The sequence below is a fragment of the Prosthecobacter sp. genome (assembly GCF_014879935.1).
Classification (GTDB): domain Bacteria; phylum Verrucomicrobiota; class Verrucomicrobiia; order Verrucomicrobiales; family Verrucomicrobiaceae; genus Prosthecobacter.
In genome coordinates this window covers 1-54,381 of record NZ_JACSRD010000213.1, presented here as the reverse complement: position 1 = coordinate 54,381, position 54,381 = coordinate 1, and the positions used below count along the sequence as shown (strand labels likewise).

The following is a 54,381-nucleotide window of genomic DNA, read 5'->3' as shown; positions in this document are numbered from 1 at the left end:
CCGAAGATGGATTCAATCTCCCCGAAGGTGGATTCAATCTCCCCGAAGATGGATTCAATCTCCCCGAAGATGGATTCAATCTCCCCAAAGATGGATTCAATCTCCCCGAAGATGGATTCGATCTCCCCGAAGATGGATTCGATCCACCCAATGGTGGACTGACTCCTTTTGAAGGGCACCGAAGGGGGGCGCTCGAAGGCGTCAAAGAACAGAAGCCCCAGCGGGGTGAGGTGGACCAGCGGTGCCTGTCCATCGCCTTTCCTGGCGGCGCAAGCACGCGGAGCCCAGGCTGCGGACGGGCTTGGTAGGATGATTGTGGGTAGGATGATTGGCTTTCAGGTTCGGAACCTCTTCAAATCATCCTACCCTCAATGATCCTACCCAAGGCTTGGGATGAGCGTCAAATCAGCGTCCTATGAGCGGTTCGAAGCCGTCCGTTCACGCGGCAGGGCGGCGGAAAGGCACTCGCCGGGAGATCGGTGGGCCGGGGTGCCTGCCTTCGCGGGTCACGGGCTTCAGCGGACGGTTTGCACGTCCACGATGCGGAGTTCGTTCACGGGGCCATCGAGCCAGTAGGTGATCAGGAAGGGGCGCAGGGCTTTGACGTTCAGCCATCGGCCGGTGGCATCTTGCTCGCGAAAGTCAGGTGGCTCGGCGGGGGATCGCTGGAGCTGTTCCAGGTGGGCCACGAGGCGGCTGCGCAGTTTCGGCGGTGCGGCGAGCGCATAGCGCATCACCGATTCATCGAGCACGAGCTTGGGATCGGCGGGCATGGCTCACAGCCCCTGACGCTCAAGTTCCTGATGCACGTCCACGAGCTGGTCGAGGGTGAACTTGTGTCCCTCGTCCATGCGCGTCATCCGGGCGGCCAGGGCTGCCTTGTGCTGCGGGTCTGCCTCGTTGCTGAGATGCTGGAGGTAGGCAGAGGCAAAGAAACGGTCCTCGTCGGACATCGCGTCGATCTGCTCGCGGATGTGGGTGGTCGTCATGGCGGGAATGATGCGGACATTTGGCTTGTTTCGCAAGCGGCTAATCCGCGCTAGGCATTCCGGCGCCGATCCGCTAACCTCCAGCATCATGGTCACCCAAGAACTTTTCGCTCAAGCTGCTCGCCTGCCTGCCGAGGAACGGCGATTCCTCGCGGAGATCATCTGGGAAACGGTGGATGCCGATTTGCCGGCGCAGTGGGAGAACGATGCCACCATCGCCACCGAGGTGGAACGACGCTTTGAGGCGTTCAAGGCCGGCCTGGAGCGTGGATTGAGTCATGAGGATGTCTTCGCGGCAGCCAAGGCTCTTGCGGCATGAAGGTCGTCTATTCGCAGCACTTCCAGGCGGAGCTGTGCTGTTGATCGCAGCTTCACGAGATGAAACGAAGGCTTGCCGGCTTCTCTTGAAGGCATAGGCTTCTCCCATGAGCACTCTGGCAGAAATTGAACTGGCTGTCCCGCATCTCGCGGCGGACGAGCTTTCCTATTTGGAGCGGCTCGTTCACTCGCTGCGGGTCCGGAAGGCCAAGCAGCAGCGCAGCGCTCTCGACTTGCCGCCCTTGAAGCTGGGCAAGGTGTTGAAACCGTTGAGCACCGAGGACGATCTGCTGGAGGAGATGCTCCATGATTCACGGGATTGATACAGGCTTTCTGGTGGCTGCCGAGGTGGCTGAGCATGCGGATCATGCGGCGGCGCGGCTGAGGTTTCAGCAATTCAGGGCTGCGGGAGACCGCTTTGCGCTCGCTCCGCAGGTCTTGGCGGAGTTCGTGCATGTGGTGACGGACCCGAAGCGCTTTTCCCAACCGCTGGCGATGGAGGCGGCGCTGGAACGGGCGGAAATCTGGTGGGAATCACCGGAGGTGGATCAAATCGGTGCCGATGCGTTCTCCATGAGCACTTTTTTCGTCTGGATGCGGCAGCATCGCCTCGGGCGAAAGCGCATTCTCGATACCTTGCTGGCCTCCACCTTCCGCGAAGCCGCTGTGACGTCGATCCTCACCACGAACTCCCGAGATTTCACCGTCTTGGGTGGATTCGTCTGCGTGACGCCTTGATCCAGAAGGGTCTCACGCCAAGGCGCAAAGAAACGGGAACCGGTGATTGACCACGGAAGACACGGAATTCACGGAAGAGGCTCAGACATTCTTAGCCGCCTTCGAGACTGGCGATCTGCCGTGGAAACAAGATGAAGCCTGAATGATCTCCCACAGATTCGGGGAGGCCCACAGATTGACTGAACAAGAAATCTGTGGGCCTCCTTGAATCTGTGGGAAAACCTGGATTGGGATCCTTCTGATTCCTCCGAGGTCAGGCTGAAACGATGGGCTCAGGTGGGTGAACTCACTGTCTGGCCTCTTTCTGTGTCTTCCGTGTGTTCCGAGGTAGTCTATGGCTGGGATTACGAGAGGCTTGGGATGAGCGTCAAATCAGCGTCCTATGAGCGGTTCGAAGCCGTCCGTTCACGCTGCAGGGCGGCGGAAAGGCCCCCGCCGGGAGATCGTTGGGCCGGGGTGCCTGCCTTCGCGGGTCACGGGCTTCGGAGGGGCTTGGGACGCGATTAGAGAGCGGAAAGGATTGGGTCAGCTAGTTGTCCTCCGACCCGTTTACGGATCATTCACATGATGCGCTACACATCATGGCTCTCCAAATGAGCACCTTCTTAACAGTAGCTGCTGGCATAGTGAAACCTTGTTCGTTCGCAAAGCACGTATGTTGCTGCCCAGAGAATTCGACTGGATCTCCATCTAAACTGAAGTCGCTGCTTTGAAACTGAATTGAAATTCCATTCCATTTGAACTCAACTGCATCCACCCAATCTGAGAACAGGGAAAAAACCTTTTCCCGCCAGTTCCAACAGTGCCGAACCAAGGACAACTCGACACCGGAAGGTAGAGGGTAGGGCCAGAGTGTTGCTAGATTTGATACAACTGTCCAAACCGCTCGGTTGTTTCGCACCCGCGCGCTCCCGCCCCATGAAACGATATGCTGCCCTTTCAGGGTAAGCAGTGTAATTCCATTCTGTTTTGCGAAGATGTTAGCACCCTTTTGGAACCCTTTATTTGTAATCAGAATCCCCCCTGCCGCGCGACAATCATCGATTCGCGACTTCAAAGCGAGCACATCGGTAAGAGGAACTCGCCCCTCATAACATTTGCACTCGCAAAGAAGCTTGAGTTCAACAATGCCTGCCCGAATCCGAATGCGTATGTCAATCTGATGCCCCTGCCCAGACCGCCCAATTTCGGTTACATTGTGTTCAATCGTAACGAACTCATTGAGTGACGATGAGCCATAAACAGCGACGAGGGCATTCTCGACCGCCTTTTCGAACGACTGTCCTTTTTCGTTTGTATTCAAATTCGGATGACTCCTGACGCACTACAGGATTCACGAATCCACCGCCTCTGCGCAGCGGCCGCAGAGGGTCGGGTGGGCGGCGTGGGTGCCGACGTCGGGGAGGAGGCGCCAGCAGCGTTCGCACTTGGGATGGGTGCAGACTTCGACGGTGGCGGCGAGGTCGGGGGCGCGGGTGCTGGAACGAAATAGCTTCATGCAGCCACCAAGGCATCGGCTCCTTGAATCATGGGCTCAAACAAGGCTTTGAGCTGTTGTTTCTGGCGGAGCACCGGACGGCTCGGGTTGAGAACGCGTTCCAGTGCCAGGCCGGTTTCAGGCTCGCTGAGGCGGAGGAGGCGGGAGCCGTCTTTGAGACGAAGCAGGTTGATCTGGATGGGGACGGTCTTCATGATGATTGAGGTGCGTCAAGAGTTCAGGCGCAGGCTGCCTTCATCACAGCCTTGGGGTTTGCGCGGGCGACACGCAGCAAGGTCAAAGCAGCACCCGTTGGCTTGCAGCGGCCTTGTTCCCATTGGTGGAGTGTCCGCAGGCTGATGCCCAGCAGCGCGGCAAAGTCCTTCTGCGTCACTTTCAGCGCCGCGCGGGCGTCCTGAGCCAGACGGAGAGCTTCTTTTTCTGCGTTGGCTTTGCGCACGGCTTCGGGCTTTAAAGCGATTCGGCGCACGCCGCCGTCTGGCCGCTTTTCGAGTTTCCAGGCACGGGAAGGCGCTGTTTTGCCGCTGCGGAGCGCGGCGATTTCAGCATGGATGGCGGTTAGCTCGGAGTTTTTCATGGCTTGATCTGGCGGAGGATGTCTTTGAGTTCTTTCGGGGAGAGATTCTCTTGTTCGTTCTTGGGATAGCAACGGGCGAGAATGATCACATCATCCTCTGTCACCCAGTAATAGATGATGCGCAGGCCGCCGCGTTTGCCACGACCTGAACCCCGCCAGCGGATCTTGCGAAGTCCGCGACCGCTGGGAATCACGTCTCCAGCATCGGGACGATCCATGAGATGAAGCTGGAGGTGCAGCAGCTCATCATCCGGCAAATGCTCCTCTGCCTGGTGGGTGAATGCTGGCAATTCCTGGAAGACCATGGCGTGGGACTGATGCGTCAGTGGCGCACCATCCTACCTTTTGAGATTTGATCAAGCTCGGGGCATCGGACAGGTGAACAAGAACTGCTCGGCGGCAAGCCAAACAATCTTGTCGCATGTCATTTGCGGGCCAAAAACCCAACCCTCGCATTCTGGCGAATGCGCCTACAGGGCTTCCGCGCACCTTCCACACAGCGTCGGGTGGTCGGCGTGGGTGCCGACGTCGGGGAGGAGGCGCCAGCAGCGTTCGCACTTGGAGTTGGTGCAGACTTCGACGGTGGCGGCGAGGTCGGGGCCGCGGGTGAGGTGGAGGTCGCTGAGGATGAAGAATTCCTGGAGGGCGGGGAGGTCGCTGAAGATGGCGTGGGTGAAGCCTTTCTCGGGAAGGGTGAGCTTCACGGTGGCTTCGAGATTGGAGCCGATCTGCTTGGCCTGACGCGCGGCCTCGATGGCCTGCTGGATGACGGCGCGGGCTTTGAGGAGGTCTTCGACGATGGGGATGACTGATTCGCCAGAAGACGGGCTGAAGCCCGAACTACGTACATCCGGGAACTGCTGCAGGTGCACGCTGTCGGTGTGGCCGAGGAATTCCCAGGTTTCGTCGGCGGTGTAGGCGAGGATGGGGGCGAGGAGCTTCACGAGCGTCTCGGTGATCTCGCGGATGGCGGCCTGGGTGGCGCGGCGGCGGGGGCTGTTCTCGGGGTCGCAGTACATCCGGTCCTTGGTGATGTCGATGTAGAGCGCGGAGAGGTCGCCGGAGACGAACTGGGTGATGGTGGAGACGACCTTGCGGAAGTCGTAGGCGGCATAACCGGCGAGGCACTCGGTGGTGACGGTGTGAAGGCGCTCCAAGATCCAGCGGTCGATGAGAGTGTAGGACGGGGACTCGGTTGACGGTGTTGACCCGATTGACGGGGCGTCGTGGAGGTTTCCGAGCAGCACGCGGAAGGTGTTGCGGATGCGGCGGTAGCTCTCGCCGGTTTGCTGGAAGAGTTCTTCGCTGAAGGGGACGTCGTTTTGGTAATCGACGCTGGCGGCCCAGAGGCGGACCATGTCGCCGCCGTATTTGTTGTAGTAGTGGTCGGCGGTCATGGGCTTGGCGGCTTTGTCGCTGCCCTGGTCGCTTTTGCTGATCTTTTTGCCGCTGGTATCGACGACGAAGCCGTTGGTGATGACGGTCTTGTACGGCGCAGCGCCGCGCACGGCGACGCTGACCATGAGACTGCTCTGGAACCAGCCGCGATGCTGGTCGGTGCCCTCGATATAGACATCGGCGGGGCAATGCAGCTCGGGATGACGGTCCAAAACGGCGACGGAGGACGAGCCGGAGTCGATCCACACATCGAGCGTGTCTTTGCAGCGCTTCGAGCCCGCGGGCAGGCCGACGAGGTCGCTCCAGAAGGCGTCGTCTTTTTCAAACCAGAGGTTCGTGCCGTGCTTCTCGACGGCATCGGCGACCTTGTGCGAGATGGCGGCGTCCATGATGGCCTGGCCGTTGGCATCGTAGAAAACGGGCAGCGGCACGCCCCAGGTGCGCTGGCGGCTGATGCACCAGTCCGGACGGCTCTCGACGGTGCCGTGGATGCGATTGCGGCCCCAGGCGGGCAGCCAGTTCACGGTGTCGATGGCCTTGAGGGCATCGGCGCGGAAGTCGCTGATGCGGATGAAGAACTGCTCCACCGCGCGGAAGATGATGGGCGTCTTCGAGCGCCAGCAGTGCGGATACTGGTGAACGTAGGGCGTGTTGCCGAGCAGCGCGCCTTTGCTTTGCAGCAGCTCGATGATGCCCTCGTTGCTCTTGAAGACGTGCTTGCCGACGAAGTCGGGCAATCCGCACTCGGCGGTGTAGCAGCCGGCGTCATCGACGGGCGAGAGGATGTCCAAACCGTGCTCGCGTCCGGCGATGTAGTCGTCCGTGCCGTGGCCGGGCGCCATGTGGACGGCGCCGGTGCCGGTGTCGTCGGTGACGAAGAGGGCATTGATGATCTTCGAGGCGCGAGGCAGGAAGGGATGCTGCGCCTCGCTGCCTTTCAAATCGCGGCCTTTGAGCTTCGTGGTCGGCTGCGCGGCATCGAGCTTGAAGCCGGTGTCGTTTTGGAAGGCCTCGATGCGTGCGTCTGCGAGGATGAGCTGCTCCTGGCGGCCATCGGCATGCGTGAAGGTGCCGGCGGTGTAGCTGAAGTCTGGGTGCAGGGCGATGCCGAGGTTCGCAGGCAAGGTCCAGGGTGTGGTGGTCCAGATGACGAGGGAAGCACCGGACGGGCTGAAGCCCGAACTACGAACTTCAAACTTCACATACACGGCGGGGGAGGTTTTCTCCTTGTACTCGACCTCCGCTTCAGCGAGGGCGGTTTGAGCGCCGAAGCTCCAGAGCACGGGGCGCTTCGCGCGGTAGATGAGGCCCTTTTCGAGGAACTTCGCGAAGGTGCGCATGATGTCGGCCTCGTAGCCGGGGGTGAGCGTGAGATACGGATTCTCCCAATCGCCGAAGACGCCGAGGCGCTTGAAGGACTGGCGCTGGATGTCGATGAATTTGCGGGCGTAGGCCTCGGAACGCGTGCGCACCTCCGCCGGGGCGAGGTCTTTGGCCTCTTTGACCACTTTGAACTCGATGGGCAGCCCGTGGCAGTCCCAGCCGGGAATGTAGGGCGCGTGAAAGCCAGCCATCGTCTTCGATTTCACGATGAGGTCTTTGAGCACCTTGTTCAGCGCGGTGCCCATGTGCACGTCGCCATTCGCGAAGGGCGGGCCGTCATGCAGGATGAACTTTGGCTTGCCCGCCATCTGCTTCATGATGCGCTGGTAAAGGCCACCGGCCTCCCACTTCGCGAGGCGCTGCGGCTCGCGGGCCACGAGATCGGCTTTCATCGGAAAGTCGGTCTTCGGGGTGCGGACGGTGTTCTTGTAGTTCTTGGCAGGGGTTTCAGCGCTCATGTTCGGGGAAAAAGGAGGGCGAGCGTAGCGCGGAGGGCCCGGGTGGCAAGAAGCGTGTGCAGCGCCAAAATCCGCCCACACGCGGCATTTGCCCGCTGGGGATCGTCGCTTATCTCACCCGACTCATGCTGCGTCGCCTTTTTCTCGCCATCCTCCTGCTGCCATCGCTCTCCCCTGCCCTGGAGGTGCGCATTTCCGACACGCTCACTCCCGCGCAGGCGCTCCAGCAGGTGCGTGAGGCGCGGAAAGCCGGTGATGCCTCGCCAGCGACAATCTTTTTCCCCGAAGGCACCACCGAGCTGCTCACGCCCCTCACGCTTGAGGCCACCGATTCGAACATCACCTTCACCGGCACGCACAGCACCCTCATCGGTGGCCCCAAAGTCACCGGCTGGGAAAAACACACGGGGGAGATCGTCAAAGCCGATGTCTCCAAGCTGCTGCCGAAAGGCTTCCTCCCCAAACAACTCCTCTGCGACGGCGAACGCCAGATCCTCGCTCGTTATCCGAACTTCGACGCGAAGAACCCGCTCTACGGCAGCTGGGCCTTCGTCGCGCCGTTTCCGCCTGCGGGTGCGCCTGAGGGGCATCTTTGGAAACGCACCCTCTTCGTGAAGCCCGAGGACGTTCGCCAGTGGGCGCATCCTGAGGACGTGGAGCTGGATATCTTCGCGCAATACGGCTGGTGGAACTTCCTTGAGCCCGTCGCATCGCTCGATCCCGCAACGCGATTGCTCACGCTGAAAAAAGACTGCTCCTACGACCTCCACCCGCACAACCGCTACCACTTCCAAAACGCCCTCGAAGAACTCGACGCCCCCGGCGAGTGGTTTTACGACAAGCACCGCGGCGTGCTGTATTTCTGGCCGGACGTAGCGCGAAATTCCAATTTCGCGTCCCAAGATGATCGAAATCGGAATTTCGATCTACGGGACATCCGCCTCCCCCTCACCGAGGCCTTCTTCAAAATCGAAGGGGCCAAACACATCACGATTCGCGGCCTCACGCTCACCGGCACGCACGGCAGCGCCATCGTCTTCGAGCGAGCGGAGGACTGCCTCGTCGAAAAGTGCGTCATCACCAAGGTCGGAGCCTTCCACGGCAGCGGCGTCGGTGTGAGCGATGGCAAAAACGTCCGCGTCTCGCAGTGCGACATCAGTTTCACCGGCAGCAATGGCGTCAGCCTCAGCGGCGGCGACCGCAAAACGCTCACCGGACCCGGTCATGCCGTCGAGGATTGCCACATCCATCACATGGGCGTCTTCAACAAGAACGCCTGCGGGGTCGCCATGTATGGCGTGGACAATGCCGTGCGGCATTGCCACATCCACGACGGCCCGCGCATGGGCGTGCAGATGAGCGGGAACAATCTGTATGTCGAATACAACCACCTCCACCACCTCTGTCTGGAGACGCAGGACGGCGGCGCGATCTACACCGGCGGACGCGACTGGATCAGCAGCCGCGGCAGCAAGTGGCGCTACAATTTGATCCACGATGTCATCGGCTGCGGTCAGGAGGCTGGCGGGCTGAAGCATCCGTGGTTCACCTTCGGCCTCTACCCCGACGACAACTCCGGCGGCATCGACATCATCGGCAACATCGTCTTCCGCGTCGCCCACACGCCCATCCACATGCACAACTCGCGGGATTGCATCGTGGAGAACAACATCTTCGCCCTCGGCGGGAAGTTTCAGTTCGATCTGCACGGCTGGACCAAGGAGCAGCGCTTCTACACTAGCCACATGGACACCATGATCAAAGGCTACGAATCTGTCGCCGGCCAGCTCGCCTGGGCCAGCATGCGCGGCATGGACTTGCATCCCGAGGACGCCATCCGCGACGACGGTACCATGATGAGCGGCAACAGCTTCCAGCGAAACATCCTGTTCAGCGACACTCCCGGCGTGAAGTATGGCGACATCCGCCACGCCACCGCGAAGTGGAACACCATCGATCACAACCTCGCCTGGAATGGCGGCCATCCCGTCGTCACCGGCGTGAACAAAGTCGGCCCCGACAAGCCCGGAGCCCCGCTGCTCACCGAAACCTTCGACACCACCGAGCCCGGCAAGACCCCGAAAGGCTGGGGCTTCAACCATCGCCCCAACAAAGACGTGCAACTCGTCGTCGCCGATGGCGCGTTGCGTGCCGACTGCGCCCTCGGCACCGATCCCGGCAATCCGAAGACCGTCTTCCACGGCCCCGACATCCCCATCAAGCCCGGCGCGGCCTACCGCATGCGTTTGCGCATCCGATCCACCGAACCCGCCGCGAAGCTCAGCCTCGCCTTCGCCAGCTTCAAAAACGGCGAAGGCTACTGGCAGGCCGGCAGCACCAGCATCACCGCCACGTCTGAGTGGACCGAGTTCGAAGCCACCGGCCGCATGCTCCGCGAAAACGAAGCCGCCTGGAAACCCTGGATGAAGCACTTCTGGCTCCGCATCGACTGCCACGAGCCCAAAGGCCAGATCTTCATCGACACCGTCCGCCTCACCGAATGCGAACCCCTTGACGAATGGACCTCCTGGCAAGCTGAAGGATGGGACACGCACAGCCTCATCGCCGATCCCAAGTTCGTCGATTGGAAGCATGACGACTTCCGCCTTCAAGCGGACTCCCCCGCCTTCAAGCTCGGCTTTGAAGCGATCCCCGTGGAGAAGATCGGCATCCGCAAGTGACGTAGAATGGGCTTTCTAGCCTGTGCTGATCGGATCATTGAATTGGTCTCAGGCAAAGCGTCCTGTTATCCGCCTTAGACGAGGTTCTGTGAGCGATGCGTCTCTATCCTCTATTTACTCGCGTCTTTCCGTTCGTAACAAAGGTGCGCTGATTTAGAGCGCACTAATTTTAGTTTGGTTTCGCGAGCAAATCGGTGAGACGGTTGATGTAGGTTTCGACTTTGGCAGCCGTCGGAGATCCCATTTTTCGGAGCAAGGCCCTTGATGTGCGGAAGTGATTAAGTGCGTCACGCGCCTGTGGTTCTCCAATCGGGACCAATGCCAATCCTAGATTGAAGCGAACCTGCGCTTCCAATCTTGCAAAGCCTTTTGCCTTCGCCATGTCCAAGACCCCCTCATACATGGTGATTCCCTCAGTGAACCTCCCTTCTAGCATGCAGATGTTGGCCAGATTCATCTCCCATGAACCCGCTTTTTCCACATCGCCCGTTTCTTGAGCAAGCTGCAACGCAGTAGCGAGCAACTCGCGAGCGCTATTAAGAATCTTTGACCGCTCTGGCCCTGGAGGAAGACGTGACGCTTTTGCAAAAAGAATTCCACCGAGGTGGCCAGTTCGGTTTCCTTCGCCACGCACGTCGTCGATTTCAACGGCAATCGCCAGCGCCTCTCGGATCATTCGTTCGCCCTCTTCGGAGTTGCCAAGTTGATCGGTTATGAGTCCGAGATTGCTCAAGTTGTTACCCTCGGCAAGCCGGTTTCCGGCAAGCCGTGCTGCCTCCAGCGCTCTCTCATAAAGCCGAGCTGCTTCTTTTAGATTGCCTACATCACGGTGAAGGGTCCCAAGTGTGCTGAGACTGCCAATTACGACGTCTGCGTTCATTGAAGGCCCAGCCATCAAGAGGGCTTCGTGGAGCAATCGCTCCGCCCGCGGGATGTCTGCGGCTTCGCTGAGTAGAGTGCTTCCGAGATTATGAAGGTGGCTCGCGAGATCGTAGGCATTGCCAGTCGTTCGGGCTATGGCGATGGCTTGTTCGAAGTGACCAATCGCTTTTCTGATTACGCCAAGCCGGGCGCAAGCAGAACCGAGGTGCCCAATGCAGGCGGATTCACTATCCCGATCGCCACGATGCTTCGCTGCGCTGATTGCCACTTCCAGCAGAGGCATCGCTTCGCGGTCAAGGTTCCGCGACATAAAGAAACCCATATTGGCGCAGAGTCCGAGCACGGTTTCGGTGACTGCGGAATAATCACCGCTGGCGGCGGCGCAGTGAATCGCCTTGGTGAGATTGGGGAGTATTCGGTCGATTGCTTGGAGATTCCCAGGGGCGTCTTTCGCCGCCGCCGTTGCCGTTGAAGTGTATTGCTGATAGAAACGGACGCGGGTCGCACTCTGCTCCGATTCGTCGGTGCGACCGAAAAGGAACTCTGCATATTTGTGCATTAGAGGATGAAGCCGGTAATCACCTACACCAGCCCCCCAGTTCAGCATGGAGACTACGACAAGCCGATCCAGGGTCTCCTCCATCGCATCTTCGCTCGCTGCGGCGATAGCAGCGACGCTAACCGTGTTGAGCGGGCCGAATGCGAAAACACCAAATGAACGAAAGACCCTTTGCTCGTCTTGGTCCAAGTGCTCGTAGCTTAAGGCAAACGACATCGCGATTCCGCGATGGCCAGGGAATGAGAGGATCTTGGAATCAAATTCCTCAAGCCGCCGGCAGAGTCCTTCGATGCTGAACTCCGGTTTACGTTCCCGCATGGCAATCTGACGTGCCACTAGTTCTACTGCGAGCGGTAGATCGCCCAGCAGCGAAAGCAACTTGTCCACGGCGCTCACTTCCATCCGGACGAGTGCGGAGCCTGACAGCGATTCCAGCAATTGACGACAGTCCGCACGCTCCAGCGGTTCAACATTAAACTGGCTCGCTACTAAAGCAGCGCCGACGGTCGCTTCCCGCGTCGTCATCAAAATTGATACATCCGGCGGCACATACGAGGCGAGCTTGACAAGGTCTTTCACGATGCGTTCGCCGGCATCATCAATCAGAAGAAGTAGGCGTCCATTGGTCGCTGAACGTTTCGTTAACAGGGCTCCAAAAAGCGCCAACTGCTCGTCGATTTCCATGCCGGAGACATCATGTCCAAGCGACCTGATCCAAGCTCGTAGCATCTCCGGCATTCCGCCGAAATCGGTCGCGACTTCAGCCCACAGAACACCACCTTGAAATTTCTCTCGACATGCATCTGCGACTTTCAGCGCGAGCGCAGTCTTGCCGATACCTCCCATACCGACGATGGCAGCCCGCCCTTTCTCTGACTCCAATGCCTCTACGATGTCCCGTGCTATGGCATCCCGTCCGACAAAGTGTGGAGATGGAAGAGGTGGGGCCGTCAGCATCCCAGTCTCCGCGTTTTTTTCCCGACCAGGCGCGACACGTTTGCCCGCTTTGAATGCCGTGATCGCAGCGGCGAACTCATCTTTCCGGCGGAGCAAAAGCTCCGGTGGATACGGGTGCCGAGTCAGTTCCCGCTTGGTATGGACCTTGTCGTGGTGATCAGCGCAGAGAACAACAAGGTTTTCGAAACGGTCATCCGGGGCGGTGGCGTGGAAGCGGATATGGTGGATTAGGACTCCCGAGTCGCTGTCGATGTTCCAGCAGAGGCAGCACCTGAACTCACACTCCGTGATAAGACGTTTCACTGTCGCACGTGGAATTTCTCGCCGCCTCTTTGCCCGCTGGATCTCATCGATTTCTGGCGGAGCGAACAGTTTCGCTAACTCCCCGCTCTCGGCACCACACAGAGCCTCCCAATCACAAAAGCGCGATGCAATGCGCTCCGCCAAATCGGAGCGAAGCCCGCGTCCCATCATCAGCTCAATAAATGTATCACGCTTCAAAACAAGAGTGGGTATGGTGAACGTTTCTACTGACCAGCTTAACTTAACGCTCCGCGTCGCCTTTGATACGGAAATGGATGCGGTCGTTCAGCACCACGTCCTCGCGCATCTCCCGCTGCCAAGCCACCGGATCAGGAATCACGTCCTTCAGCCCACCCAACGCTCGAATGGCTTCAAAAGCCGCCGTCCGTTTGGCCAGCATCTCCGGCGTGGCGGTCGGTATCACGCGCTTCGGCTTGGGCGAGGCCCCATTCGGCACCGAGAGCAGCACATGGGCACGCCCCGGCTTCAGCCATTCCGGCAGCGGCGAAAGCAACTTCAAGCTGCCATCGGCGCTGACTTCGACATCGGTTTCCAAGGTGTTCATGCCGCGAGTGTCGGCGATTCCCCCGAAATCGTCCAGCCTCTGAATTCCAGGGTGTAGGTGGGCCGATTCGTGCCTTGTTTGCCCACTGCCGGCTATCAGCATCGGCAGCTTCACTCCGTATTTGTGCCTCGCGTCATCACTTTTTATGAATTCGGTTTTCTCCCACCGATTCAGGGAGGCCCACAGATTGTCTGAGAAAAAGAAATCTGCGGGCCTCCTTGAATCTTGTATGTGGGAAATCACAAATCATGGTGACGCGAATGATGATCGAACGAACCTGAGGAGTGGGTAGAATGATGAAGGGTAAAATGATTGGGAACATCATTTTACCCGCCATCATTTTACCATCGGGTTCAAAAAAGCCGCATTTGGCGTGAGGCGCGGCTGGAATGAACAGCCCGGCCATCAGCAAGACGGGAGCCCAGAAGCATCGAACCGCTGACCTGACTCTAATCCCGATCCAATCTCTGACATCAGCGTCTCACGAGCGGTTCCGAGGTGGCTGGGCTTCAGCAGACAGAATGGTGGTAGAAAGATTGGGGGTAGAACGATTTCAGAACACAGGCATCCCAAGGGATTTGAGGTGGAGGGTGCTGACTGAGGGCGGGAAGCGGCTTGATTGGGTTTAGCAGATCATGGAGGCCTATGGCCTCCCCTGGGAGTCCGATTCTACAAACGCCCGAGGGGCTCAGAAGGCGAGAAGGGCCGGAACGTGAGGCACGGAAGCCTTGCGCCTGCCTCCTGAGCGTCTATTCTCGCCGCCCTTTCCCCCTTTGAACCGATTCCTGCCGTGGCCAAAAAGTCCTCCAAAAAAACCTCTGCTGAAGACAACTCCCCCATCCTGCCCTCCGCCGCGCCGGTGGAGCACAAGCCGGTGGACGACCTGTATGGCGACTGGTTCCTGGATTACGCGAGCTATGTGATCCTGGAACGCGCGGTGCCGCACATCCACGACGGCCTCAAACCCGTGCAGCGCCGCATTTTGCACTCGATGGACGAGCTGGAGGACGGCCGTTACAACAAGGTGGCGAACGTGGTGGGGAACACGATGAAGTATCACCCGCACGGGGATGCCTCGATCGGGGATGCAATGGTGCAGATCGGCCAGAAGGACCTGCTCATCGACACCCAGGGGAACTGGGGGAACACGCTGACGGGCGACAACGCGGCAGCGCCGCGATACATCGAGGCGCGGCTGTCGAAATTCGCCCTGGACGTGGTCTATAGCCCGAAGGTGACGGAGTGGGTGGCGAGCTATGACGGCCGCAACAAGGAGCCGGTGACGCTGCCGGTGAAGTTCCCGCTGCTGCTGGCGCAGGGCGTGGAAGGCATTGCGGTGGGCCTGTCCTGCCGCATTCTGCCGCACAATTTCATCGAGCTGTGCGATGCGAGCATCGCGGCGCTGCGGGGCGAGGAGGTGGACCTGCTGCCGGACTTTGCCACGGGCGGGATCATGGACGCGAAGGATTACAACGGCGGCCTGCGCGGCGGCCGGGTGCGCGTGCGGGCGAAGATCGAGGAAGGGCCGAAGAAGAACACGCTGATCATCACGGAGATCCCCTTTGGCACGACGACGGGCGGCCTGATGGACAGCATCGTGGCGGCGAACGAGAAAGGGAAGATCAAGATCGCCCGCGTGGATGACAACACGGCGGAGAAGGTGGAGCTGGTGGTGCAACTGCCGGCCGGAGCGGATGTGGAGCAGACGATCCAGGCGCTGTATGCCTTCACCGACTGCGAGGTGAGCCTTTCTCCGAACGCGGTGGTGATCCACGACGACAAGCCGCGCTTCCTGAACGTGAACGACCTGCTGAAGGCGAGCGCGGAGAACACCAAGAAGATCCTGGGCCAGGAGCTGGAGATCCTGCTGGGGGAGCTGAATGAGAAGTGGCACTTCAGCAGCCTGGAGAAGATTTTCATCGAGAACCGGATCTACCGGAAGATCGAGGAGTGCGAGACCTGGGAGGCGGTGATGGCGGCAATCTGGAAGGGCCTGAAGCCTTTCCTGGACCAACTGAAACGCCCGGTGACGGATGACGACGTGGCGCGGCTGACGGAGATCAAGATCAAGCGCATCTCGAAGTTCAACAGCTTCGAGGCGGACAACCACATCAAGGAGCTGGAGGAGGAGATCGACCAGGCGGAGAAATTCCTCAAAGCCCTGACGAAGTACACGATCCGGCATTTCGAGGAGCTGAAGAAGACCTACGGCCCCGGCCGCGAGCGGCGCACGGTGGTGAGCAGCTTTGAACGCGTGGCCGCCGCGGAGGTGATCATGCAGAACGAGACGCTTTACCTCAACGCCAAGGACGGCTTTGCCGGCACGGGCTTGAAGCGCGAGGGCGAACCGGTGTGCAAGTGCTCGCCGCTGGATGACGTGATCTTCTTCACCAAGGACGGCACGATGAGCGTGACGAAGGCCGGGGAGAAGTTCTTCGTGGGCAAGAACCCGCCGTACATCGGCCTGTTCAAGAAGGACGACCAGGCCGTTTACAGTCTGGTCTATCGCGACGGCCGCCAGGGCAGCGTGATGGCGAAGCGCTTCCGCGTGGGCGGCATCACCCGCGACAAGGAATACGTGCTGACGAAGGGCACGCCGGGCTCGACGGTGCTGTATCTCATCCGCCACGAGACGGAGGAGGAGAGCAACGCCTTCAGCGCCGTGGTGCACCTGAAGCCCGCGCTCTACCTGCGCAATCTCCAGATCAAGTTCCCCTTCAACTCCATCGCCATCAAGAACCGCGACAGCCAGGGCAACATCATCACCAAGCACAGCGTCGATCGCGTGGTGCGGGAGCCGAAGGCGGGGGATGCGTAGCGAATGACGAATGGCAGAGGGCGAAGGGCGAAGGGCGAAGAGTAGTGGGGGGCCTTCGTGCCTCCGTATGCGGTTGCCCAGCGCTTCCTGCATCACGAGGTGCCTCCCCATGCACCAGGCTCCGCGACTGCTGTGCGCAACGTCTCTTCGCGATGCTAGGATTCCCAGGCGGGCGAGGGCTGCACGGCGTCTGCTGGCGCTGTGCCAGCGTTGCCAAAAACACTTGCGCATGTGGCGGCGTATCCAGCCGCTCAACTGCACCATGTTCCGCAGCTCCTCGGCCCGGCCGTAGTAGGCCCACCAGCCGCGTTGATAGTTGCTCCATTGATCGCGCAACTGTGCGCTGCTCAGTGACTGCCGCGCATCCCACTTCGCCCTCACCTGGTCTTTATACCTCGCGATGGCCTGCGGTGAGGATGAAGCCCAGGAACTTGCGCTCCCGGACTCTCCCTACACCGCTCTTCTCCGCATTGACCTCCAGCTTGTGATGTCGGCCTATCCACCGGCTGATGACTTCCAGCACCCGCTGCGCAGCACGCTGGCTGCTCACGTAGATGTTGCAGTCGTCGGCGTAGCGGACGTGCTTCAATCCTCGGCGTTCGATCTCCTGTCGAGCTTGTCCAGGTAGATGTTGGCCAGCGGTGACAGCGGCCCGCCTTGCGGCGTGCCCTCTTCACTGCTGACTTTGCATCCTCCTGGCAGGACGATCCCTGCGCGCAGGAACCGCCCGATGAGCTGGCGCATCCGTTTGTCCCTCACGACGCGGCTGACCTGCGTCATGAGGATGTCGTGGCTCACTCGGTCGAGCCGAGCGCAGCGAGACAGCCAGCCTGACTTTTTCAATGATGCTGGCAACAACGCGGTGATGTCCATGTCCACCACCCACTCCCTCCCTTCCCGTGCCTGCCTCTGTGCGGCCTTGATGGCTCCATGCGCGCCGCGTCCGGGTCGGAACCCGTGGCTGCCCTCGCTGAAGTGGGGCTCGAACATCGGCTGCATCACTTGCAGCAGCATCTGCTGCACGAAGCGGTCAACCACGTTGGGGATGCTCAATGGCCGGATACCGCCATTGGGCTTGGGGATCCTTTGCGCTGCGCAGCTCCGGGCGGGTAGCTCCCCTTGAGCAGCTTGGCCTTGATCCCGGCTCCGTGTTTTGCGAGGTGACCCCTCGGTTCTTGCGTCCTGATGCCGTCGGGGCCGGGGGCGCCCGCATTGCGCTCAACTGCGCTCAGCGCCGCCTCCCTGTTGCCCGCCTCGACGGCTGCTTCCATTCCTGCCTCCTGCATTGCTGGCTTGTTCCCTGGGTGTCGCATGATCTCCGCAGTGCCGCTCTCCTCGCCGCTTGAGATGGCTGCACCATCGGGGAGGTTTGGGTTCGTGCCGGGTTTCGCGCCTGCGGCGCTAAAGTCGGCTGACGTTTGGGCGGGTGTTGCGCGGGTCACAGGCTCCCGGGTCGCTTTGCAGTCGTTCCTTCGGCCCTTCGCTCCTGCCGTCTTTCGGCGGCTCTCTTCACTACTATGGCCTCTGCTGACTTCTGCCCGGCTTCGCCGGACAGACCTCCTTGGGTAAGAACATGAGCTTTCCCCTCGTGCCACGGGTCTCTACCCGGAACGTCTTGATGGTCTTCGGACTTCGCGTTTGCTCGCACGCTTGTCGCCCGTTCCGAGCCTCGCTGGCCCTTCGTGTTCCTGTGGTCGAGGGTCTGCCTCGGACTTCTTTCAGCCACGACCTCGCGGCCGCTGCCTTGTCCTGCGGCTACGGTTAACTCCCATCGTTTCCGATCAGTTCCTTTCATCTGATTAGTTCATGTTCATGCCAAGCACACGAGCGCGGACGCCCTCGTCCGCGATGGAGGGCTTGAGTATGTTGTTCACGCTGCGTGAAGGGCTTTTCTCACGCAGCGTGAACAATGCACGAAGAGGCTTTAGCCCCGCTTAGCCCGGGCTAGAACTGAGAACAGCGGGGCTGCGATCAGGCGGCGGCCATGACTTCCTCACGCTGTTTCCAGCGCTGCTCGTGGTGGAGAAGCTGGCGGAAGAAGTCCTCCTCCTGCTTTGGACGGACGGTGGGATCGAGCGGCATGCTGAGGCGGAGCTCAAGGCCGCGGGGCTCCAGGTGGCGGGCTTCGGCGGTGCCACCGTGGAGGTGCATGGTGACGTAGCAGGCCATCATGTTCACGCCGAAGTCGTCGGGCTTCCGGCTGCGGGTGTAGAAGGGATCGAAGAGATTCGCGGGCTTGTCGGTGCCCTCCCAGGCACCGGTGTCGCGGACGTAAATGACGAGGTTGTCCTGGCCGGCGGCGTCGCGTTTCACGCGGGCGCTGATCTGGATGCTGTCGCCGGCGGCGAGGTGGGTGATCTCCTCCATGAAGATGAGACGCCACATCTGCCGGAAACGGCTGCCCTGGACGTGCAGGATGGGGATGTCCGGGGCGAGTTCGACATCGACGTGCAGGTTCTTGGCCTGGAGAGAGGTGGCGAACATGTTGATCATCTCGTCGAGCACGGCGTTGAGCGTGCATTCGTCGCCACGATCGAGCTGCTTGGCGTGGGAGGCTTCGGCCAGGCGGGCGAGGAGGGACTGGATGCGGTCGATCTGGCCCTGGGCCTGATTTTGCACATCGCCCCAGAAGGACATGTCGCGCGGACGGGCGCCGCCGATCTCCTCCATGAGCTTCATGGGGGCGAGGTCAATGAAGGCGCGGACGACGGTGAGGGCGTTGCGGAGGTGGTGGTTCAATCCTTCCGCGAGGATGCCGAGGCCGGAGATCTTGTCGGAGGACAGCATGTGGCGGACGGTGTCCGCCTTTTCGACGAGGAGTCGCTCGCGCTCGATGAGGGCGTGGTAGTAGTCGAGGGCGTGCTTGATGACGACCTCGAGCTCCTCGGGGTCCCAGGGCTTGTGGAGGTAGCGGAAGCAGCGGCCGGAATTCACGGCGTCCACGGCGGCCTGATAATCGGTGTAGGCGGTGACGAGGATGCGGATGAGGTTGGGATTGAGCTTGCGGGCGTGCTCCATCAATTCGACGCCGCTGGGGCCGGGCATGCGCTGGTCGGTGAGGAGCAGGCCGATCTGGGTGCCGTATTCCTGGAGGATGCGGTAGCCATCCATCGCGTTGGTGGCGATGTGGACGATGTAGTCGTCGCCGAAGAGCTCGCGGAAGTAATGCAGCGCCTTTTCCTCGTCATCCACATAGAGGATGTGATAAGGCGACTTCAACTGGGTGGGCATGGCGATCTCAGGCATGGGCGGGCCTCCTGAGACTGAGGGTGAACTGCGTGTGACTGCCTTCGGCGGTGTCGATCTTCACCTCGCCGCCCATCTGCTGGATGAGGCGGAAGCAAATGCTGAGGCCGAGGCCCATGCCCTGCCCGACTTGCTTCGTGGTGAAAAAGGGATCGAAGATCTTCGAGAGGTTCTCCTTGGGAATGCCGCTGCCGTTGTCGCGGACGATCAAATCGACGCCGGAGGCGGTGGGCTGCGCCTTGATGAGGATCGTGGGATCAGGACGGCCGGCGAGGGCATCAAGGCTATTCTGGACGAGGTTGAGCAGGATCTGGATCAGGTAGTTTTCATCCCCCTGGGCGATGATCCCGGGCGGGATCTCATCCACCAGCGTGACTTGACGGTCGTGGATCTCCTTGGCCAGGAGGCGCAAGGCCTTGCGCGAGGTTTCGTGCAGATCGATCGGCCGTGCGCCACGGTTTTCCGGATGGGCAAAGGTGCGCAGGTCGGACACGATGGCGGCCACGCGGTCGATGCCCTCGCCGATGTCGGCAGCGATGCTCTCAAAGCTTTCCGCCATCTCCGGCGGCAGGTGGCGGCTCTTCTTCTTGAGCAGGTAGATGGCCGACTTCACGTAGTTCAGCGGATTGTTGATCTCGTGGACGATCCCTGCGCTGAGACGGCCGATGGAGGCGAGCTTTTCGCTCTGATCGAGCTGCGCCTCGGTCTCGCGAAGGCGCTTCAGCGTGGCGGTGAGCTCCTCGTTGCGTGCGGACAGCTCCTCGCGCTGGTCCTCGACCTTGCAGCGGTTGCGGAACTCGCGCACGCGGATGGCGTGATGCTGGCGGCTGCCGAAGTAGAGCACGACGCAGTTCAGCAGGATGAAACCGGTGTTGTTCACGAAGATGCCTAGCGCGCGGGGATCTTCCGCCTCCTTCAAATTCGGCAGCGTGGAGGCCAGATAGGCCACCACCACCAGACCGAGCGTCAGACCGATCTCCCGGAAGGTCCAGTGGAACACAAAGGACGTGGCCACGATGCACAGCGTGAGCCCGGCGTAGTAGCCTGAGCCGGGATCACCGCTGAGATAGATCATGAAGCAGATCATGAGCGCCGGCAGCAGCGGCAGCACCACCGGGTAGGCGCGGCAGTATTTCCGCCCCAGGGAGCCATTCAGCGCCAGCAGCAGGGGCACGCAACTCGCGGCGCAGGCCACCCGCAGAACGAGGAATTCCCAGCCCCGCTCCGGGTAGGCCATCCAGTCGAGGAAATTGCACAGCGGCACCAGGACCATCACGAACCACGCCCCCATTCGGGCATTGCGGAGGTTCAGCTCCATCTGCTCTTGCTCGAACTTGTCGGCACGCGGCAGCGCCTCGGCAGGAGTGTCGTATGAAACGCGCTCCTGCCTTGCTTGAACCAGAGGAGGACTGGTGTCTGCCAAAGCCACAAAAGACATAAATTTTACAAACTATGGTAAATATAGGCGGATCATCAGCTGCCAAGCAACGCCAAATTACAACTTCCTGACAATCTCCCGGCCTGTTCTGGCCCTGCTTTTTGCCCGATTTCCAAGGCTCGGCCCGGGCCCTTCCCCGCCGATGTGTGAGGACGGCCCACCACTGCCGATTCAGAACACACCGCGCCTTGGCAGCCGGTGCCACCTCGCCATCATCGGCGGTTCCATGCGCATCCTCGTCGCCATCGACAAGTTCAAGGGCTCCATTGCCGCCACCGCCGCCGCCCAGGCCATCGAATCTGCCCTGAAACAGGCGCTTCCCGGCGTGGAATGCGATTCCTGCCCCATCGCCGACGGTGGCGAAGGCACGGCGGAGGCCGTCATTGCCGCGCTCCGTGGCGAGTGGTGCAGCGTTCCCACCAGCGACGCCCGCAAGCGGCCCGCCGTGGCCCGTTACGGCCTGGTGCGGGATGGCGGCACGCTCGAAGCCGTCATGGAAATGAGCGCCGCCTCCGGCCTAGCAATGGTCAGCGATCTTCCGCTCGATCCTGCCACCGCCACCACCGGCGGCACCGGCTGGATGATGCAGGACGCCATCAACAGGGGTGTCAGTCGCATCGTCATCGGCATCGGCGGCAGCGCCACGAACGATGGCGGCATCGGCATGGCCCACGTCCTGGGGTTTCGGTTTCTCGATGCGGATGGTTCCCCGCTGGAGCCTGAGATTCAAAACATGGACCGCCTGTCCCGCATCGTCCCGCCGACCAAGCTCGACCTTCCTGAAATTCTCGTCGCTTGTGATGTGAACAATCCGCTGCTCGGCCCGCAGGGCTGCACGCGGGTTTATGGCCCGCAGAAGGGCGTCACGGACTGCGATTTCTTCGAGTCCCGCCTCCTGCGCCTCGCTGACATTGCGAAACGGGACCTCGGCATCAACCATCGTGATGTTCCCGGCGCTGGAGCCGCTGGTGGACTGGGTTTCGGCCTCATGACCTTCTGCAAAGCCCGGCTCACCAGTGGATTCGATCTGATCGCCGATCTCGTGCATTTGAAGGATCGGATCGCGGCGGCTGACCTCGTCATCACGGGTGAAGGCCGTCTCGACGCCCAGACACTGCACGGCAAAGGTCCGATGGGTGTGGCTGGCATGGCCAGGGCGCTCGGAAAACCCGTCGCCGCGTTCGCCGGAGCCATCGAGGCCGAAGACCAGCTCCGCACCCGCTTTGACCTGCTTTGCGCCATCAAGCCCGCCGAAATGCCGCTGGCCGAGGCCATGCGACGCGGTGCCGAACTCCTTGAAGCCGCCGTGCTCTCGCAATCCCCTGCCTTGCAAGCACTTGCACAGCCTCGCTGACCGTGCTCAATCCCTCCCACCCTCATCCCTGATCCCTCATCTCCCTTCATGAAAGCAGTTCTCCTCTTCGCCGGTCAAGGCGCCCAAAAAGTCGGCATGGGCAAAGACCTCGCCGATGCCTACCCCGTCGTGCGTGACCTGTTTGACGCCGCCAACAACGCCATCGGCCCCTGGCTGACGAATGCGATGTTCGAAGGCCCCATGGAGGAGCTCACCAAGACCAGCCGCTGCCAGCCTGCGCTCTATGCGCATGGCCTCGCCATCCTGGAAGTGCTCAAATCGAAGGTGCCCTCGCTCGAAATCACCGCCACGGCCGGTCTTTCCCTGGGAGAATTCACCGCGCACGCCGCCGCAGGGACATTCGATTTCGCCACCGGCCTCAATCTTGTCTTCCAGCGCGGCAGCTTCATGGAGGAAGCCTGCGAAAACACCAAGGGTGCCATGCTGGCCATGATCGGCGGCGAAGAATCCGCCATCCGTGAACTCGCCCAGGAATGTGACGTCGATGTCGCCAACCTCAACGCTCCCGGACAGATCGTGCTCAGTGGCAGTGTCGAAGGCATCGAAGCCGCCGCAGCCAAGGCGAAGGAAAAAGGCATCAAACGCGCGATTCCCCTGCCCGTCGCCGGCGCCTATCACAGCCGCTTGATGAAGACCGCGCAGGACAAACTCGCCGCAGCCCTGTCCACCGCGACGATTCAAAGCCCGCGAGTGCCCGTGGTCTGCAACTTCGAAGCACGCCCGGTTTCGACTCCGGAGGAGATTCGCTCCACGCTCACGAGCCAGGTCACTGGCAGCGTTCGCTGGGTCGAATCCATGCAGCATCTGATCGCCGCTGGGCACACGCTCTTCATCGAACTCGGCCCCGATGCCACCCTCGCCGGACTCATGGGCAAGATCGACAAATCCGTGAAGGTGATCTCGATCAAGGACGTCGCCTCGCTCGACGCGGCGGTCGCCCAACTGCAATAAGGCCATGAAAACCTTGCTCTGCGCCCTGCTGCTGTTCACCGGCAGCGTCTCGGCGCTCGAATTGCCCGCCACGGACGGCCAAAGCTACGATCCACTGGCGGCCAGCGACAAGAAGGCCGTCGTGCTGTTCTTCGTGTCGCCCTTCTGCTCGACGACCAAGTCGTTCATGAAGGAGATCAACCAGATCTCCGCCGACTACGCCGACAAAGCAGTGGTTCACCTCGTCCACTCCGATCCAGAGATCACCAAAGAGGTCGCCCTGGAGCACGCGGTCCTTTCCGAGGTCAAAACGACCGTCTTGATCGACAAGGCACAGGTCCTGGCGAAGCAGGTTCAGGCCAAAATCACCCCGGAGGCCGTGGTGATGGACGCAGTTGGCAAGACACTCTACAAAGGCCGCATCAACGACCTGTACCTCGGCCCCACGAAACGCCAGCGTGCAGCGACCACCCAGGACCTGCGCAACGCACTGGACGCCATCCTCGCCGGCAAACCCGTGCCAGAGCCACAGCATGAAGCCCAAGGCTGCAAGATCGGCGGCATGAAGTGATTCAAAAACTGCCGAATCGGCAGCTTCAAAAACGCTCTCACAACTTGCGCGTTTACTGACGTCCGCATGACAGGCCGGGTCAATGTTCCTGTCAAACGCGGTCAGACGCTCCACTTGAGCCCTCGCCCGCACCTTCCGGAACAGACGAAGTGTCAGGCTCGGAACTGGCCTTTGAGTCCTCAACAGCGGGTTCGCCCACTTCCTCCTCATCCGCGATCACCGTGGCCACGTCCTGGATGGTTTCGCCTTCGTTCAGCGTCATGAGCTTCACGCCTTGGGCATTGCGGCCCGTTTCGCGGATCTGGCTGACCTTGATGCGCACGCTTTGACCTTTGCTGGTCATGAGCATGAGCTCATCGGTTTCCTTCACGGCGAGAGCAGCGACGACTTTGCCGGTTTTTTCGGTGACGTTCATGGTGATGACGCCTTTGCCACCGCGGTTGATCATGCGGTATTCTTCGAACGGCGTGCGCTTGCCGAGGCCGTTTTCGCTGACGACGAGCACCATGGTGCCAGCTTCGTTGGTGAGGCAGCTCACAAGGAAGTCGTCGGCATCGAGCATCACACCACGCACGCCGGCCGTGTTGCGGCCGATCGGACGCAGATTTGGCGAGGTGGGATCTTCGCCGGTTTCGTGGAAACGCACGCACATACCTTCATGCGTGACGAGGCAGACTTCCTTGGTGCCGTCGGTGAGCACGACATCGACGAGATCGTTGCCTTCATCGAGCTTGATGGCGATGATGCCGTCCTTGCGGTAGTTTTTGAACTCTTCGAGGGCGGTTTTCTTGATGGTGCCGTCCTTCGTTGCGAAGAGCACGTAGCGATCTGCAGCCCACATGGCCTCGTCCTCGGCTCCTTGAGCCTTCAAGATGAGCACGCTGGCGATTTTTTCCTCCGTGCGAAGGTTGAGCACGTTTTTGATGCTGCGGCCTTTGCCGGTTCGGGTGGCCTGCGGGATCTGATACACACGCTCGACATACATGCGGCCCGTGTTCGTGAAGAAGAGCAGGAAGTCGTGAAGCTGGGCGCTGAAGAGATGCTCGACGAAGTCGTCGGCGTCCTCCTCGCTCTGCGCCTCGCGGGTTTCCATGCCTTTGAGGCCCTTGCCGCCGCGGCCTTGCAGACGGTATTCGGCGGTGGGCGTGCGTTTGATGCTGCCCATGTGCGTCATCGTGACGATGGCGGCCTCGTTCGGGATGAGATCGACGCTGTCGATGTCGCCGGAGACGGCCTCGATGCGCGTGAGGCGCGGCGTGGCGTGCTTGGCCTTGATGACGTTCAGCTCGTCTTTGATGATCGTGAGCACGCGGTGCTCGTTCGCGAGGATGTCGAGCAGGTCCTTGATGGTGGCGAGGATGGCGTCGTATTCGGCCTTCACCTTGTCACGCTCCATGCCGGTGAGCTGATAAAGGCGGAGTTCGAGGATGTCATCGACCTGCTTGTCGGTGAAGACGTAGCGACCGTCCTGGATGCTCGGCTGGCCGCGAATGAGCAGGCCGAGGCTCTCGGCGGTGGCGACTGGGAAGGTGTAGGCCTTCAGTCCGGCGCGGGCTTCGTCGCGGTTGCGGCTGTCGCGGATGATCTTGATGAAATCATCGAGGTGACCGAGCGCGAGGAGGAAGGCTTCGAGTTTTTCGGCCTGCACCTCAGCTTTGCCGAGCAGATACTTCGTGCGGCGGATGATGACCTCGCGGCGGTGCTCGATGTAGCAGCCGATGGCGTCTTTGATGCCGAAAACGCGCGGGCGGTTGCCGTCGATGGCGAGCATGTGGACGCTGAAGGAGGCCTCCAGCTCGGTGTGCTTGTATAAATTGTTCAGCACGACCTGCGCACGCGCATCCTTCTTCAAATCGACGACGAGGCGCGAGTTCTCATCGGACTCATTTCGCACGCTGCTGATTTCCGGTATGATTTTTTCGTTCGCGAGCTCGGCGATCTTCTTTTCGAGCTCCGCGCGGTTCACGTTGTAGGGGATCTCGGTGATGACGATCTGCTCGCGGTTGCCGTTTTCGACAATCTCGGCCTGACCGCGGATCCGCACGCTGCCGTGACCGGTTTCCATGTATTCGCGGATGCCCGTGGTGCCCATGATGGTGCATCCCGTCGGGAAATCGGGCCCTTTGATGTGCGCCATCAGCTCCGGCGTGGTGATCGCCGGATTGTCAATCTGCGCGCAAACGGCATCGACGACCTCGCCGAGGTTGTGCGGCGGCATATTCGTCGCCATGCCGACCGCGATACCCGTGCCGCCATTGACGAGCAGGTTTGGAAACGCCGCCGGGAACACAGTGGGCTCGGTGAGTCGCTCGTCATAATTCGGGACGAAATCGACCGTGTCCTTGTCCATGTCCTGCATCAAAGCGCCGCCAAGGTGCGTCATGCGCGCCTCGGTATAACGCATGGCCGCCGGAGGGTCACCTTCCACGCTGCCGAAGTTCCCCTGCGGATCGATCAAGGTCTCCCGCATGGCCCATTCCTGCCCCATGTGAACGAGCGTCGGGTAAATGACCGCCTCGCCGTGCGGATGGTAGTTACCCGAAGTGTCACCCGCGATCTTCGCGCACTTCACATGCTTCTTCGGCGGGTAAAGCGACAGCTCATGCATCGCGTAAAGGATACGCCGCTGAGAGGGCTTCAATCCGTCGCGCACATCCGGCAAAGCGCGGGAGATAATGACGGACATCGAGTAGTCGAGGAAGCTGTTCTTCACTTCGTCGGCTACCGAGATGGGGCGTGTGTTGGAGTCTTGCATGAAGGGAGCTGTAAAGGGGATGGGGCGGGATGCGGGTCAAAATGCGGCGGAGCCGCAGTCAAGAGGTCAAGGATTGGTCAAGCGGGCGGGATCGCGGCTGGCGAGGAATTCCTCGAGTGGCGGAAGCTCGACCTCGGTTTCAGGAGACTCTTCACGAAGGACATTACCGGAGGTGCGGCCGAGGGAGTGAATGTAGTTGTCGAGTTGCCGACGGAGTGTTTCGAGACGTAGCGCGAGATCATCGGCTATGCCTGAGCTGAGCAGATGGCGACTCACCGCTTTTTCGAGCCAGGTCTGTGTCTCGCGCAGCGAACCTCGGGCGTAGTAGCAGAACTTGGCGTTCTCTTTGAAGGAATAGCGCCCGTATCCCTCCGAGATGTTTGCGGCGATCGAGTCAGCGGAACGTATCCATTGCAAACCAATCGTCTGCTTCGCCAGCCACTCCCAGCCCGCGGTGATCGACCACACGTCTTCTCCAACTCGCATGGCGAGCTGATAGACTCTCAATTCATGTAGATCGACCGTTCCCATAACAACTCTTTGACGATTCTTGACAGCTTCTTGACCCCTTGACGGCATTCAAACATCAAGGTTCCGCACATTCAGCGCATTCTCTTCGATGAAGTGCTTTCGAGGCTCGACGACATCACCCATGAGGATGGTGAAGATGCGTTCGGCTTCGTGGGCGTTGCTCTCGTCGAGCTTGATCTGGAGGAGAGTGCGCTTTGTCGGGTCCATGGTGGTCTCGAAGAGTTGCTTGGCGTTCATTTCACCGAGACCTTTGAAGCGCTTGATCTCCATGCCGCGTTTGCCGATCTCCATGACCTTGTCGAGGATGCCGGGGATGCTGAAAACGGGATGGACCTTGGCGTTGTCGCCATCGCCTTCGATGACTTCGAAGAGGGGCTTGTCCTGGCTGCTGAAGTGATCGACGTGCAATCCAAGCTCATCGAGCTGCTTGAAGCGGGCTTTCATGCCGTGGGCTTCATGAACCTCGATCAAACGGGCGCGGCGGGTTTGTTTCGGCGCGGTGCCGTTGGCTCCTTCGACCTCCGGTTTGCCGAAAAGGTGCAGATCGGCGTTTTCGCGGGCGAAATTGGCCAGCGTGTCGCGGTCGAGGAGGTATTTGACGTGCACTTCATTGCCCTCGCGGATGATGACGAGGTAGTGAGGCAGTTCGCCGGTCTCCGTGTTGCGATGCTGGAGGTAGGTTTCGAAGTCCGCGCCGTGGCGGCGAATGATGTCGGCAAATTTCGCCATCGGCACGAGTTGCTGGAGGATTTGCTTCAGCTTGTCGGACTCGACCTTGGTGTTGTCAGACACATTGCGCAGGGTGATCTCGCCGGAGCCGAGTTCGAGGAGGATGGCGTCCATTTCCTCGTCGTTTTGCACATACTCCTCGCGCTTTTTGCGCGTCACCTGATACAGCGGCGGCTGCGCGACATAAATGTGGCCGCGTTTCACCAACTCCGGCATCTGGCGGAAAAAGAACGTCAGCAGCAGCGTGCGGATGTGACTGCCGTCCACGTCAGCATCGGTCATGATGATGATCTTGTGATAGCGGAGCTTTTCGAGATTGAAGCTGCCTTCCACTTCGCTGTCGCCACCGATGCCGGTGCCGATGGCGGTGATCATGGTTTGGATTTCCTTGTTCGCGAGCACCTTCTCCAGGCGGGCCTTCTCCGTATTGATGAGTTTACCACGCAGAGGCAAAATCGCCTGATTGTGACGATTGCGTCCCATCTTGGCGGAGCCACCGGCGGAGTCACCCTCGACAATGAACAGCTCGGTCTTCGACGCATCACGCTCGGAGCAGTCGGCAAGCTTGCCGGGCAAACCGCCGCTGCTCATCGCATCCTTGCGGATGGCCTCGCGGGCACGGGCGGCAGCGAGACGTGACTTCGCGGCGATGATGATGTTTTCGACAATCGACTTCGCGGTGTCGGGATTGTGATCAAAGTGATGCAGCAGGCCCTCATACACGACAGAACTCACCACGCCCTCGACCTCGCCGTTCACGAGCTTCACCTTCGTCTGCGAATTGAAACGCGGATGCGGATGCTTCACGCTGAGCACGCAGGTGAGGCCTTCGCGGCAGTCATCGCTGTCGATGTCGAGCTCAGGCCACTTGGCCTTGTCCTTGATCGGCGCCTTCGTCTTGCCCTTCTCACCATACTGCTCCGGGTGATCGACGATGTATTTCTTCACCGCACGGGTCAGCGCCGTCTTCAGACCGGTGTAGTGCGTGCCGTAATCCGGGTTTGGGATGGCATTGGCAAAGCAAAGCGTGTGCTCGCCGAGGCTCTTGTGATACTGCAGCACGCAATCCACGAGAATGAATTTGTTTTTGTCCTCCAGCACCACCTCGCGACGACCCGCGAGCGCGATGGGCTCGGGATGCACGCGGTCCTTGCCTTCGCCAAGTTCATTCACGAACTGCTTCACGCCTTCGGTGTAGAGCAAAGTCTCGACGCGAGGCGATTCGCCACGTTCGTCGGCCAGATGAATCGTGATACCCGGATTCAAGAAGGCAAGCTCGCGAAGGCGAGTGCGCAGACGCTCAAACACAAACGCCGTCGTCACCGTGAAGATCGTCGCGTCCGGGAAGAAGCTGATCTTCGTGCCCGTGCGCTTCGCATCATCGAGATCGCCCAGCACCTTCAGCGGCTCCGTCGTGATGCCGCGCTCAAAGCCGATCGCGTGGATCTTGCCATCGCGATAGACCTCGCACTTGAACCAATCCGAGAGCGCATTCACGCACTTCGCGCCGACGCCGTGAAGGCCGCCGGAGAACTCATACGCGCCATCGCCGAACTTGCCGCCCGCGTGAAGGTTCGTGAGCACCAATTCGACCGTCGGCATGCCTTTGGGGTGCATTTCCACCGGGATGCCGCGTCCATCGTCCTCGATGCTGATGGAGCCGTCGGAGTGAATGTTGATCCAGACGTTTTTGCAAAAGCCCGCGAGATGCTCGTCGATCGAGTTGTCCACCACTTCAAACACGCAGTGGTGCAGGCCGCGTTCATCCGTCTCACCGATGTACATGCCGGGGCGCATGCGCACGGCCTTGAGGCCTTCCAGGTGCTGGATTTGGGAAGCGCCGTAAGCCTGGTCAGCAGCTACAGCGGTGGAGTTTGATCCCGTGGAATCAATGATGTCGTCTGGCATAAAAAAGTCTGAGAAGCCCTCACCGAAATCCGTCCAAGAATTCCCTTCGGAAAATGTGCCCGGTGAAGGCGATTTCAGACTAGCAAGATGCCCCCTGCGGCAAAGGCTTTTTTGCCTCCGGACGCAGTCTTTTTTCACCTCGGACGCGACCTCATACCACGCCTTGCAAAATGGGCGTTAAAATCTGCCGGCTGGCCCATCCGACGAGGATGGGCCGACGCTGAGGTCAACAGCATGGCCAGGGCTTTTCACGCCGCGCTGTAGATGCCGCAGCCACTCCCAGCTAGATCAGCAAGGGCATCGCAGAACACCTTGTCATCCGGTCGTCTCTTACCTTCGTCTATCGGCGGGCAGCACGAGCGCCCTCGCCAGCCACGTCCGCTGAACGCCTCCTCAAAACTCGCCGCGGAAAATGCAGCGAGCGCTTGGAGTCTCGTGAAGCACTATCTCGCAGAGCCCGGGGAGTTGGGGCGCGAGCTTTTTCCAGAGCCAGGCACACATGTTTTCGATCGTCGGGTTTTCGAGGCCTTCGATCTCGTTGAGATAGGAGTGGTCGATCAGGTCAATGATGGGTTTCATCGCCTTCGAAATCTCGGCGTGGTCGTACACCCAGCCAATCGCCGGATTGACCTCGCCCTCGATGGCGATCTCCAGCTTGAAGGAGTGACCGTGCATCTTGGTGCACTTGTGGTCGCAGGGCAGATTGGGCAGCGTCTGGGCTGCCTCAAAACGGAAGTCTTTGATGACGCGGGCTCGCATGGGGTCAGTTCGCAGTTTTCGTTTCGCGGTTTTCGATGGGGGTGGTGACGTGGGGAGGAAGGATGGTGAGATTCATCCGGTGGACGACGCCGTCAAACGGCGTGCTGTCGGGATGACTGGCTGCCTTCAAGATGCCGAAACTCTGCCCTACCGCGATGCCGGATTTCGGTTCCTGCGGAAATCCTTTCTCAAACGGTGCCACGCCGATGACTTCGCTGTGCCCCGGCACGGCGAGTGAGAGCGATCCACCGCCATCAATCTGGGCTCTGATGTTGACGCGGCCCTTTTCCAGGGCGGCACCGCTCACCACCACCTCCTTGCCCTCCGCAAACACGGTCAGCGTCGGCTTTGAAGCCACCAGATGCAGCGCGTAACCGGATTGTTCATCGCCTTGAGCCAGCAGCGTGCTGTCCTGGTCGATCTGCGGGTCGAAATCGAAGGCCGCGTTGATGAAGACGCCCCTGCCCTGCAATTTCGGCGCGTCTGCGGCACTGATTTCATCGCCTGGGACCAAACTGAGATCGACGGAGCCAGACGGACTCGATGCATGCACAATCTCAGACGGCGGACGGGAGGCGTTTTTGAATTCCGCCGGGAAAAAGGCGGCCAGACGCTTCTTTTCAGCCTCGTGCTCGGGCTTGGTGGCCAAGTTCGTCCATTCATTCGGATCGGTCTGGTGATCGTAAAGTTCCTCGCTGCCGTCCGCATATCGGATGTAACGCCAGCGCTCGTCCCGTGCCGCGTAACCGGCCTTTTGGCCGCCGCCCGTGCAGGTGATTGCCGGTTTGTCGCGTTTCGCCGCCGGGTCGAGCAGCAGGGGCTTCAGACTGGTGCCGTCGAGGTGCTCAGGCTTCGGCACTTTCACCAAATCGCAGAGCGTGGGATAAAGATCGATCAAGGCCACGGACTGCGATGAGACCGTGTCCGGCTTGGTGAGCTGCGGAGAGTAGATCGTCAGCGGCACGCGCGTGGTCGGCTCCCACAGCTTGCCTTTGTGCCACATCTGCTTTTCACCCAGATACCACCCATGATCGGAGGTGAACACGATGATGGTGTTCCTGGCATTCGGCCCTTTCTCAACCGCATCCAGGATGCGGCCGAGCATCGCATCACAAAACGCCACGCTGGCCAGGTAGGCACGCACGGCGTCCTTCCAGAGGTTCTTTTCGACGATTTTCGAGTGATAGCCCGCTTTGAGATGGCCTTTGGCGATTTCAGGCATGTCGTCAAGATCGTCCGCCTTCACCTCCGGCAGTTTGATTGCGTCCAGCGGGAGGGCGTCGATGTACATCTGCGGGACATACCAGGGCGAATGCGGCCGGTAGAGGCCCAGGGCGAGGAAAAAAGGCTTCTTATGCTTTTGGGAGAGGAATTCGGCCGCAAAGGCGGCGACTTGACCATCATCAGTCTTTTCATCTTCGACCTGGATGCCACCCCAGTCCCAATGCCAGATATTGAGGCCGTTGAAATTCTGCCCGGTGTGGACGGGGAGGTCTGGAATCTGCACTCCCGCTTGAGGAAAGCGTTGGTCCCACGCCGCATCCTGCTCAAACCCACGCCTGCCACCATGCCAGCCTGCTAGACGACCTTCCGGACCGCCATGATTCGCGTGAAAAATCTTCCCCGCAGCCACGGTGCTGAAGCCCTGGCCTTTGAAGTGCTCCGGCAGCGTCGGTTTGTCAGCGATCTGGACGCTGCGCCGCCAGTCCTGCTCATTGCCAAAGACGCCGCTCGACGAGGGCAGCATGCCTGTCAGCAGACTGGTGCGCGAGGGATTGCAGAGGGCGTAATTGCAATGGGCGTTCGTGAAACGCATGCCCATCTTTGCCAGGCGGTCCATGTTTGGTGTCACGGACTGCGGGTGCCCCCCCATCCAGCCGACGTAGTCACGCAGATCGTCCGCGATGATGAACACCACGTTCGGCTTGCCATGGGCGGAGACGATGGCGCGGGATTTCGCCTTCACGGCCGCTAGCAGAATGCCAGGAACAATGAACATCAGTAGCGCCCAGGTGCAGATGAATCTCGACATCCGGCCCAGCCTCGCATGGGCGGCACGATCTGTCGAGCAAGCGTCCTGCCGACAATGCTGGGGGCGGCGTTTTCAGATGTGGTGATACGCTCGTCGGACTTTGTGAAATTTTTCACAAATAGGGCTTGCCCCCCTGGATCATCTGGCTAGAAAAACCGTCCGCTATCCCGGACCGACCCTACGCGCCGCCTCCCCCGAGGCCCCTACCCACATGTCGTTTTTTACCTCTCAGCCTGATTCCTTTATGCCGTTGCTCGCCGTGCACGGCTACGCGTCTGAGTTCTTCAAAGCGGGCAGCACGCTGAGTTTTGTGACGAACTCGGTGCTCGTGGCGCTGGTGGTGCTCGGACTCGTGCTCTGGTTCTCCCGCAAGGCCACGAAGAACATGACGCTGATCCCCCACAAGGCGCAGAACTTCTTCGAATTCATCGTCGAGTTCCTCTACAACCAGGTGGAGGGCATCGTCGGCCCGAAGGTGGCTCCCCGCACCTTCCCCCTGCTTGCGACCATCTTCATCTACATCCTGGTCTCGAACTGGTTCGGCCTCCTTCCCGGCATCGGCACCATCGGTTGGGGCGAAGGCACAGGTTTCCTTAGCGTGAAGGAAGTGCATGACCCTCTCCTGCGTCCGCCGACCGCTGACTTGAACATGACTTTTGGTCTTTCGGTCTCGATGTTTCTCGTTTGGCTTTACGTCACCATCAGTGAAGTGGGCGTGTGGGGCTTCATCGTTCACACCTTCGGCCCCAAGGGCGGCCTGAAAGGGCTCATGGGAGCCATTGTGGCCCTGGTTTTCCTGTTCGTCGGCGTGGTGGAAGTTTTCTCGATCCTTTTCCGCCCGATCACCCTGTCCTTCCGTCTTTTCGGCAACATCCTCGCCGGTGAGAATGTGCTGCATACCATGAGCGGCATGGGCGGCTTCATCGGCAGCATCCTTGCCCCCTTTCCCTTCTACTTCATGGAGCTTCTGGTCGGCATTCTGCAGGCGATCGTCTTCACCCTGCTCTGCGCCGTTTACATCCAGCTCTCCACCACTCATGACGATCACGGTCATGAGGAGGCCCATCATTAATCTCTGACTTTGCCTGCGGGATCATGCGCAACGCGTGGACGCTGGTGACACAACACGAACCCAACTCGACCAACACTATGACAATGGAACTCATCTCGATGGCGCAGGAAGCCGCCGCTCACGGAGCCCCAGCCGCCGCCGCAGGCGTCACTGGCAGCATCGCCACCGGTCTCGGTGCAGGCAGTGCCGCCATCGGCGTGGGCCTCATCGGCTCCAAGGCCGTGGAAGCCGTCGGCCGCAACCCCGGCGCTTTCGGCAACATCCTGACCCTCGGCATCATCGCCATGGCCCTCGCAGAAGGCCTTGGTATTCTTGCCTTCATTCTTGGCAAGTAAGCCCTGAATTCCGCGGCGGGCTGTGCGCAGCCCGCCGCTTTTTCCCTCTCTCCTCTTTCTCTTCGTTTTTTTCACCGCCATGGACCAGATCAAAGGAATTGCTTATCAGATCGCAGGCGACTTCGGCCTCGCTTGGGCCAAGTTCTTTGCCCAAGTCATCATTTTCATCGCGGTGTACACCATTTTGAAGAAGTACGCCTTCGGCCCGATCCTCGCGATGCTGGAGCAGCGCCGTCAACGCATCGCCGATGGCGAAGCCAAGCTGGAAAAGATCGCCAAGGACGCCGCTGACGCCGCCAAGAACGCCCAGGCCATCGTTGACAAGGCGGAGGCTGACGCAGCCCGCCGCATCAAGGAAGCCGATGATGCCGCCAAGGCTCTCCAGGAGCGCCGCCAGCAGGACGCTGTCGCTTCTGCCAACACCATCATTGCCAAGGCACGCGAAGCTGCTGAACTCGAAAAAGAGCAGTTCATGTCCCAGTTGAAGCGCGAATTCGGCCGCATGGTCGCCGACGCCACCAGCCGTGTCACCGGCAAGGTCCTCAACACCGACGACCAGACCCGCATCAACCAGGAAACCGCCGCCCAGGTCTCGGCTTAATCCGGGAACTGCGAACCGAGAACTGCGATCCGCGCCATGAAAATCTCCAAAGAAGCCCGCCGCTCGTCCCGCCAGCTCTTCCGCGCCTGCATGGTCGATGGAAAGCTCGATGAGGCCCGCGTGCGCACCGTGGTGAGCAGTGTAGCGAACAGCAAGCCCCGTGGTTACATCGCGATTCTCGATGCCTTCGCCCGCCTCGTGGCCAGCGAAGTCGATCGCCAGCGCGCCATCGTCGAGAGCGCCACGGCTCTGACTCCCGCGATCCAGTCCGATCTTCAAGCCAGTCTTTCGAAGAAGTACGGCCGGACCCTCAACCTTGAATTTCAGACCCGTCCCGAGCTTCTCGGCGGCATCCGCATCAAGGTCGGCTCCGACGTGTGGGACGGCAGCGTGAAGGCCCGTCTCGAAGGCCTCGCCAGTTCCCTCGCCGCATAATCCGACCGTTTTCAAACACCTCCGTCCACTCCGCTTTTACCCCGCAATCCCATGAGCAACATCCTGCAAGAGATCGAATCCCAAATCGCCGGCCTCAAGACCGCCGTCACGAAGTCCAATGTGGGCATCGTCCGTGAAATCGGCGACGGCGCCGCCAAGATCGAAGGCCTCAGCGATGTCATGCTCAATGAGATGATCGAGTTCCCCGGCGGCGTGTTCGGCCTCGCTCTGAACCTCGAAGAAACCGAAGTCGGCTGCGTGTTGCTCGGTTCCGGTGAAAACATCAAGGCGGGCGACGAAGTGCGCACCACCGGTCGTCTTCTCTCCGTGCCTGTCGGCAAGAGCCTCCTCGGCCGCGTCGTCAACGCCCTCGGTCAGGCCATCGACGGCAAAGGCGAAGTGAAAGGCGAGGCACAGTATCCCGTCGAAAAGCTCGCCCCTGGCATCATCGCCCGTAAGTCCGTGTCCGTCCCCGTGCAGACCGGCATCATGGCCATCGACGCCATGATCCCCATTGGCCGCGGTCAGCGTGAGTTGATCATCGGCGACCGCTCCACCGGCAAGACCACCATCGCCGTGGACACCATCATTTCCCAGGCGCAGCAGAACAAGGCCGCCGAACAGGGCAAGCTGCAGGGCCACAAGCCCCTCTACTGCATCTACGTCGCCATCGGCCAGAAGCAGTCCAACATTGCCCGCGTCGTCAAGACCCTCGAAGACGCCGGCGCGATGGAATACACCACCATCGTCTCCGCTTCCGCTTCCGACTCCGCGGTGAACCAATACCTCGCCCCGTATGCTGGTTGCGCCATTGGTGAATACCTCATGGACCAGGGACAGGACGTGCTCATCGTGTTTGATGACCTTTCCAAGCAGGCCGTCGCCTATCGCCAGGTGTCCCTCATCCTGAAGCGTCCTTCCGGTCGTGAAGCTTATCCGGGTGACGTGTTCTATCTCCACTCCCGCCTCCTCGAGCGCTCCTGCCGCGTCAGCGATCAATACGGCGGTGGTTCCATGACCGCTCTGCCGATCATTGAGACGCAGGCCGGTGACGTGTCCGCCTACATCCCGACGAACGTGATCTCCATCACCGACGGCCAGATCTTCCTTGAGACCGACTTGTTCTATCAAGGCATCCGTCCCGCCATCTCCGTCGGTCTCTCCGTCTCCCGCGTGGGTTCCGCCGCGCAGACGAAGGCCATCAAGAAGGTCTCCGGCACCACGAAGCTCGACCTCGCCCAGTTCCGCGAGCTCGCCGCCTTCGCCCAGTTCGGTTCCGATCTCGACGCCGGCACGAAGGCCAAGCTCGACCGCGGTGCACGCATCGTCGAACTCTTCAAGCAGCAGCAGTATCAGCCGAAGAGCCTCCCCGTCATGGTCAGCACGCTTTACGCGATGCAGAAGGGCTATTTCGACAGCGTCGCCGTTGACCGCGTGAAGGAATTCCAGGCCAAGCTCGAAGAATACCTCACCACGCGCAAAGCCGAGCTCATGCAGCAGCTCGCCAACGAGAAGACACTCGACAATGTCGAAGCCGGCCTCAAGTCCGCCCTCGACGACTTCAAGGCCTCCTGGAAGTAATCGTTTCCAGCTCTCCTCTCCCAGCCCTTCGCTCTCCGCTCCATGCCTTCCACACGCGACATCCGCCGCCGAATCAAATCGGTCAAGAACACGGCCCAGATCACCAAGGCCATGCAGCTCGTCGCGGCAGCGAAGATGAAAAAGGCGCAGGATCAGGCCGCCAACGGCCGTCACTACGCCGAGCTGCTGAACAAGGTGCTCGTCAACCTCAAGGACAACGCCGAGGAAGGTCTCCATCCCTTCTTCAGCGAGGGCAAGGGCTCCAAGATGCTCGTGTTGCTCATCGCCAGTGACAAAGGTCTCTGCGGCGCCTTGAACACGAATCTCTTCAAAAAGCTTCTCAGCAGCGAACTCAGCGAAGGCGAAGTTGATTACGTCACCATCGGCAAAAAGGCCGTCCAGGTCATCAATCGCCTGCGCCGCCACCTGCTCGCTGACTTCCCCATCAAGGACCCCGCCAAGTTCGCCGATGTGCGCAGCGTCGCCCGCTTCCTGCAGGAGAAATTCCTCACCGGCGAATACAAGAAGGTGCTCGTGGTGTTCAACAACTTTATCAACACCGTCACCACGCTTCCCACCGTCGAGCAGATCCTGCCCGTCAATCCGGTGACCCTCGGTGGCAAGCGTGACTTCGCCCCCGAAATCGCGACCGCCACCGCCACGCAGGAGTACACCTTCGAGCCAAGCGCCGCCGTCGTCTTCGAAACCGTGCTCCCGCAGTATGTGAACGACACCGTGTATCAGATGGTGCTCGAATCCCGCGCTTCCGAGCACTCCAGCCGGATGGTGGCCATGAAGAACGCCACCGACAACGCCAAGCAGATGATCAAGGACCTCAGCCTCGAGTACAACAAGCTCCGCCAGGCCAGCATCACCAACGAACTCCTCGAAATCACCACCGCCAAGATGGCCCTCGAATAAAGCGCAGCCTCTCTTGTCCCTCTGACCCCATCTTGACCCCTTTTTTCATATCATGAGCAACATCGGCAAAATCGTCCAAGTCATCGGTCCCGTCGTGGACGTGGATTTCTCCGCCTCCGGCAAGCTTCCGGCCATCTACAACGCCCTCGAGATCAACTTCGAGCAGGGTGGCAAGCCCACGCGCCTCGTGTGCGAAGTGCAGCAGCACTTGGGCGACGGCTGGGTCCGTTCCGTGTCCATGATCTCCACCGAAGGCCTCAAGCGCGGCATGGATGTCACCGACACCGGCGCTCCCATCACCGTTCCGGTCGGTGAGGAAGTCCTCGGCCGTATCTTCAACGTCACCGGCGACGCCTGCGATGACCAGCCCGCCCCTGCCGTCTCCAAGCGTTACCCCATTCACCGCGCCGCTCCTGCTCTCGTTGACCAGGACCCCTCCGCGCAGATCCTCGAAACCGGCATCAAGGTCATCGACCTCATCTGCCCCTTCACCAAAGGTGGTAAAGTCGGCGCCTTCGGTGGTGCTGGCGTCGGCAAGACCGTCGTCATCATGGAGCTCATCAACAACATCGCCAAAGGCCACGGTGGTTACTCCGTGTTCGCCGGCGTGGGCGAGCGTACTCGTGAGGGCAACGACCTTTACCACGAAATGATCGAGTCCGACGTCATCAAGGTGAAGAAGGACGGTCACAACATCGTCAAGAATCCCCAGGGCGGCTACATCAGCGAGCCCGGCTCCAAAGTGGCCCTCGTGTACGGCCAGATGAACGAGCCCCCGGGAGCCCGTCTCCGCGTCGCTCTCTCCGCCCTCTCCATGGCCGAGTACTTCCGCGACGAAAAGAACCAGGACGTGCTCTTCTTCGTCGATAACGTCTTCCGTTTCTCCCAGGCCGGTTCCGAAGTGTCCGCCCTCCTGGGCCGCACGCCTTCCGCCGTGGGTTACCAGCCCACCCTCGCCGCTGAAATGGGTCAGATGCAGGAACGCATCACCTCCACCAAGAACGGCTCCATCACCTCCTTCCAGGCCGTTTACGTCCCTGCCGATGACTTGACCGACCCTGCCCCGGCCAACACCTTCGCCCACCTTGACTCCACCGTCGTGCTTGAGCGTTCCCTCGCCGAGCTCGGCATCTACCCGGCCGTCGATCCTCTTGCCTCCGTGTCCAAGGCCCTCGCGCCTGAAATCGTCGGTGAGGAGCACTACCGCGTCGCCCGTGGCGTCCAGCGCGTCCTTCAGCGCTACAAGGACCTTCAGGACATCATCGCCATTCTGGGCATGGACGAACTCAGCGAAGACGACAAACTCACCGTCTTCCGCGCCCGCAAGCTCCAGCGCTTCCTCTCCCAGCCCTTCACCGTGGCCGAAATCTTCACCGGCACTCCCGGTGAATACGTCAAGGTGAGCGACACCATCAAAGGCTTCGCCGAAATCCTTGATGGCAAGCACGACAACGTCCCCGAAGCCAACTTCTACATGAAGGGCGGCATTGATTCGGTGAAGAAGTCCTAACCCATTTATGATTTATGATTTTCGACTTATGATTTGAAGATCATGACTCGACCGCCTGCCAAATCATAAATCACAAATCGCAAATCATAAATTCAGATGCCTCTCAAACTCGAAATCGTCACTCCTGAAGCCCGCATCTTCTCCGATGAGGTCGATACCGTCGTGCTTCCGGGTTACGAGGGCGAGATGGGCGTCCTGCCGGCGCACGCCAACCTCGTCACCACGCTGAAGCCCGGTGAGCTCCGCATCACCAAAGGCGGCAAGACGACTGAATTCGCCGTTGGCGAAGGCTTGGTCGAAGTCACCGGCACCGCCACGCGCATCCTCACGGATCTCGCCATCGACGCCGACAAGATCGACGAAGCCGCCGTTCAGGAAGCCCTCGACCGCGCCCAGAAATCCCTCGCCGACCTCAAACCCGGCGAGCAGCAGGAAGAAGTCGCCGCCGTCATGGCCATCATCCAGCGCAGCACCGCCCAGCTCCACCTCAAGCGCAAGCGCAGGACGGTCTGAGCCGCCTTCGTTCCATCGAATCCCTCAAGGGCAACGCGAAAGCGTTGCCCTTTTTCGTGCTCCGTCGGTGCCTGCAATCATCGCGCCCCCGCGTCTCGCGGCAGCATCTGAACCTTCCGACAAAAGCATCGACAGCACACGGCGTGGAAAGGTACCCTCCACAACCACAGCCACCGCATCACGCACGCCATCCACTCGCACCACGCCCCCGCCATGAACCCAGGCCTCGCCCTCGCACTCTCCGCACTGCTCGTCCTCTTTCATCCAGGCGCCGCCCGCGCACAGATGCCTGCCTTCTGGAACCAGGGCGCGAAAGACGTCCCGTGGGAGTGGGACGAACGCGCTGCGAGCCCCTTTGCCTTCGTGAATCGCATCAGTCCAAAGTACCATGTCCGCCTCCTCTCGAAGCAGGAAAAACTGCGCCACCATCTCCACATATCCTTCTTCGAAGGCGAGCGCGAGGTCTTCACCTTCAAAGGCCACACCTGCACCGTGTTTTCAATCTGGGAAGACCGGCTTTACTACGCCCTCTTCAGCCCAGCATCGGATGGTGCCACAATCGTCGCCGTCGATTTGACCACTGGAAAAGAGGCGTGGAGGTCCGACGTGCTCGGAATCGGCCTGCAACAGCATTCCCGCTACAGCAACGCGCTCAACCTCCAAGCCGACCCCTTCTCTGTGAGGATCTATGGCAACGAGGCGGGCGGCCAGTACTACGAGGTCAAGCGCGCCGACACCGGCGTGACGACAGCCCACAAGATCTTCTCCCGCGACGAGACCGATCCCTCCGCCATCGCCGTCCGTGAGGCGGTGGAGGAATACCATGGCGAGTGCCGCCGAGGCTATCTTCCTGCCGTCAAACGTCTGATCGAAGCGGGATTGGATGTGAACGCCAGGTATTCAGGCCGTTCTGCCTGGCAGCGACAACGATCCGCGCTGCATTGCGCGGCCGAGAAAGGCGCTCCCGCAGTCATCGACTACCTGCTGGACCAAGGTCATGTCATCGACCCTGCCGATTCAAATCAAAAAACACCGCTCGTCGTCGCTGCGGAACTGGCGCAGAAAGCCCGCGAGGCGGAAGCGAAAAGCAACAAGCCGCGCGTGTTGTCTGAAACGGGTCTGACCGAGCTGCAGGGCGCTCTCAAGTCCTGCCACATCCTGCTTCAACGGGGTGCCGCGCTGTCTGAGTCCTGGCGCGTGGCACTGCGCGATGTGGCGAAGGCCGCGTCGGATCACGACCTGATAAAACTCATCGAGCAAACGCCTGCCCCAAAGGAGGGACTACCTCCCAAGACCGCCAAGCCCTGAGTCTGGTTACCCCTTCCCCTCAGCGCTCTCGCTTCGCGTCCAATTGTCATCCTGCACATTCTTTTGCCCGCCCAGCGCACCAAGGAGCGGGTGGGCCACCCCCGGTTTGGAAACGCGGGGGACAGAGTCCCCCGCTCCTTGGGCTGCGCGCTACACGATCGGCGGTTCGATGGTGATCGTTCTTTCCGCGCTGGTGCGCGTGCCGCTGCTGTTCGTCGCCTCCGTGATCAGTTTCACCGTCTGACCCACCGTGAACGGCCCGATCTCGTTGCCCGCCGCCTCCAGCGGCACGCTGTGCGTGAAGCCCGTGTCCACGCCCACCACCATCCACTTCAGCAGTTGCGTCGTCGCATGCGCACCGCCACCCGGCACGTAATCCGCCTTCACATGCAGGCCGTCCTCCCCGCCCTGCATCACCGTGTTGATCTCGGTCGTGTCCGGTGCCGGTGTGCCCGTCTCGGTCGGGATGCTGCCCAGCGCCTCGTATTCGGGCGAGCCGGGATCGTAGCTGGCCTTCATCACCTTGTACCACTTCTTGATGAGCTGGTCCGTCTCGTCGTCCAGGTCCTTCAGCTCCTTCCGCGTCGCCTCCAGCAGTCCTTCGGTGTCGCTGACGGCCTGCACCTCCGTCGTGTAGCCGTCCAGCAACGCCTTGAACATCGCCGCCGTCTGTGGCATGCCTTGCAGCACCCGCGTGATGGGTGGCTGTGCAGGGGTCAGCGCGGCCAGGGCCGTGTTCGCCCGCACCCACACCGGATACAGCGCCCGGGCACGCTCCAGGATGGTGCCCTCCGTGCGCGGGGAAATCTGATACACGTCCTTCAGGTCCTTCATCAGCAGCACATTGTCCCCCAGCATGCCTTCGATGATCTGCGGGATCTTCGTGCCCAGCACCTTCAGCTTTTGCAGCGTCGCCTGCCCGGCGCGATAGGCCGCGTCGGCGTCATCCTGCTTCACCGCACGCATCTGCACCAGCGGCTCATACTGCGCGATCAGCGCGGTCAGTTCCGTCGTGCCTTGCGTGCCGATCTTGAGCGTCGGCGCGTGCTGCGTCCACACGGTCAGGGACAGTTGGGCGCGTTCCTTGGTGATTTCCCAGAATTGCATGGTGGTCAGGGTGTTGAGGTTGATGGGTTGGCTTGGCAAAGAGGCGGCAGGCACGGCCGGGCTTGAGGAACTCGACCACAAGGAGCCGTCGTTCCAAAACGTCAGGCCATCATTCCAGCGGGGACCGGCAGGGTTCGGCATCGGTGTGGCAGTGACGTTCGCGACGCGTCAGCATCGCACCCGCAGGGCGGCGGCAATTCACGCGCCTGCGATGGGATAGGAGAATGAAAGAGCGGCTCATGGTCGGTGTGCCTCATTCAACCGTCCAAGGAGCCCCGGAATCGCTTCCTAGGCCCCCGAACTTGGCTCAAGCATAAACCTTTTCCTCAGTTCGCAAGCCTTTTCTAGATTCACACCCCATAGACTGCCTAGAACAAGCCTGTAACTCAATGAGTTACGCCTCTTTTTTCTCCTGCAATGGCCGTCTCCAGCCCTGCCTCGCCCGCAACAATGCCTGAAACGCCCGGATACCACGCTGAAGTCGTTGCAGCATGGCTAAAAGCCGTTTCAGCGCCGTTTCCGGGCGTTGCAGCCATCCAAAAAGCCGCTGCATCGGGCCTGCAGGGCTGCCGGGCGCTGATCACGGGCGCGGACAGCGGCATCGGCCGGGCGGTGGCGCTGGCCTTTGCCCGCGAAGGGGCGGATGTGGCCATCTCCTACCTGTCAGAGCATGACGATGCGAAGGTGACAGAAAAACTCGTGACGGACGCCGGACGACGCGCGGTGTTGCTGCCGGGGAACCTGGATTCCAAGACCACCTGCCAGTCGGTGGCGGAAGATGCGGTGACGGCGCTGGGCGGCATCGACATCCTGGTGAACAACGCGGCATTCCAGCGCTCGCATGAGGCGTTCGCGGAGATCCCGGATGGTGAGTTCGAGGAAACCTATCATGTGAACGTGCTGGGCATGTTCCGGCTCTGCCAGGCGCTGCTGCCGCAGATGAAGCCGGGCGGATCGATCATCAACACAGCATCGATCCAGTCCTTTGATCCGAGCCCCAGCCTGCTGGCCTACGCGTCATCGAAGGCAGCGATCGCGAGCTTCACCCGGTCCCTGGCACATCTGGCGATGAAGCAGGGCGTGCGTGTGAATGGAGTGGCTCCGGGGCCGGTGTGGACGCCCCTGATTCCGGCGACTTTGCCGCAGGAACGCGTGCGGACCTTCGGGGCGCACACCACCTTTGGCCGCGCGGCACAACCGGTGGAGATGGCGCCGGTGTTTGTGTTTCTGGCCAGCCCGGCGGCCAGTTACGTGACCGGAGAGATCTATGGCGCGACTGGCGGCCAGATGCCGATTTGACCCCCGATACATCCAAGGCCGGGCACCTGACCGATCTGTCAGTGCATCCACCCACCAACCCTATGAAAACCCTCTGCCTGTTCGCCCTGCCATTGACTCTCTGCCTGTCGTCGTGTGAAAAAAACTCCAATGTCCGGGAGGAAGCCCGCGAAGCTCGTGAAGAGGCCCGCGAACAACGCGAAGACGCTCGTGAGGCGGCCACGGACTCGCCAAGCACGCTGAAGATCAAGGGCAACTGGAACGAGATGAAAGGCAAGCTGAAGCAGAAGTTCGCCCAGCTCACGGACGACGACCTGATGTATCAAAACGGCAAGGAGGACGAGCTGTACGGCCGTCTCCAGCAGCGTCTGGGCAAGAGCCGCGAGGAAGTCGAGCGCATCTTGAATGAATTGTAAGCCAGGTGGCTTGTGTTCTGGTCAGCTCCCGCGCCGGCGATGTGTTGCGCCGCGCGGGAGCTTTTGTTTGCGGAAGAGACGGGGGATTGGGTTCAGCTTCCAAGTTTCAAGTTTCACGTTCCAGGTTCGATGAGTCAGGATGCGCGTTTTGGACGCGTGGCGGGACGATGAACCTTGGCACGGCGGAGTTGGGTGCGGAGCTGCTGCATCACGTCGAGTTCCTCGGTGCGGAGCTTGTGGACGACTTTGCGGAGGTTGCGGGCGTTTGAACCGCACAGGGCATCGATGCTGCGACCGGCGAGGTAGCCATCGAGAACGGCGGGATGCACGTAGCAGCGGCGGCAGATGGCGGGGGTGTTCCCAAGCGCCCTGGACACGCGCTCGACAACCTGGATGATGTTGCGCTTCGCCTGCCGGGCGGACTGGCAGCCGCCGAGCTCGCGCAGGGCGCTGGCGGCCATGACGGTGCCGGCCCAGGTGCGGAAGTCCTTGGCCGAAAAGTCGCTGCCGGCGATCTCGCGCAGGTAGTCGTTCACATCGCCAGAGCTGACGTCACGCACGACGCCATGGTCATCGACATAGCCGAAGAGCTCCTGCCCCGGCAGCTCCTGGCAGCGCCGCACGAGCCGCGCCAGACGTGCGTCCTGCACGCCCACACGATGCCGTTTGCCGCTCTTGCCCTTGAATTCGAAGACAATCTGCGCCCCCCGGATTTTCGCATGATGATTGCGCAGCGTGGTGAGGCCGTAGCTGCCGTTTTGCCGCGCATACTCGTCATTGCCGACACGGATCAGCGTCCTCTCCAGCAGACGGATGATGGTGGCCATGACTTTGCAGCGGTCCATGCCGGGACGTTTCAAATGCGCGGCGACGCAGCGGCGGATGCGTGGCAGCGCCTCGCCAAAGTCGAGCACGCGGTCGAACTTCGCCTCGTCGCGTATGATCCGCCAGCGCTCGTGATAGCGATACTGCTTCCGTCCCCGTGCGTCGCGGCCGGTGGCCTGGACATGCCCGTTTTCCAGGGGGCAGATCCACACCTCCGTCCACGCGGGTGGAATGGCGAGACGGCGGATGCGGTCCGCGTCCTTGGCTGAGATGCGACCGCCACCGGGCTGGCGGAAAACGAAGCGCCCCTTCCCTGCGGCGATGCGGCGGATGCCAGGGCTCTGATCGGAAACGTAGCGCAAGCCTGCCTGCCGGGCCGCGGCGACGGGATTGCCGGGATGGCGTTTGGCGCTCATGCATGAAGCCCGTTGATCACGCGCCTGCGTGAAAAGTCCTGCGGCGCTGTCAAAACGTGAGCGAATCCTCAGAGCTTCCCGAGCAGCACCAGGATCAGCAGGATCAGCAGGATGAGGCCGAGTCCGCCGCTGGGGTAGTAGCCCCAGTTCGCGCTGTAGGGCCACGCAGGAAGCGCACCGAGGACGAGGAGGAGAAGAATGATGAGGAGGATGTTGCTCATGCCCTGAAATCGCGGACGGGCAGCATGCCGGATGTGGTCTTCATCCCAGCGCCTTGAGCGCGGGCAGCTTTTGCTTCAGCGTGAGAACCGGTGCGAAGAGATCCCCCTGCTTCTTCACGCGTTTCAGCACGTCCTTGGTCTCAAACACGAGCTTCTTCCGTCGTTTCAGCGCGGAGGCCACTTCATCCCACGTCACCGGTGTGGAGACGGTGGGCCGCTCCTTGGCCCGCAGCGAATAGACGCACACAGTGGTCTTGTGGTCGTCGTTCTGGCTCCAATCCACCAGCACCTTCCCGGTGCGGAGCTTCTTGAGCATGTTTGACACCACGAGTTCCGGAAGCTGGCTCTCCAGCGCCTGCGCCACAGCCAGGGCAAAGGCCTTGGTGCGCTCGTATGTCACCGGTGTGTTCAGCGGCACATAGACCTGCAGGCCTTTGGAGCCGGAGGTCTTCGGGAAGGATTGCAGCCCCAGCGAGTCAAAGCAGTCCCGCAGCAGCAGTCCCACCTCGCAACACGTGAGAATGTCCGCCGGCGCACCGGGATCGAGGTCAAAGGCCAGCGCCGTGGGCCGGTGGGTGGCTGTTTTGCGATGCAGGAAGGTGTGGAACTCGAGATTCGCCAGATTCGCGGCCCACACGAGCGAGGGCAGGTCGTCGATGACGCAGTAGTCGATGTGACCCTTGGTTTTCGCCACGCGTGTGGTCCTCACCCAGTCCGGGCGGTGATCCGGGCACTGCTTCTCGTAGAAGAAGAACTTGTCCACGCCGTCGGGGTAACGCTTCAGCGTCAACGCACGCGCTTTGAGATGCGGCAGCATCTGCGGTGCGATGCGGGCGTAGTAGTCGATGACATCGCCCTTGGTGAAGCCGGCCTGGGGAAACAGCACCTTGTCCAGATTGCTGACAGGCACCTGGACACCGTCCACTTCGAGCTGGGTTTTGCGGCTCATGGGTGGCTGATGCGTTCGCGGGTGACTTCACGCGCAGGTTTGTCCTCCCGCAGGCCGAGGAAGACCGGCTGCCGCAGCCGCCCGTCGCGTGTCCATTCGGCGAATTTCACCTGGCAGACCAGCTTTGGTTTCAGCCAGGTGCATTTTTCCATTTCAGTCTTTGTGATGCCCTGCCCCCAACGGCCGCTGCTGGTCGCCGGAAGATTGGCAAAGGGGCACTTCTTCTGGATGAACGGCTGGAACAGCACGTGCAGCTCACGCAGCATCTTTGAATCGAAGCCGGTGCCCACTTTGCCGACGCATTGCAGGCCGCCATCCGCGTGCACGCCGACAATCAAGGCTCCGAAGTGTTTTCGTGTTCCCGCAGGCGGCGTGAAGCCGCCGATCACGACCTCCTGCTCGCGGCTGATCTTCAGCTTGATCCATTTTCCACTGCGGCGGCCGGCCTCGTAGCGCGAACCGGCCTGCTTGCCGATCAGACCTTCGAGGCCGAGCTTTTTCACCTGTTTCAAAAGCTGCGTGACATCCCCCTGGAGGGAAGCGGAGAAGCGCACGACATCGGAGTCTTCAAAGAGACGCCTCAGCGCCTCCTTGCGCTCCATCAACGACATTCCGGTGAGGTCCTCCCGCTTCAGATGCAGCAGGTCGAAGGCGTAGTAGCACAGCGGCGGCTGCTCCTCGTGCAGTTCATAGGCCTGGAGCAGTTGAAACGAGGAGCGGCCGTTTTTGTCCAGCGCCGCGATCTCGCCATCGATCACGCAGTCCGGCAGCTCCAGGTCCTGCAAGGCCTCCACGACCTCGGGGAACTTGTCGGTCATGTCCTTCTGGGTGCGGGAGATCAGTGACACCTCACCGCCCTGAACGATGGCCAGCGCACGAAAGCCGTCGAATTTCACCTCATAGATCCAGCCCTCGTCCTCCTCCGCTGCGGCGGCGACCGCCTTGGCCTTCATCGGCTCGATGAACAGCGCCGTCCATGAACGTCTGGCTTTGCTCCGCTTCACGGCCGCCTTGAGCCTGGGGGCCGCGGATTTCGCCGGGCGGTCGGAAATCCATGGCTCCGCGGAGGCCAGTTGCCTCATGTTGCGGCCTGACAGTGCCGAGGTGTCATCCAGACGCTTGCTGACCGGCCTCATGTCCTCGCCACCGCGGATCAGCAGCCACTGGTCCTCGTCACGCAGCCGCACCAGATACCACTCGCCCTTCAATTTGTCGCCATGGAGCGTGAAGTGCAGTTTTCCGGTGGCGAGATCCTTGGCCGGAGTTTTGGAGGCCGGTACATACGTGCCCTCGTCCCACACCATCACCGTGCCGCCGCCATACTGGCCCTTCGGTATCGGCCCCTCGAAGTCGATGTACGACAGCGGGTGGTCCTCCACCTGCACCGCGAGACGTTTCTCCCCGTGGGCAAAGGGAACGCCCTTTGGCACGGCCCAGGACTTCAACGTGCCATCCAGTTCCAGGCGGAAATCATAGTGCAGCCGGGATGCCGCGTGTTTCTGCACCACGAACCGCCGCAGGCCCGCCGCGCCACGCTTCTCGCGGCGTCCGCTGGGTTCCCCGGTCTTTTGGAAGTCACGCTTCCGCTGATACTCACGCAGGGACATGCGACATCACGCCGCCTTTCTCCGGCTTTTGGTCTGTCTGGCCGGCTTCTTCGCCTTCGACTTCGCTGCCGGCTTTGCCTTCGATGACGACGATGTGGAGGAACGCTTCGATTTCGAGGCCGCCAGGCTTTCCTGCAGCACTGAGACCAGGTCGATCACATTGGAAGGACGTTTCGCCTTCGCCGTCTTCATCGGCTTCGCATCGCCGTGGGCAATCTTGTCCTCGATCATGTCCTCCAAAGCCGCGCGATACTCGTCTTTGTAGTCCTCCGGTTTCCAGGGCGTCGTCATCGTCTCGATCAGCTTCTCCGCCATGCTGAGCTCCGCTTTCGCAGGCGCCTTGCCTTCCGGCGTCTTCAGTTCGGACTTGTCACGCAGTTCGTCGGGGAAGTGCATCAGCTCTAGCATCAAATTCTCGTCCTGCGGCTTGATCGCGGCGAGATGCTGCCGCGTTTTGATCACCACGCGGGCGATGGCGATCTTCCCGGTCTTGTTCAAGGCGTCACGCAGCAGCATGTAGGCCTTCCCGCCGCCTTTGCCCACCTCCAGATGGTAGGGCTTGTAAAACAGCAGCGGATCCACCTCGTCGATCGCCACGAAGCTCATGATCTCCACCGTCTGCGTGGCCTCCACATCGACCCGCTTGAAGTCATCCTCCTTCAGCACCACGAACTTGCCCTTCTCATACTCGTAGCCCTTCACGATCGAGTCCCAGGCCACCTCCTTGCCGTCCTTCTCCGCCACGCGTTTGTAATTCACCGGACTCAGATCCGACCCGCGCAGCAGACGAAACTGCAGCTCCTCCCGCTGGATCGCGGGATACAGGGAAACCGGGATCGAGACGAGGCCGAAACTGATGGTTCCTTTCCAGATCGCTCTCATAAGGGGAACGTCGAATGAATCGCGCCTCTGCCAGCCCCCGCGCCTGTCGAATTTGCAGCGGCGGCTGGCATGCCGGGAGGGAGCCAGAACCAGCGCTTGCAAAGCGCCCCGATCTCGCCATGAACTCCGGCTCTTATGCCTGCCACCCCCGTCATCAACCTCCGCAAAGGACACGCCGTCCGCTACAACAACGACGTCTGCGTCGTCTCCGACTTCGAACTCAAGACGCCGCCGCGTATGGCCTCCTTCGTGCAGATGTCCGTCCGCAGCATCACCATCGGCAAGGTGTACAACCTCCGCATGACCTCCAACGAGTCGCTGGAGTCCGTGAACCTCTCCCGTGACCAGCACGAGTACAGCTACAAGGATGGCGACGGCTACCACTTCATGCACCCCCAGACCTTCGAAGACGTGCTCCTCGGCGAGGACATGGTGAAGAAAGAGAAGGACTACCTGATCGAAGGCCAGAAGTACATGATCCTCCTCGCCGACGACGTGGTGGCTGGCATCGAACTGCCTGCCTCCGTGGTCATGACCGTGGCTGAATCCCCGGAAGGCGTGAAGGGCGACTCCGCCAACAACGTGTACAAGGAAGCCATCATGGAAACCGGCCTCCGTGTGCAGGTCCCCCTCTTCATCGGCCCTGGCGACAAGATCAGCGTGAAGACCGAAGACGGCAGCTACCTCGGCCGCTCGAACTGAGATTCGCCCGGTTGATTCGATTCAAGACAACGCCTGATCGTAAAAGCGGTCAGGCGTTTTTTGTGGACCGGGATCAAGGGCGGCTCTCCCCTTGCTCAAACGCCAGCGCAGCCATCTCGCGGTAGTAGGGGCAGGATTGCAGGAGTTCGGCATGCGTGCCGTGGGCGAGGATGTGGCCCTGGTGAAAGACGTAGATGGCATCGGCCTCGATGACGGTGCTGAGGCGGTGGGCAATAACGAGGCTGGTGCGATTAGCTCGAAGTTTGGTGAGCGCCTGCTGGATGAGCTGCTCTGATTTCACATCCACGGATGAGGTGGCTTCATCGAGCAACAGAATCGGCGCGTCTTTGAGGAATGCGCGGGCGAGGGCGAGGCGCTGACGTTCGCCGCCGCTCAACAGCACGCCCCGTTCGCCGACTTCGGCGTCGAGACCTTCGGGAAGGCGTTTGATGAAGTCTTCGGCGCAGGCGGAACGCAGCGCCGACCACAGTTCGTCGTCGGTGGCGGCCGGTTTGCCGAGCAGGAGGTTGTCGCGCACGGTTCCGGCGAAGAGAAACGGCTCCTGCGTGACGTAGGCGAGCGACTGGCGCAGCGAACGCTTGCTGATCTGCGTGAGCGGGATGCCGTCGAGCGTGATCGAACCGCTTGGCGGATCGTAGAAGCGCGTGAGGAGCTGGAACAGCGTGCTCTTGCCGGAACCGGTGGCGCCGACGATGGCGATGGTTTGATGACGCTTCGCGGCGAGTGTGATGTCGTGAACGACGGGCTCGTCTTTGCGATAGGCGAACGAGACGGCGTTGAATGCGATGTCACCGCGGATGTATGCGAGTGCTTGCCCCGAATCGAGGTCTTCCTCGGTTTCGTCGTCGAGGATGGCGAAGACGCGTTTGGCAGCAGCGAGGCCGTTCAGGAGCGTTTGATTGACGCCGTGAAGGCGCGCGATGGGTTCGTAGAGAAAGCCTACGAGCAGAATGAACTGCATCAACTCGCCGGGCGTCATGTTGCCGCGCACGCACCACCACGAACCAGCCATGAGGAGCAGCACGAGGCCGAGATTCCCCAGCAGCGTCATGGACGGCGCGTAAAACGCCCACGCGGCCATAAGACGCGTTTGTTTGTCTTTGAGGTGATGACTGGCAGCGAGGAACTTCTCCTGACGCGCATCCTCGGCGGTGTAGCTCTTGATCTGGCGGATGCCGGTGAGGGTGTCGTGCAGCGTGGCGTTGACCAGGCTCGTCGCTTCACGCGCAGCAGTCGCGCGTGGAGACACCCAACGCGAATAGATCCAGCCGCCAGCTGCAATGAGCGGTGTGGGCAGGAGAACGAGCAACGCGAGCTTGGTATCGACCACGAGCATGACGACGGCGGTGATGAGGATCTGCAGCACGGCGGTGAGGCCCTGCTCGATGCCTTCCAAGATCACACGCTGCGTGGCAGGCACGTCGTCGGCGAGCTTGGTGAGGATGTCGCCGGTGCTTTGACGATCGAACCAGCGCAGTGGCAGCAGTTCGACCTTGCGATGAAGCTGGCCGCGCAGGTCGGTGATCATGCGCTGCTCGAAGGTGCAATTCACCCGTGTGCGGAAGTAGAACAGCGTTTCGCGCAGCGTGAATGCGAGAATCGCGAGGCCTCCGGCCTGCCAGATGAGATCGGTGCGTTTTTGCGGAATGATTTCATCGACGAACCAGCGCACGACGCCGGGAAACACGAAGATGAGCGACGTGCCGGCGGCGGCGAGGGCGAACTGCACCGCGGCGATGTGCCAATGGCCGCGTGCGAATGCGAACAGACGCCTCAGGGCGTTGCGGTTCGTCATTGGCTCGGGCTGGTCGTCCATGCGAAGGCTAGACGAGCGAGCGCAGAGCGGGATTCAAGCGGATGTGGAGTGGCGACGAGTCGTCGCCATACCATACGGCAAGCGGGACGCTTGCACTACCCGACGAGATGCACCTGAGGCATCGGCACGAGGAACTTGCCGCCGCGGGCGAGGAACTCGGTCTCACGGGTGAGGAATTCCGGCATGAAGTGCCACGGGAGCACGAGGTAGTAGTCGGGCTTCGCAGCGCGGGATTCCTCTTCGGAGATGATCTTGATCTGCGTGCCGATGGTGTACTTGCCCCACTTCACCGGGTTGCGGTCGGCGATGGCGGGAACGAGGTCGGGCGTGACGTTGCAGTATTGCAACGTGGTGCTGCCCTTCGTCGAGGCACCGTAGCCGTGGACGAGTTTGCCCTCGGCCTTCGCCTTGGTGAGGAAGGCGGTCAGATCGGCACGAATGCGTTCGATGTTGTCGCGGAAGACGGCGTAGGGCGCGTCGGAGTCGAGCGCCATTTCAAATTCACGGATGCGCAGCTCCTGCACGCGTGCGGCGGCTTCGGCGCTCGGTTTGACCTGGCCGGCATGGGCGACGACAAGGCGGAAGCTGCCGCCGTTCACGTCGTTGAGATGGACGTCGATGACTTCGAGGCCGTGGTCGCCGAAGAGGCGCTCCAGCACGGCGAGCGAGTAGTATTCGAGGTGCTCGTGGCAGATGGTGTCGAAGCTGTTGATGTCGAGCATCGCTGGCAGGTAGCTCTGCTCAAGGATCCAGATGCCGTCGGTGGCGAGGACGCTGGCGATGTCCTGAACGAAGGCGTGCGGGTTCTCCAAGTCGTAGAACATGGAGATGCTGGTGACGACGCGGGCTTTCTCCGTGGCATGAGCGCTCTTGAAGGCGCGTGCGCTGAAGAAGTCGTTCACGACCTGGAAGCCTTTGGCGCGCGCTTTGAGCGCCACGTCGGAAGGATCGATGCCGATGTGGCGCAGACCCTGCGTTTGGTAGCTGGAAAGGAGCGTCCCGTCGTTGCAGCCGATGTCGAGCACGATGTCGTTCGCCTTGAGCGTGACCGTCTGCTCCACGAGCGCCGTGATGCCTGCGAGGTTGTCACGCATGGACTGGTTGATGCCCGACTCGTAGTAGTAGCGATGGTAGAGCACCTTCGGTGGCACGGAATGGCGCATCTGCACGAGGCCGCAGGCGTTTTCATCGACGGACGGGTCGCAACGCACGAGATCGAGCGGGACTTTGCGCTTGATGAGAGCACTGCCATCCTCGCTGGCGAGAACGCCGCCGATGAACTGATCCCCCAGGCTGACGACAGGTGTGAGGCTGCGGGAACCGCAGATGCGGCAGGTGTTGCGGGTGATGAGAACGGGTCGGAAGGCCTGGATTGCCATGCGGTCAATTGGCATGGTTGCGCTGGCGTGTCCAGCCGGACTTGCTGCGGCTCAGGTTCGCGCGGTGGCGCGGTTTTCCAGGAACCACTGATAAGTGTGTGCCACGCCTTCACGGAAATCCGTTTTCGCCTTCCATCCGAGCTTCTCCATGCGGCTGATGTCGAGCAGACGACGCGGATTGCCATCGGGCTGCGAGGTGTCCCATTTGATCTCGCCTTGATAACCGACGATCTCGCGAATGATCTCCGCGGCTTCACGAATGCTGATCTCCCAGCCGCAGCCGATGTTGATGATCTCGGCGCTGCTGTAGTGGTCGAGCAGGAAGGCGCAGGCGGAAGCAAGGTCGTCCACGAAGAGGAACTCGCGCTTCGGCGTGCCGCTGCCCCACAATGTGACGAAAGGGGCGTTCGAGCGCTTCGCCTCGTGGAAACGGCGGATCAACGAAGGCAGCACGTGCGAGTGCTCAGGATCGAAGTTGTCAAATGGACCGTAGAGATTCGCGGGCATGCCACAGATGAAGTCACGCCCGTGTTGATGGCGATAGCCTTGGCAAAGCTTGATCCCGGCGATCTTGGCGATGCCGTAGGGCGCGTTCGTCTCCTCCATCGGTCCCGTGAGCAGGCTGTCCTCACGAATGGGCATCTCGACGACTTTCGGGTAAATGCAGGTGCTGCCAAGGAAGAGGACCTTCTTCGCGTCATAACGGTGCGCAGCAGAGAGGACGGCGTTTTGGATCTGCAGGTTGTCGAGCAGGAAATCGACCGGCTGGGTGTAGCTGGCTTTAATCCCGCCGACCTTCGCCGCCGCCAGGATGACGCAATCAGGCCGCTCGGTTTCAAAGAACGCGTTCGTCGCATGCGGGTCGCGAAGATCGAGCTCGGCACGCGTGCGAGTGATGATCTGCCATTCCGGTTTTTCCGCGTAGTGGCGCAGCAGCGCACGCCCGACGAGACCATTGTGACCAGTGATGAAGAGTTTGCCGCCTGAAGAAGACATGACGCTTCGTTTAGCGGTCGTGTTTGCCAGTGTCCAGCGGGAGCTTCTTGTTTGCTTCCGGCATTGCCGGAGAAGAAGTGGCGACCCCTACGAGAATCGAACTCGTGTCGCATCCGTGAAAGGGATGTGTCCTAACCGCTAGACGAAGGGGTCATTTGCTCGGGACGAGCGGGCCGGGATAGTGCGTTCTTTGGACGAATGCGCAAGGGAAAATTCATCGCATCTGCATTTCCTTTCTCACCATGGTTTTCGCACCGCGGTTTGAGCCCCAGGATTCCATCTCGGCGGTGTGAGACATCAAATGCTGGCAGGTTGGCGCTGGGCCTGCTGAACAAGCGTTCAAGTCTCCCAAAAGCATGGAAAAAACCTTGAACTCCATGGCTTCGATAATTAATCTCGATTAATTAACTGGTTTTGGTGAAGTATTTGTTTATAAAAACTAGATTTTCCACACTGGCTTGCTACCTTAACGGGTCGGGCCGTTCCATGCGCCGATGAGTTTCTCGTTCCGAAGTTTGTTTCAGCGTCCCCCCGGTTCTGACCAACCGGGCCACGGGATGCCGCAACCGCACTTTCCGGGGAATCATCCTTCCATGGCCGGCGCTGCACCTTCCAGTTACCCGCCCATGCAAGCCCATTCTCCACTGCCTGCCTCAGCCGGAGCCTCCCCCTTTCAAATCGGTGCCAGCCCTTTGTTCAAAACGGCTGGAAATGAACCCGTGGCAGCTCCGCCGATCAATTCGGTCGTTGGGATGTCGCCGTTCAATATCGCGGGGGCCACGCCCACGAACGCACCGCTGACGGTGGGTGATGTGATCCACCAGTTGCCGCCGGAATTGGTGCGTGCAGGTGCCCTGCCCGCCGAGCAACCGCTCTCCCTGCCGCCGACCTTGCTGGAAAATGCCCTCCGCAGCGGTCAGGCCGCGTTGCCAGTGTTCGAGTTGTATCGTGTCTGCCCGGCGCTGTTTCAGACGCCGATTTCACCCCAGGATCCCCGTCAAGTGGCCCTGCCTGCGGCGAAATTGCCTGGGTTGATCGCGAAGGCACGCGAATCGCAGCCAGCGGGCGAGTCCGCGCCCCCTCCAGTGCCGG

The 54,381-nt window shown here is 60.8% G+C and carries 49 protein-coding genes, 1 tRNA gene and 2 pseudogenes; 21 read left to right on the top strand and 31 right to left on the bottom strand.

What is annotated here, in order from left to right:
• Positions 1-515 precede the first annotated feature (515 nt).
• Entirely contained in the window at positions 516-773 is a 258-nt protein-coding gene (locus tag IAE77_RS24415) for a hypothetical protein (RefSeq protein WP_294232355.1), read from the bottom strand.
• A 3-nt stretch (positions 774-776) separates the two neighbouring features.
• Positions 777-989: a hypothetical protein gene (locus tag IAE77_RS24410; RefSeq protein WP_294232353.1), complete on the bottom strand. Its 213-nt coding sequence runs from the start codon at positions 987-989 to the stop codon at positions 777-779.
• Positions 990-1,077: 88 nt separating this feature from the next.
• On the opposite strand from IAE77_RS24410, the gene IAE77_RS24405 reads away from it, so the two are divergent.
• The 3 genes from IAE77_RS24405 to IAE77_RS24395 all read left to right on the top strand — a co-directional run bounded on the left by IAE77_RS24405 (position 1,078) and on the right by IAE77_RS24395 (position 2,045).
• The gene (locus IAE77_RS24405) at positions 1,078-1,308 is read left to right on the top strand and encodes an addiction module protein (RefSeq protein WP_294232351.1); all 231 of its coding nucleotides are present in this window, start codon (positions 1,078-1,080) and stop codon (positions 1,306-1,308) included.
• A gap of 106 nt (positions 1,309-1,414) precedes the next feature.
• On the top strand, positions 1,415-1,630 hold the full coding sequence (locus IAE77_RS24400) for a hypothetical protein (protein ID WP_294232349.1): 216 nt from the start codon (positions 1,415-1,417) through the stop codon (positions 1,628-1,630).
• On the top strand, positions 1,614-2,045 hold the full coding sequence (locus tag IAE77_RS24395) for a hypothetical protein (RefSeq protein ID WP_294232347.1): 432 nt from the start codon (positions 1,614-1,616) through the stop codon (positions 2,043-2,045). The genes IAE77_RS24400 and IAE77_RS24395 overlap by 17 nt, the downstream gene beginning before the upstream one ends.
• A 556-nt stretch (positions 2,046-2,601) precedes the next feature.
• Here the strand turns inward: IAE77_RS24395 and IAE77_RS24390 are convergent.
• The 6 genes from IAE77_RS24390 to ileS form a co-directional block, all read right to left on the bottom strand.
• Complete coding sequence (locus IAE77_RS24390) at positions 2,602-3,348, bottom strand: restriction endonuclease (RefSeq protein WP_294232345.1); 747 nt, start codon at positions 3,346-3,348, stop codon at positions 2,602-2,604.
• A gap of 30 nt (positions 3,349-3,378) precedes the next feature.
• The gene (locus IAE77_RS24385; RefSeq protein WP_294232343.1) at positions 3,379-3,543 is read right to left on the bottom strand and encodes a zinc finger domain-containing protein; all 165 of its coding nucleotides are present in this window, start codon (positions 3,541-3,543) and stop codon (positions 3,379-3,381) included.
• Positions 3,540-3,737, bottom strand: coding sequence for a hypothetical protein (locus tag IAE77_RS24380; RefSeq protein ID WP_294232341.1), 198 nt, complete (start codon positions 3,735-3,737; stop codon positions 3,540-3,542). Before IAE77_RS24380 ends, IAE77_RS24385 begins: the two co-directional genes overlap by 4 nt.
• 23 nt (positions 3,738-3,760) lie before the next feature.
• Entirely contained in the window at positions 3,761-4,120 is a 360-nt protein-coding gene (locus IAE77_RS24375) for a helix-turn-helix domain-containing protein (RefSeq protein WP_294232339.1), read from the bottom strand.
• Positions 4,117-4,425, bottom strand: a complete 309-nt coding sequence (locus IAE77_RS24370) for a type II toxin-antitoxin system RelE/ParE family toxin (RefSeq protein WP_294232336.1) — start codon at positions 4,423-4,425, stop codon at positions 4,117-4,119. The genes IAE77_RS24375 and IAE77_RS24370 overlap by 4 nt, the downstream gene beginning before the upstream one ends.
• Before the next feature lie 165 nt (positions 4,426-4,590).
• A complete protein-coding gene (gene ileS, locus IAE77_RS24365; protein ID WP_294232334.1) occupies positions 4,591-7,359 on the bottom strand; it encodes an isoleucine--tRNA ligase in 2,769 nt (922 codons plus the stop codon).
• A 125-nt stretch (positions 7,360-7,484) separates the two neighbouring features.
• Here ileS and IAE77_RS24360 point away from each other — a divergent pair, with 125 nt between their 5' ends.
• Positions 7,485-10,040, top strand: coding sequence for a right-handed parallel beta-helix repeat-containing protein (locus IAE77_RS24360; protein ID WP_294232332.1), 2,556 nt, complete (start codon positions 7,485-7,487; stop codon positions 10,038-10,040).
• A gap of 169 nt (positions 10,041-10,209) precedes the next feature.
• Here the strand turns inward: IAE77_RS24360 and IAE77_RS24355 are convergent, their stop codons facing one another.
• The 3 genes from IAE77_RS24355 to IAE77_RS24345 form a co-directional block, all read right to left on the bottom strand.
• A complete protein-coding gene (locus tag IAE77_RS24355; protein ID WP_294232330.1) occupies positions 10,210-12,939 on the bottom strand; it encodes a tetratricopeptide repeat protein in 2,730 nt (909 codons plus the stop codon).
• 43 nt (positions 12,940-12,982) lie between these two features.
• Complete coding sequence (locus IAE77_RS24350; RefSeq protein ID WP_294232328.1) at positions 12,983-13,306, bottom strand: hypothetical protein; 324 nt, start codon at positions 13,304-13,306, stop codon at positions 12,983-12,985.
• Positions 13,307-13,442: 136 nt separating this feature from the next.
• Positions 13,443-13,712: a hypothetical protein gene (locus IAE77_RS24345; protein ID WP_294232326.1), complete on the bottom strand. Its 270-nt coding sequence runs from the start codon at positions 13,710-13,712 to the stop codon at positions 13,443-13,445.
• 432 nt (positions 13,713-14,144) lie between these two features.
• On the opposite strand from IAE77_RS24345, the gene IAE77_RS24340 reads away from it, so the two are divergent.
• Complete coding sequence (locus IAE77_RS24340) at positions 14,145-16,124, top strand: DNA gyrase/topoisomerase IV subunit A (protein ID WP_345781015.1); 1,980 nt, start codon at positions 14,145-14,147, stop codon at positions 16,122-16,124.
• Between the two features lie 237 nt (positions 16,125-16,361).
• On the opposite strand, the pseudogene IAE77_RS30975 reads toward IAE77_RS24340, so the two are convergent.
• From IAE77_RS30975 to IAE77_RS24320, 5 genes and pseudogenes are all read right to left on the bottom strand, one after another.
• Positions 16,362-16,505: pseudogene (locus IAE77_RS30975) on the bottom strand (RNA-directed DNA polymerase (Reverse transcriptase)); the annotation flags it as partial.
• A gap of 7 nt (positions 16,506-16,512) precedes the next feature.
• Positions 16,513-16,713 (bottom strand): reverse transcriptase domain-containing protein, encoded by a 201-nt coding sequence (locus IAE77_RS24335; protein ID WP_294232323.1) that lies wholly within the window; start codon positions 16,711-16,713, stop codon positions 16,513-16,515.
• The gene (locus IAE77_RS24330; RefSeq protein WP_345781013.1) at positions 16,710-17,147 is read right to left on the bottom strand and encodes a hypothetical protein; all 438 of its coding nucleotides are present in this window, start codon (positions 17,145-17,147) and stop codon (positions 16,710-16,712) included. The genes IAE77_RS24335 and IAE77_RS24330 overlap by 4 nt, the downstream gene beginning before the upstream one ends.
• A gap of 948 nt (positions 17,148-18,095) precedes the next feature.
• Positions 18,096-19,370 (bottom strand): hybrid sensor histidine kinase/response regulator, encoded by a 1,275-nt coding sequence (locus tag IAE77_RS24325; protein WP_294232321.1) that lies wholly within the window; start codon positions 19,368-19,370, stop codon positions 18,096-18,098.
• A complete protein-coding gene (locus IAE77_RS24320) occupies positions 19,363-20,808 on the bottom strand; it encodes an ATP-binding protein (protein ID WP_294232319.1) in 1,446 nt (481 codons plus the stop codon). Before IAE77_RS24320 ends, IAE77_RS24325 begins: the two co-directional genes overlap by 8 nt.
• A gap of 226 nt (positions 20,809-21,034) precedes the next feature.
• Between IAE77_RS24320 and IAE77_RS24315 the strand changes: the two genes are divergently transcribed.
• The 3 genes from IAE77_RS24315 to IAE77_RS24305 are packed head-to-tail and all read left to right on the top strand — an operon-like array spanning position 21,035 to position 23,684.
• Positions 21,035-22,162, top strand: coding sequence for a glycerate kinase (locus tag IAE77_RS24315; RefSeq protein ID WP_294232316.1), 1,128 nt, complete (start codon positions 21,035-21,037; stop codon positions 22,160-22,162).
• A gap of 48 nt (positions 22,163-22,210) precedes the next feature.
• Positions 22,211-23,134, top strand: coding sequence for an ACP S-malonyltransferase (gene fabD, locus IAE77_RS24310; protein WP_294232314.1), 924 nt, complete (start codon positions 22,211-22,213; stop codon positions 23,132-23,134).
• Between the two features lie 4 nt (positions 23,135-23,138).
• Positions 23,139-23,684 (top strand): redoxin domain-containing protein, encoded by a 546-nt coding sequence (locus tag IAE77_RS24305; protein ID WP_294232312.1) that lies wholly within the window; start codon positions 23,139-23,141, stop codon positions 23,682-23,684.
• A 91-nt stretch (positions 23,685-23,775) separates the two neighbouring features.
• On the opposite strand, the gene gyrA is transcribed toward IAE77_RS24305, so the two are convergent.
• The 5 genes from gyrA to IAE77_RS24280 all read right to left on the bottom strand — a co-directional run bounded on the left by gyrA (position 23,776) and on the right by IAE77_RS24280 (position 32,332).
• Entirely contained in the window at positions 23,776-26,439 is a 2,664-nt protein-coding gene (gyrA, locus tag IAE77_RS24300; RefSeq protein ID WP_294232309.1) for a DNA gyrase subunit A, read from the bottom strand.
• Positions 26,440-26,505: 66 nt separating this feature from the next.
• Positions 26,506-26,970, bottom strand: a complete 465-nt coding sequence (locus IAE77_RS24295) for a four helix bundle protein (RefSeq protein ID WP_294232307.1) — start codon at positions 26,968-26,970, stop codon at positions 26,506-26,508.
• Between the two features lie 48 nt (positions 26,971-27,018).
• Positions 27,019-29,607: a DNA gyrase subunit B gene (locus IAE77_RS24290; RefSeq protein WP_294232305.1), complete on the bottom strand. Its 2,589-nt coding sequence runs from the start codon at positions 29,605-29,607 to the stop codon at positions 27,019-27,021.
• 393 nt (positions 29,608-30,000) lie between these two features.
• The gene (gene queD / locus IAE77_RS24285) at positions 30,001-30,366 is read right to left on the bottom strand and encodes a 6-carboxytetrahydropterin synthase QueD (protein ID WP_294232303.1); all 366 of its coding nucleotides are present in this window, start codon (positions 30,364-30,366) and stop codon (positions 30,001-30,003) included.
• Between the two features lie 4 nt (positions 30,367-30,370).
• A complete protein-coding gene (locus IAE77_RS24280; RefSeq protein WP_294232301.1) occupies positions 30,371-32,332 on the bottom strand; it encodes a sulfatase in 1,962 nt (653 codons plus the stop codon).
• A gap of 310 nt (positions 32,333-32,642) precedes the next feature.
• Between IAE77_RS24280 and atpB the strand changes: the two genes are divergently transcribed.
• The 9 genes from atpB (at position 32,643) to IAE77_RS24235 (ending at position 40,674) form a co-directional block, all read left to right on the top strand.
• Positions 32,643-33,470 (top strand): F0F1 ATP synthase subunit A, encoded by an 828-nt coding sequence (gene atpB / locus IAE77_RS24275; protein WP_294232299.1) that lies wholly within the window; start codon positions 32,643-32,645, stop codon positions 33,468-33,470.
• A 23-nt stretch (positions 33,471-33,493) separates the two neighbouring features.
• Positions 33,494-33,805: an ATP synthase F0 subunit C gene (locus tag IAE77_RS24270; RefSeq protein WP_294232297.1), complete on the top strand. Its 312-nt coding sequence runs from the start codon at positions 33,494-33,496 to the stop codon at positions 33,803-33,805.
• Positions 33,806-33,884: 79 nt separating this feature from the next.
• Positions 33,885-34,406: an ATP synthase F0 subunit B gene (locus IAE77_RS24265; protein WP_294232296.1), complete on the top strand. Its 522-nt coding sequence runs from the start codon at positions 33,885-33,887 to the stop codon at positions 34,404-34,406.
• A gap of 36 nt (positions 34,407-34,442) precedes the next feature.
• Positions 34,443-34,841: a F0F1 ATP synthase subunit delta gene (locus IAE77_RS24260; RefSeq protein WP_294232294.1), complete on the top strand. Its 399-nt coding sequence runs from the start codon at positions 34,443-34,445 to the stop codon at positions 34,839-34,841.
• A gap of 51 nt (positions 34,842-34,892) precedes the next feature.
• The gene (gene atpA, locus IAE77_RS24255) at positions 34,893-36,422 is read left to right on the top strand and encodes a F0F1 ATP synthase subunit alpha (RefSeq protein ID WP_294232292.1); all 1,530 of its coding nucleotides are present in this window, start codon (positions 34,893-34,895) and stop codon (positions 36,420-36,422) included.
• A 42-nt stretch (positions 36,423-36,464) separates the two neighbouring features.
• Positions 36,465-37,343 carry an ATP synthase F1 subunit gamma gene (atpG, locus tag IAE77_RS24250; protein WP_294232290.1) on the top strand — a complete coding sequence of 293 codons (879 nt, stop codon included), beginning with the start codon at positions 36,465-36,467 and terminating at the stop codon, positions 37,341-37,343.
• Between the two features lie 52 nt (positions 37,344-37,395).
• A complete protein-coding gene (gene atpD / locus IAE77_RS24245) occupies positions 37,396-38,853 on the top strand; it encodes a F0F1 ATP synthase subunit beta (protein ID WP_294232288.1) in 1,458 nt (485 codons plus the stop codon).
• Between the two features lie 96 nt (positions 38,854-38,949).
• Positions 38,950-39,366 carry an ATP synthase F1 subunit epsilon gene (atpC, locus tag IAE77_RS24240; protein WP_294232286.1) on the top strand — a complete coding sequence of 139 codons (417 nt, stop codon included), beginning with the start codon at positions 38,950-38,952 and terminating at the stop codon, positions 39,364-39,366.
• A gap of 213 nt (positions 39,367-39,579) precedes the next feature.
• The gene (locus IAE77_RS24235; protein WP_294232284.1) at positions 39,580-40,674 is read left to right on the top strand and encodes an ankyrin repeat domain-containing protein; all 1,095 of its coding nucleotides are present in this window, start codon (positions 39,580-39,582) and stop codon (positions 40,672-40,674) included.
• A 150-nt stretch (positions 40,675-40,824) separates the two neighbouring features.
• Here the strand turns inward: IAE77_RS24235 and IAE77_RS24230 are convergent, their stop codons facing one another.
• On the bottom strand, positions 40,825-41,781 hold the full coding sequence (locus IAE77_RS24230) for a hypothetical protein (RefSeq protein WP_294232282.1): 957 nt from the start codon (positions 41,779-41,781) through the stop codon (positions 40,825-40,827).
• A gap of 450 nt (positions 41,782-42,231) precedes the next feature.
• Here IAE77_RS24230 and IAE77_RS24225 point away from each other — a divergent pair, with 450 nt between their 5' ends.
• Both IAE77_RS24225 and IAE77_RS30970 read left to right on the top strand, forming a co-directional pair.
• On the top strand, positions 42,232-43,080 hold the full coding sequence (locus IAE77_RS24225) for an SDR family oxidoreductase (protein ID WP_294232280.1): 849 nt from the start codon (positions 42,232-42,234) through the stop codon (positions 43,078-43,080).
• 218 nt (positions 43,081-43,298) lie between these two features.
• Positions 43,299-43,475, top strand: a complete 177-nt coding sequence (locus IAE77_RS30970; protein ID WP_345781014.1) for a CsbD family protein — start codon at positions 43,299-43,301, stop codon at positions 43,473-43,475.
• Between the two features lie 134 nt (positions 43,476-43,609).
• Here the strand turns inward: IAE77_RS30970 and IAE77_RS24215 are convergent, their stop codons facing one another.
• The 5 genes from IAE77_RS24215 to IAE77_RS24195 all read right to left on the bottom strand — a co-directional run bounded on the left by IAE77_RS24215 (position 43,610) and on the right by IAE77_RS24195 (position 48,375).
• A complete protein-coding gene (locus IAE77_RS24215) occupies positions 43,610-44,716 on the bottom strand; it encodes a hypothetical protein (RefSeq protein WP_294232277.1) in 1,107 nt (368 codons plus the stop codon).
• A 68-nt stretch (positions 44,717-44,784) separates the two neighbouring features.
• Entirely contained in the window at positions 44,785-44,937 is a 153-nt protein-coding gene (locus tag IAE77_RS24210; protein WP_294232275.1) for a DUF3309 family protein, read from the bottom strand.
• A 40-nt stretch (positions 44,938-44,977) separates the two neighbouring features.
• Entirely contained in the window at positions 44,978-45,886 is a 909-nt protein-coding gene (ligD, locus tag IAE77_RS24205; protein WP_294232273.1) for a non-homologous end-joining DNA ligase, read from the bottom strand.
• Positions 45,883-47,493: a non-homologous end-joining DNA ligase gene (gene ligD, locus IAE77_RS24200; protein WP_294232271.1), complete on the bottom strand. Its 1,611-nt coding sequence runs from the start codon at positions 47,491-47,493 to the stop codon at positions 45,883-45,885. Before ligD (IAE77_RS24200) ends, ligD (IAE77_RS24205) begins: the two co-directional genes overlap by 4 nt.
• Before the next feature lie 6 nt (positions 47,494-47,499).
• Positions 47,500-48,375, bottom strand: a complete 876-nt coding sequence (locus IAE77_RS24195) for a Ku protein (RefSeq protein WP_294232270.1) — start codon at positions 48,373-48,375, stop codon at positions 47,500-47,502.
• Between the two features lie 135 nt (positions 48,376-48,510).
• Here IAE77_RS24195 and IAE77_RS24190 point away from each other — a divergent pair, with 135 nt between their 5' ends.
• Complete coding sequence (locus IAE77_RS24190) at positions 48,511-49,077, top strand: elongation factor P (RefSeq protein ID WP_294232268.1); 567 nt, start codon at positions 48,511-48,513, stop codon at positions 49,075-49,077.
• A gap of 73 nt (positions 49,078-49,150) precedes the next feature.
• On the opposite strand, the gene IAE77_RS24185 is transcribed toward IAE77_RS24190, so the two are convergent.
• The 4 genes from IAE77_RS24185 to IAE77_RS24170 all read right to left on the bottom strand — a co-directional run bounded on the left by IAE77_RS24185 (position 49,151) and on the right by IAE77_RS24170 (position 53,442).
• Positions 49,151-50,914, bottom strand: coding sequence for an ABC transporter ATP-binding protein (locus IAE77_RS24185; protein WP_294232266.1), 1,764 nt, complete (start codon positions 50,912-50,914; stop codon positions 49,151-49,153).
• 95 nt (positions 50,915-51,009) lie between these two features.
• Positions 51,010-52,308: a class I SAM-dependent methyltransferase gene (locus IAE77_RS24180; RefSeq protein WP_294232264.1), complete on the bottom strand. Its 1,299-nt coding sequence runs from the start codon at positions 52,306-52,308 to the stop codon at positions 51,010-51,012.
• A gap of 36 nt (positions 52,309-52,344) precedes the next feature.
• A complete protein-coding gene (locus IAE77_RS24175; protein WP_294232262.1) occupies positions 52,345-53,289 on the bottom strand; it encodes a GDP-L-fucose synthase in 945 nt (314 codons plus the stop codon).
• Positions 53,290-53,367: 78 nt separating this feature from the next.
• A tRNA-Glu gene (locus IAE77_RS24170) sits at positions 53,368-53,442 on the bottom strand.
• Positions 53,443-53,915: 473 nt separating this feature from the next.
• Between IAE77_RS24170 and IAE77_RS24165 the strand changes: the two are divergent.
• Positions 53,916-54,381, top strand: a pseudogene (locus IAE77_RS24165) (hypothetical protein); the annotation flags it as partial.

Bases quoted from the DNA above. Each gene is read 5' to 3' on its own strand.
- IAE77_RS24260 (WP_294232294.1), top strand. From the start codon at position 34,443: ATGAAAATCTCCAAAGAAGCCCGCCGCTCGTCCCGCCAGCTCTTCCGC.
- IAE77_RS24415 (WP_294232355.1), bottom strand. From the start codon at position 773: ATGCCCGCCGATCCCAAGCTCGTGCTCGATGAATCGGTGATGCGCTAT.
- IAE77_RS24315 (WP_294232316.1), top strand. From the start codon at position 21,035: ATGCGCATCCTCGTCGCCATCGACAAGTTCAAGGGCTCCATTGCCGCC.
- ileS (WP_294232334.1), bottom strand. From the start codon at position 7,359: ATGAGCGCTGAAACCCCTGCCAAGAACTACAAGAACACCGTCCGCACC.
- queD (WP_294232303.1), bottom strand. From the start codon at position 30,366: ATGCGAGCCCGCGTCATCAAAGACTTCCGTTTTGAGGCAGCCCAGACG.
- IAE77_RS24290 (WP_294232305.1), bottom strand. From the start codon at position 29,607: ATGCCAGACGACATCATTGATTCCACGGGATCAAACTCCACCGCTGTA.
- IAE77_RS24215 (WP_294232277.1), bottom strand. From the start codon at position 44,716: ATGAGCGCCAAACGCCATCCCGGCAATCCCGTCGCCGCGGCCCGGCAG.
- atpG (WP_294232290.1), top strand. From the start codon at position 36,465: ATGCCTTCCACACGCGACATCCGCCGCCGAATCAAATCGGTCAAGAAC.
- IAE77_RS24350 (WP_294232328.1), bottom strand. From the start codon at position 13,306: ATGAACACCTTGGAAACCGATGTCGAAGTCAGCGCCGATGGCAGCTTG.
- ligD (WP_294232271.1), bottom strand. From the start codon at position 47,493: ATGTCCCTGCGTGAGTATCAGCGGAAGCGTGACTTCCAAAAGACCGGG.
- IAE77_RS24305 (WP_294232312.1), top strand. From the start codon at position 23,139: ATGAAAACCTTGCTCTGCGCCCTGCTGCTGTTCACCGGCAGCGTCTCG.
- atpB (WP_294232299.1), top strand. From the start codon at position 32,643: ATGCCGTTGCTCGCCGTGCACGGCTACGCGTCTGAGTTCTTCAAAGCG.
- IAE77_RS24375 (WP_294232339.1), bottom strand. From the start codon at position 4,120: ATGAAAAACTCCGAGCTAACCGCCATCCATGCTGAAATCGCCGCGCTC.
- ligD (WP_294232273.1), bottom strand. From the start codon at position 45,886: ATGAGCCGCAAAACCCAGCTCGAAGTGGACGGTGTCCAGGTGCCTGTC.
- IAE77_RS24405 (WP_294232351.1), top strand. From the start codon at position 1,078: ATGGTCACCCAAGAACTTTTCGCTCAAGCTGCTCGCCTGCCTGCCGAG.
- IAE77_RS24345 (WP_294232326.1), bottom strand. From the start codon at position 13,712: ATGGCCGGGCTGTTCATTCCAGCCGCGCCTCACGCCAAATGCGGCTTT.
- IAE77_RS24400 (WP_294232349.1), top strand. From the start codon at position 1,415: ATGAGCACTCTGGCAGAAATTGAACTGGCTGTCCCGCATCTCGCGGCG.
- IAE77_RS24175 (WP_294232262.1), bottom strand. From the start codon at position 53,289: ATGTCTTCTTCAGGCGGCAAACTCTTCATCACTGGTCACAATGGTCTC.
- IAE77_RS24410 (WP_294232353.1), bottom strand. From the start codon at position 989: ATGACGACCACCCACATCCGCGAGCAGATCGACGCGATGTCCGACGAG.
- IAE77_RS24195 (WP_294232270.1), bottom strand. From the start codon at position 48,375: ATGAGAGCGATCTGGAAAGGAACCATCAGTTTCGGCCTCGTCTCGATC.
- fabD (WP_294232314.1), top strand. From the start codon at position 22,211: ATGAAAGCAGTTCTCCTCTTCGCCGGTCAAGGCGCCCAAAAAGTCGGC.
- IAE77_RS24185 (WP_294232266.1), bottom strand. From the start codon at position 50,914: ATGGACGACCAGCCCGAGCCAATGACGAACCGCAACGCCCTGAGGCGT.
- IAE77_RS24370 (WP_294232336.1), bottom strand. From the start codon at position 4,425: ATGGTCTTCCAGGAATTGCCAGCATTCACCCACCAGGCAGAGGAGCAT.
- IAE77_RS24225 (WP_294232280.1), top strand. From the start codon at position 42,232: ATGCCTGAAACGCCCGGATACCACGCTGAAGTCGTTGCAGCATGGCTA.
- IAE77_RS24210 (WP_294232275.1), bottom strand. From the start codon at position 44,937: ATGAGCAACATCCTCCTCATCATTCTTCTCCTCCTCGTCCTCGGTGCG.
- IAE77_RS24320 (WP_294232319.1), bottom strand. From the start codon at position 20,808: ATGTCTTTTGTGGCTTTGGCAGACACCAGTCCTCCTCTGGTTCAAGCA.
- IAE77_RS24395 (WP_294232347.1), top strand. From the start codon at position 1,614: ATGATTCACGGGATTGATACAGGCTTTCTGGTGGCTGCCGAGGTGGCT.
- IAE77_RS24325 (WP_294232321.1), bottom strand. From the start codon at position 19,370: ATGCCTGAGATCGCCATGCCCACCCAGTTGAAGTCGCCTTATCACATC.
- IAE77_RS24380 (WP_294232341.1), bottom strand. From the start codon at position 3,737: ATGAAGACCGTCCCCATCCAGATCAACCTGCTTCGTCTCAAAGACGGC.
- gyrA (WP_294232309.1), bottom strand. From the start codon at position 26,439: ATGCAAGACTCCAACACACGCCCCATCTCGGTAGCCGACGAAGTGAAG.
- IAE77_RS24385 (WP_294232343.1), bottom strand. From the start codon at position 3,543: ATGAAGCTATTTCGTTCCAGCACCCGCGCCCCCGACCTCGCCGCCACC.
- IAE77_RS24265 (WP_294232296.1), top strand. From the start codon at position 33,885: ATGGACCAGATCAAAGGAATTGCTTATCAGATCGCAGGCGACTTCGGC.
- atpC (WP_294232286.1), top strand. From the start codon at position 38,950: ATGCCTCTCAAACTCGAAATCGTCACTCCTGAAGCCCGCATCTTCTCC.
- atpA (WP_294232292.1), top strand. From the start codon at position 34,893: ATGAGCAACATCCTGCAAGAGATCGAATCCCAAATCGCCGGCCTCAAG.
- IAE77_RS24190 (WP_294232268.1), top strand. From the start codon at position 48,511: ATGCCTGCCACCCCCGTCATCAACCTCCGCAAAGGACACGCCGTCCGC.
- IAE77_RS24235 (WP_294232284.1), top strand. From the start codon at position 39,580: ATGAACCCAGGCCTCGCCCTCGCACTCTCCGCACTGCTCGTCCTCTTT.
- IAE77_RS24360 (WP_294232332.1), top strand. From the start codon at position 7,485: ATGCTGCGTCGCCTTTTTCTCGCCATCCTCCTGCTGCCATCGCTCTCC.
- IAE77_RS24270 (WP_294232297.1), top strand. From the start codon at position 33,494: ATGCGCAACGCGTGGACGCTGGTGACACAACACGAACCCAACTCGACC.
- IAE77_RS24180 (WP_294232264.1), bottom strand. From the start codon at position 52,308: ATGCCAATTGACCGCATGGCAATCCAGGCCTTCCGACCCGTTCTCATC.
- IAE77_RS24295 (WP_294232307.1), bottom strand. From the start codon at position 26,970: ATGGGAACGGTCGATCTACATGAATTGAGAGTCTATCAGCTCGCCATG.
- IAE77_RS24230 (WP_294232282.1), bottom strand. From the start codon at position 41,781: ATGCAATTCTGGGAAATCACCAAGGAACGCGCCCAACTGTCCCTGACC.
- atpD (WP_294232288.1), top strand. From the start codon at position 37,396: ATGAGCAACATCGGCAAAATCGTCCAAGTCATCGGTCCCGTCGTGGAC.